The organism is Gemmatimonas sp. (assembly GCF_031426495.1).
In the GTDB taxonomy this organism is placed as follows: domain Bacteria; phylum Gemmatimonadota; class Gemmatimonadetes; order Gemmatimonadales; family Gemmatimonadaceae; genus Gemmatimonas.
In genome coordinates this window covers 56,446-114,116 of the sequence record NZ_JANPLK010000040.1, presented here as the reverse complement: position 1 = coordinate 114,116, position 57,671 = coordinate 56,446, and the positions used below count along the sequence as shown (strand labels likewise).

Genomic DNA, 57,671 nt, shown 5'->3' with positions numbered 1-57,671 from the left:
CGTCGCCATGCGCGAGAAGCTCCCGCGCTTCGCGAATCGCGTAGCTCTCGGCCGCGGCTGGCGGGGGCGGAGCCATGGTGCGCTCCACCGACGGCACCGCCGTCACGGCCGTGCCCTCACGAGCCAAATGCGTCTCGATCGCATCGACATAGGTGCCCAGCGCGCGGGCGCCACTGAGCCGCTCGACCAGCACGCCACCTTGAAAAATCAGGACCGTCGGCAAGGCGCGCACATCGTAGCGCGTGACCGTTTCGAGGTTGGCGTCGGCGTCGAGCTTTGCCACGCGAACCCGGCCGCCGTACCGAGCAGCGAGTGATTCAAAGATCGGGACGAGGGCCCGGCACGGCGTGCACCACTCGGCCCAGACGTCCACCACGACGAGTCCTGGGTTGGCGAGCACATCGGTGGAGAACGCACCATCAGTCAGCGAAGCAACAGGCATTTCGAAACATAGTCAGTGGCGCGACGTGGTTGCAGCGCCCTCGATCATCCGGCCGCCGCTATCTGGCCGCGAGCGCTTCGCTCAACGCGTCGAGGAGATCGCGAGCGTTGTACGGCTTCTGGAGGAAGCGGGCCTCGCCGCGGCGCACAAATGCTTGCGCCTCATCTTCGGCGTCATATCCACTGACCAGCAGCACCGCCACGGCACTGCCGCGCGCACGCAGCTGGCGAAGACACTCGGCGCCGCCCATCACCGGCATCGCGAGGTCGAGGACGACGCCGCGTGGCGGCTCGATCATGCTGTCGTAGAGATCGAGCGCCGCGCGACCGTTTTCCGCTTCGACCACGGTGTAGCCGACGCGCGTGAGAATCCGGCGCGCGGCGGTGCGCGCACCGATGTCATCGTCGACCAGCAGCATCACACCCGACTCCTCGCGCGCGAACGCGTCGACTGCCGGGATGCCATGATACGGCGTGAGCCCACGGACGACGGGTAGGAGGACGCGCACGGTCGTCCCCTGGCCATCGTGCGATGACACGTCAATGGCGCCGTCGTGTGCGTTCAGAATGCCCAGCGTCGCCGCCAGTCCGAGGCCGCGTCCGGGCGACTTCGTGGAGAAGAACGGATCAAACATCTTCGACTGCACGTCGGTGCTCATTCCGCGCCCGGAGTCGCGAACGCAGATCACGACGTACGGCCCGGGCTCGCGCGAGGTGCCGAGCCGGCAGGTGGACAGCATCGCCGTACCGAGTTGATCACGTGAGACGGTGACGTCCACGCGTCCCCGACCATGGCCGATCGACTCGACGGCATTCGTGATGAGACTCACGAGGACCTGCCGCAACTGCGCCTCATCACCATCGACGATCGGCGACGACGGCGACAGCTCGATCGAGAGAGCAACCGACGAGGGCACATGCGCGCCGAGCAGCTGCGGCAGATCGGCCACCAGGTCATTGATGACGACTTCCCGTCGGTCGAGGCGCGCCCGGCCTGCGTACGCCAACAGATGCTGCGTCAGCTCGGACGCGCGCTGCGCGGCGTGTTCGATATCGGCCAGCACCTCCTGCCCGCGCGCGTCCAGAGGGATCACCGCGCGCGCCAGCGATGCGTTGCCGAGAATGCCGACAAGCAGGTTGTTAAAGTCGTGCGCGACGCCGCCGGCGAGGAGCGCCAACGACTCGAGCCGGCGCGCCTCCTGCAACTGCGACTGCAAGCGCGCCCGCTCGTCGGCCGCCACGCGTTCGGCTGTGGTGTCGAGCACCGAGCCGACATGACCGAGTACCGTCGTCCCTTCAGGACCCGTCACCGGCTGCGTGCGCACGCGGATCCAGCGAGTCTGCCCATTTGCTACGATGCGATACTCTTGGTCGAAGCTGTGCAACGTCCCGACGCTGCGCTCCATGCTGGCGCGGACGTGGGCGAGGTCGGCCGGATGCACGCGATCGAGCCATGCGCCAACGGCAAAGTCGTCGACGCGCATCGCAAACCAGTCGAGGAGCCGCTGGTTGGCGTAGGTCGGCGTGCCGTGTACGTTGGCGAGAAACACGCCGGTCGGCGATGACTCGGCGAGCGTGCGAAAACGCGCCTCGCGCTCCATCAAGGCCAGCTGGGCGTGGTCCGTCAGCGGTGTGCCGTCGTCGCGGGATGCTTTTCCAATTTCCACGTAATGCAACGCCTCCAATGCATGGCAGGGCGAGCAGGACAGTGGCGAGAGGATAACGACGGAGAGTTCGGACCGATAGTCCGAGAGTCCGGCGCACATTACCTGAGTCTTTGATGCGGAATTTCCGCGTCGCCGGAGCGTTCAACGCCAGCGCAATACCGTGCGCAATGCGACACGCATGCAGAAAAGTTAGGGGGCACATCGCTGCTCACGATGTGCCCCCCTCCCTGCGAAACGCGGCCAGAATCAGCGACCGCTGACCTTCACCTTTCGGCTCGCACTGCGCACGCCGTCCGAGAAGACCACTTCGACGTCTGATCCTGACGCGGCGACGTCAGCGCTGCCACCGCGCGCGAACGACAGGACGTCTCCGCTTGTCGCATCCCGTACCACCACTAGCGGATACGCCGTCGCGTTCCACTGCACACGCGCCCGGCCGACCCCGTTGGCGCGCACCGCGGCGGCCGACGCGGCGGCATCCAGCGCTGCCTGCGAGCCGCGGGTCGTGCGCTCCGCGGCGCGGCCCTTACCACGAACGCGCAGCGTGTTGAGGCGCGCCTGCGCCGCCTCGTTGACCGGGATCATGAAGGCAAAATGTTCGTCGTCGATCGTGTTGGATTCGTCGGCAACCTGATCGGGATCGAACGATACTGAGAAGATCGTGTTCCCGGCGGCGTCGGTCGCGTCGACGGTGTAGTTGCCGGCTCGGGCCGGCAGCACGCTGCGGCCGGTCAAACGCACGGCGGGCTCGAGTTCGATCGCGCCATCGGCATCGATGCGCCCCCATACCAGCAACGACGGCTGAACGGATGCGGAGGTGCTCGTCGTGGCCGTGGTGGACGTCCCGCGATACGACATCACGCCGAGATACGTGTAATCACTGATCCAGGTGGGCGAGCAATAGCCCATCAAGTCGGCGGTACTCGACGACAGCAACTGATTCAGGCGCACGTTGAAGCCGAACACACCGATCGTACCGCCGGCATACGGATAGTTCGCATCGGGTCCGCCCACGCCGCCGCACGGCGCGTGCTGCCGATCCCAGTTGTGCCCGAGTTCGTGCGCCATCACTTCGCTGGCGCTGGGCAGATAGTCCCATCCCATCGACACCGGCGCGCCGATATAGCCAATGCCGGCCACACCGCTCGAGTACGTGACCTGGGCGACGCCATAGTAATTCTGCGATGCACCGTCGGCCGTGCGCAGAGCGCGGAGTTCGCCCAGCAGGGGACTCCAGTTCGCGCCGTCGCTGCTGAGGTTCAAGGTGGTGGTGTACACGGCACGCGTCGTCGACGTGACGGCGTTGAGCGGATGGATGTCACGGGTGCGGGTGAGGAAGGCGGCGGCGTTGGCATCCGACACATTGCCGAGGAGACCGTTGCCCTGCTGCACGGGCACGAAGCGGACCGCGAGAGCGGGCACGAAGCGCACATCCAGACTACGCGGCGCCCCGGACACTGGGAACAGGTTGTCCGTCTCGAGATCTTCGGCGACCGCGTTGTCTGGATCGACATCCGCCAACACGCTGAGCCCCGGCTGCAGGAGCGCGCCCGGGACCACGATGTTCCATGAGGACGTCATCGACCCTTCATTCACGGACGTCGGCACGGACGATGCCGGCGCAGCGGCCGAGAGCGTCGCGACGAGCGTGCCGTTCTGGAAGAATCGGGCACGCACCGACGGACGGGCCGTGTTGACGGCGTTGGCGAGCGCGAACACGCGAAGCACGCCATCGCGTCCGGACACGAGCGCTACCCCGCCGTTCATCGTCTGCACACTCTGCGTGAGGTACATGCCGAGGATCTGCAGATTGAGCCCCGGCGTCGGGGTGACGTTAGTGGCGGCGTATGCGACGGCGGCGGAGGCGGTGGCGCCGGCGGTGACGGTCGCCGTCTGCGACGTCGGCGTCGGCATCAGCGACACGCCAAGTGCGCTGGTCACCGAGGCGGCGGCGATGGTATACGTGCCCGGCGCCAGCTGCGTCAGCGACGCCGTCGTCGTGATCGTGGAGCTGTATCCGTTCGGGCCGGTCACGGTGACGGCCGCCGGTGTGGCATCAGGCATCGTGATGGAGACGCCCAGCGTGCCCGTGGTGACCACTACGCCATAGAGAAAGGACGTGGTGGCCGTGGCGCCTTTATTGACGCTCACGGTGTTCGTGGTCGGTGACGTGGCGTAGGTGGACCCGCCCGCGATGACCGACGCGGCGGTGAGCGTGTAGCTCCCGTTTATCAGACCGGTAAGCGTGGTCGTTCCGGTCAGCGTACGCGCGTAGCCATTCGGCCCGGTCACGTTGATCGAGGCCACGGTTCCGGAGGGAAGTCCGCTCACATTGACCTGGATGGTGCTGGTGGTGTTGCGGACCTGCCGGGCCAGCGCGGCGTCACCCGGTTGCGCGAGGTCGGCGGCGGTGGAAGGGTCACCGCACGCGGCGGTAAGCAGCGAGGTCGCAACAAGCACGAACCATCGACGAGCGGAGCGTCCAACCGAAAACGGAGGCGTCATGAGACGGGTTGACGAATGAAGGGACGAAAGGCGTCGGCAGCATGTGGTCGATCGATCGCCGGCGCGGTGACCGCTGTCACCTCCGGTGCGAGATCGATTCCGCAGGATGTGCGCATTCCGCCCGGGACGGTGATGGAGATCCCGTGCGGGTGCAGCCTGGCGACCCGGCGGCCGCGGTTCCAGCACAGCGACGTCTCGGGGCGGCATCATTTCCAGCTTCCCAACGCCACGCCGCCGACAGTGGTGACGCTGACCACCGTCGGCTACGGCAACATCTCGCCGAATCAGGTGCCGCGACGCCCGCCGTTCTTCGCCGTGGTGGGGGGCTTCTGTGGCTGACGGGGGCTCGGCTGCGTCGATTTTTCGCCGGCGGCGGTGGACGGCGTGCCGGGAACCGGGCGTTTGCGGGCAAAGTCCGGGACAGCGGTGTTGTGCTTCTTCTTCATAATTGTTGCTCCGGTGGCGACGTGGAGCTCGGGCAGGTGCCCGGACGCCAAATCCGTACCCTTCAAAGCTAATTAGGGAGCGCCCGCGGCCAACCGATCCACCATCTCGGCGAGATCGCGGGTCGCGAACGGTTTCGCGAGAAAGGTGCGCGTTCCGGTTTCGGGCCAGTGCGTGGGAATGGGCGCATCGAGTTGCCCGGAGATGAAGAGCACCGGAGGATCGAACCCCTCCCCCAACAGCGCGTCGACCAGTTCGAACCCCGACATCGCCGGCATCCGGACATCAGTGATGAGGGCCCGAACCGCTTGTCCGTGGCGGCGCATCACGACCAGCGCTTCAGGGCCGCTGGCAGCCTCCAGTACGCTGAATCCCACGCGGGTGAGGGCGCGGGCAAGACCACGCCGCAAGGCCGCTTCGTCGTCGACCACGAGCACGACGTTGGCGTCGGGCCCGGCCGGCACATCCGGCACATCCGGCGCGGACGGTGCGGCCGACGCCTCGCGGAACGCCCCCCCGGCGTCGGCTGTCGCGAGATCGAGCGACGTGGCCCTCGAGGCGATCGGCCAGTACACGGTGAACGAGGAACCCACGCCCTCGATACTCTGCGCGGCCACCGCGCCACCGGCCTGTTCCACGATGCCAAGCACCGAGGGCAGACCAAGCCCCGATCCTTGTCCGATCGACTTCGTCGTGAAGAACGGATCGAAGAGCCGGGAGTAGACTGCGTCACTCATCCCGAGCCCATTGTCGGCAACCACCAGTGCGACGTACGCGCCGGCATCGATGGTGCCGTGGCGATGCGTCTGCGATTCGTAGAACTCTGCCACGCTGGCGCGCACGCGCACGAGCCCCCCCGCAGGCATGGCATCGCGCGCATTCACAATCAGGTTGTAGAGCACCTGTTCGAGTTGTCCGGGTTCGGACTTGACCGATATCGCTTCCGCATCGGGAGCCACGTGCAATTCGACGTCGATCGACGGACCGACGACTCTGTTGAGCAACGGCACGTTGTGGCGGAGTATCGCCGCAACCTCGACGAAGGTGGGCTCGTTATGCCGGCGCTGGGCGAAGGTGAGCAGTTGCGCCGTGAGGGCGGCCGCGCGCTCGGTGGCGAGCGTGATGTCGGACACCAGTGCATCGCGCGTACGTCTGTCGGCCACCGGATCACTGAGGAGGTCGGCCGACGTGCGAACCACGCCCAGCAAGTTGTTGAAGCCGTGCGCGACGCCGGTCGCCATACGTTCCATCGCTTCCATCTTTTCGAGCTGTCGCGTTCGTTCTTCAAGCGCGTGGCGCACGGAGACATCGCGGGCCGACACCTGATAGCCCAACGCCGTGCCGTCGGCGTGCAGGATCGGTGTAACGACGCTTTCCAGCATCACAAAGTGTCCATCCTTGTGTCGCACGCGCGTCACGATGGGTCCGTGCGAGCCATCGGCCACGATGGGCTGACTCGCGCGAATGCGCTGCGCATCCTCGGGGTGGAGATAGTCGTAGGCGCTGGTCCCGAGTAATTCCTGTGGCGTCCACCCGATCACGTCCGTATGCGACGGGCTGGCGTACTCGAACCGATGGTCGAGCGTGCGCTGACTGATGAGGTCCCGACTCTGCTCGGCGAGCACGCGAAAGCGCGCCTCGCTCTCTTCGACACGACGCGACGCGTCGACGAGCGCCGTGATATCAGAGAAGGTGACTTCGACCGCGTGCACCGCACCCGCGTCATCGAACAGCGGCACGGCGTTCACCTTGACCCAGACACGGTCGCCATCACCACGCTCGACCCCCATGACGTTCGACGCGATCTGGCCGGTTCTCGCCGCGATGGTCGAGCAGTGCTCGTCGCCGGTGACGGGACGTCCACGGCTGTCGGTCGCTCGCCATCGAGGATCATAGGCACTGATGCCGGAGAGCTGATCGCCGGTCAGTCCGAGAATGCGCAATGCGGCCGGATTCCAGAACGTCACGCGATGCGCACGATCGTGCATCACGAGACCCTCTTCCATGACCTCGACGAGACTGCGGTATCGCTGTTCACTTTCGGCGGCCTTTCGCTCCGCGGCACGGCGGATGCGCAGATCGCGGATGACGACCTGCGCGGCGATGGCCCCATCGAACATGATCGGCGCAGCACGCACCTCGGTGTCGATGAGGGCGCCGTCCACGTCCACGAACACGCGGGATTGCGACGTGACCGTCGCCCCTTCCTCGATGACGCGACGCGCGAAGGCACGCGCGGCGTCGCGCTCGTCGGGGTGCACGAACTCGAAGAACGGACGCCCGGCCAGTGCCTCGGGCGAGTCGAGCCCGAACAGCGACGCCGCGGCCGCGTTGGCGTAGCGCACAATCCCGTGCTGCTGCACGATGATGCCATCGGGACTGTCTTCCGTCATCACGCGATATTGCGTGGCGGCGGCGATGAGGGCGTCGAATTCGCGTCGGCGAAAGCGCGCGGCGGCCACGACCAGTACGGCGGCGGCCAACAATGCCGCGGTGAGCAGCACGAACACACGGTTGGCTGCGCGCTCGAAATCGACAGCCCGCGACGCGAGCTGCCGACGTTCAATGCGCTCGATCGTGTCGAGCAGGGCGTTGACGCGCGCCCGCGACGATTCGAGCAGGATCAGACTGCCTCGCAGCTCGCGAGCCCGACGAGCCTCTGCGCCGTCATCGCCGGTGACCGCCTGCAAGGCGACCGCCTGCAAAGAGACCGCGGCCGCGTGGCTCGCGTCCTGTGCCTGCAGCGAGGCGCGTATGGCCACGCTGTCGCGCGTGAGCAGATAGTTGCGCAGCTCGGCGCGACCATCTGACACTGAACGACGGACTGTCTGAACGAGATCGACGGTGCGATGCGCCGTCGATACCAGGCGGGAGGACTCGGCGGCCCGAACGGCCGTAACCCAGCCCGCCGCGCCGATGGCGAAGAGAATGGCGGCGACCATCCACGTGGCCCACCGCGCACCGCGCCGCCAACGCGCGACATCCCGACGTTGCATCAGCACCGCATCACCATCGGGAAAGCGCCGCTCCTCGCGTGGAGCGGCTCGTCAAGGTAGGCGCCGTCGTCGCGCCTCTGGCAAGACCGATCCCTTGCGAGAGAGGACGCTGTATGGCCCGTTCCCGTAACCGCAACGAAGCCGGCGCCGTTGCCTGCGATTGCGCCTGCCCCCCGTGGGCGCGAGTATCCCCCCATGATTGACCACCGCCTGTCGTCGGCCCTGGCAGACCGATATCGACTCGAGCGTGAAATCGGTGCCGGCGGTATGGCGACCGTGTTTCTCGCCGAGGATCTCCGACACCGCCGTCCGGTGGCGGTGAAGGTGCTGCGTCCCGAGCTGTCGGCCACGCTTGGGCACGACCGATTCCTGCGGGAGATCACCACCACGGCAGGATTGCGGCATCCCAACATCCTACCGCTGTACGACTCCGGAGAGGGAGCCGGTTTCCTGTTCTACGTGATGCCGTACGTCGAGGGGGAGAGCCTGCGGGACCTCCTCACGCGCGACGGGCAACTGCCGATCGACGACGCACTCCGTTACGCCGACGAGATCTCAAACGCGCTCAGCTACGCGCATGGGCGCGGCATCATCCATCGCGATATCAAGCCGGAGAACATCCTGATCGAGAATGGCCACGCGGTTGTGGCCGACTTCGGCATCGCGCAGGCGGTTGACGCATCGGGAGATGAGAAGCTCACGGTCGCCGGTATGGCCGTGGGCACTCCGGCGTACATGAGTCCGGAACAGGCCAGCGGCGATGTGGTGGACGCCCGTAGTGATCTCTACGCCTTGGGATGCATCGTGTTCGAGATGCTGGCCGGCACGCCGCCGTTCACGGGCCCAACGGCGATCGCCTTGATGATGCGCCACGCGATCGAGCCGGTGCCCAAGCTCGGCACATTGCGCGCGGCCCTCGCCCGGCCGGTCATTGACGCCGTGGAACGATCGCTGGCGAAGTCGCCGGCCGACCGCTTTCCCTCGGTCGAGGAGTGGCGGCGCGCCCTCATGCGCGCGAGCGGCAGCCATCCCTCCTCGAGCGCGCCACCCGCAGCGCCCTTGATTTCGCGGCCCGCACCGACGCCGGCCAACGTACTGCTCGGCCGCGACGATGCGCTGTCCACGGCGATCGAACGCGTGCGATCGGGCGCGCGCGTGCTGACGGTGACCGGCGCCGGCGGCACTGGCAAGACGCGCTTTGCCATCGAGCTGTTCAAGCAGCTCCACGCCGACTTTCCCGATGGTTCGGCCTACGTCTCGATAGCACCGGTCACGCTGGCGAGCGACGTGATGCCGACCGTTGCTACCGCGCTCGGCATCACCGAAGCGCACGGTCGGTCGGCGGTGGATGCGATCGCGACCGTGATCGGCGGCGGCCGCACGCTGCTGCTGCTCGACAATCTCGAACACGTCCTCGACGCGGCCAACGATATCGCCGAGCTGGTGACACGATGCTCGGGTCTGTGCGTGCTCGCCACCAGTCGAGCGCCGCTCAAGCTCGGGGCCGAAGTGGAGCTCGCACTTCCGCCATTGGCGCTGCCCGATGCGCACGCCACGCTCGTCGACGAGTTGCTGCAGTCCCCTGCCGTCGCGCTGTTCGTACAACGCGCCACGAAGGTGCAACCTACGTTCGCGATCACCATCGCGAATGGCGCCACCGTGGCCGCGATCTGCATCCGGCTTGATGGACTGCCACTGGCCCTCGAGTTGGCGGCGGCGCGCATCCGCATTCTCGAACCCATGGCGCTCTTGAAGCGTCTGGACGATGTGCTCGATCTGCTTACAACGGGCGATCGTGACCTCCCTGAGCGTCACCGCACGTTGCGCGCGACGATCCACTGGAGCTATTCGCTGCTCGACCGCTCCGAGCAGCAGCTGCTGCGCCGCCTCTCGGTATTCGCCGACGGCTGGACGCTGGACGAGATGGACGCCGTGTGCTTCGCCGCGCATGAGCGGGTGCGCGCGCTGGACGAACTCGGCTCGTTGGTAGAGAAGGGCCTGGTTCGCGTGGTCAACGGCGGCGAACGGTATTTCCTGCCGGAAACGATCCGGGCCTTTGCCGCCGAATCACTGTCCGAGAGCGGCGAAGCAGACGACGTGCGACGTATGCACGCCGATGTCTTCCTCGCCTTTGCCGAAGCCGTCAACGCAGGGATCAAGGGTGTCGGACAGCTCGACGCCATGCAGCGCGCGCGCCGCGACAACGCCAACATGCAGGCCGCGCTGCGCTGGTATACCGACCAGGCACGCAGGCATCCGGTGTTGCCCGAGTCGACCGCCCCCGATGCTGTCGAGAAGGGACTTCTGCTGTGCGGTTCACTGAACTGGTTCTGGCACATCGGCGGCCAGCATTTCACCGCGCGCGATGCGATTGATGCGCTGATGTCGATGGCGGAGTCGCGCGCGCCGAGCCGGGGGCGCGCGCTCGCTCTCCTGGCCGGGGGCATGGTGTCGGTTAACACCGGCGAGATGGAACGCGGCCGCGATGAGTGGGCACGTGCGTTGGCCGACGCACGCGCCCTGGCCGACGACGCCCTGCTGGCCGAAGCGTACATGTGTGTCGGCTATGGGCACATGAGCGTCGGGCACATGGAGGAATCCGGCCTCGCCTTGGAGTCCGCGATCGAATGCAGTCGGCGTCGCGATCTCGACTTCCTGCTGTCGCTGTCGATGTCGATGAAGGGCTTGCAGCTGTTCGTGACCGGTTCGCTCGACGCCGGCTTCGAGTTGGTGACGCAGGCGCGGCGCATTCAAACGCGGATCGGCGACTACGAAGGCGGCGGTCTCGCGCTGAGCTTTCTGGCACAGATGACCGCAGCCCGCGGCGAGACGGGCCGCGCGCTCGAACTGTATCATCAGGCCGTGTCTTCATTTGAGCGGGTGGGCGATCGCCCGGAGCTCGCGCGCGTGCATAGTGAAGTTGGGTGGACGGCGCTCGCGGCGTCGCGGATTCCGGTGGCCCGTGAGGCGTTTCGTCAGTCGCTGCGGGTGTACGACGAGGTGGGCAGTGCGCGCGGCGTCGGCCTCGCCCTCACGGGGCTGGCGGCGGCCGAAGCGGCCGATGGCCGGCCCGAACGCGCGGTGACCATCGCGGCGGCGGCCGAAGCCATGTCAGAGCGCACGGGCGTGGTGGTCGAGCACCCAATGAGCCCGGAGGTCGGCGGTCAGGTTGACGTCGCGCGCGCGACAATCGGGAAGGAGTTGTTGGACGCGTTAGTGGCAGCAGGCCGCGAGATGTCGCCCGGCGATGTGCTGACGATGATCGCGGGATAGTCTCGCAAGCCAGGCATTCGGCTCAAACGAGCCCGGCCATTGAAACGACGTGCGGGCACGGCTGTTGCATTGGCAAACAGTGCCCGCACTATTGCCAGTGAAACGTCAGCACACCGAGGTCAACTATGACACGTATCAAGCTGCTCCTGCTCGCCAGCACCATTGGAATCGCGACCGCCTGTGGTAACACGGCTGACGGCGCCAAGGAAGACACGAAGAATGCCGCGGAAGCAACGAGCGAGGCTGCGGCCAGCGCCGGTTCCTCGATGGATGCGGCTGCCGAGACCGCCGATGTCAAAATGGCGTTGATGGCCGATACGACCATTGATGCCAGTGAAGTGAATGTGGACACGAACAAGGACACGAAGACGGTCACGCTGAACGGCAGCGTGAAGAGCGATGCGCAGAGGACGCGAGCTGAAGTCGTCGCCAAGGACAATGCGCCCGGCTACACGGTCGTGAACAATCTGATCGTCAAGTAACGCCGGTACATATCACGCGGCCCCTCCGATTGGAGGGGCCGCGTGTTTGTCGGAGCACGGGGACCTGCTACCAGCTCACCGACGCGACCACGGCGACATCAGCTGCTGCTGTTGGGACTTCCGACGCGTTGAGCAGCATTACCATTGCGTCGGGCAGCTCCCTGCCCTCGGCTACGTCCGTCGCGAGTTCATCATTCAGGTACGTCGTTGCGGCCGCATTGGCAGCGTCGAGCGTTTCGCCCTGCACGAGCAAGGCGCCCTGAATCGGATAGTTGCCTCCCTCGCGCATGAAGGCCACGAGAAATGTGGGCGCACTGGGACGCGCCGGCGCCAAAGCGAGTGCCCGGACGGGTGCCATCGTTACGGTGGATGCGGCGGCAAGCGATTCGGCATATCGCGGCGCGGTCGGATCGAGCTCAAGACAGGCCGCGCGAATGGTGCACTCCGTACCGGCCGAGTAGCCGCTCTGCGGCGGCGCGGCGATCACCCCGAGTCGGTAGGGTGTGCCCAGCGGGAGATCCCTCCTCGCCTGCACATCGATGCCGGAGACCCGCCCCCGTACCAACCCGCCCGCAACCTGGAACTGCACGCCATCGCCAGGGGCGAACACGGGAAACGTTCCGGGCGCGCTGAGGCGGCGCACGGAGTGAATCATCGGGGTATGCAGCACGAACGACGCCATAGTGCGGAGTATCGCCCGCACGTCCGTCGTTCTCCACTCAGTTCATGGCTTTTCCCTAATCGGCGGAACAGTGGAGGCTCGGCGGCGAAGCTTGGGGGGCGGATTGTGTCGACCTGATCACGCGTACCGTCCCACGGCGTGCTCACCAGGCCGATTGAAGCGACGGTAGGTCATTCGGCGTCGCCAGCGCGCGAGACCAGCGCGCCGCGCGCGCCGCCGCCTGCGAGGGCACGCTGTCGATCGTAAAGTCTCGAGGATCGAGGTCGTTGGTGAGCTCATCCCACGAGAGGGGCGTCGACACCGACGCGGCGGGCTGCGCGCGCAGACTGAACGCCGACGCGACACTCTTTCCCTGAACATTCTGCAAGTAGTCGACGTACACGCTGCCTCGCAGTCGCTTGCTCACGGTACGTGTCACGGTCGCCTGCTTACTGTGTGCGTTCGCGACCCGCGTCGCGATCAGCTTCGCCAACAGCAGCGCACTGTCGTAGCTCGTGTCGGCTGGAAGCGGCAGGTAGATGTGCAAACCGCTCGCGCCCGACGTCTTGAGCGCACCGGCGATCCCGAGCTCATCCATCACGTCCTTGGTCCAGCGCGCCACATCGATCACGCGACGAAAAGTGGTACCTTCGCCGGGGTCAAGGTCGATGATCGAGTAGTCGGCATTCGAAAGCGTCGCCATACGGGAATGCCACGGATTCACGTCGATGGCGCCGAGCTGCGCGCAATACAGCAGCGTAGTCAGCTCACCGCCCACGATGCGTCGCTCGCTCGTACCCTCGGGTTGCGGCACCATCTCCGTGCGCACGGCCGAGGGCACGCCCTTGGCGACGCGCTGCTGAAAGAAAGCAGGCTGGTCGATGCCGTTCGGATATCGCCGCAGAACCAGCGGGCGGTCGGCGATCAACGGCAGCAGCAGCGGCGCGATGCCCGTGTAGTACTGCACCACATCGCCTTTGGTCTTCCTGGCCTTGTGAAAGAAGAGCTTGTCGAGGTTCGTGAAGTGCACGTCGGCGTCGGCGTCGGCGCGTGGCTTCGCTGTGGCGCGTGGCATAACGGCCTCCCGCACGGTATCGCGCGTACGCTTGTCGGTTCGGGCGCCGAGATAGACCGGCTGCCGCAGATGACCATCATTGGTCCATTCGCTAAAGCGGACTTCGACCACCAGTGACGGCCGGACCCAGTGCGCGACGGTATTCGCCGCCGGCGTAGTGACAAATGGGCTCGACGCGCGCTCGAGGCGCTTCAGGTGATCGTGCAGCCACGCCAGCTCGTCGTGTGTAAACCCCGTACCGACGTGTCCCGCATACTGCAGCGCTCCGTCCAGATAGTACCCGAGCAGGAGCGCACCGATGTATGGCCTGCTGTTCCGCGGCTCCGTCCAGCCGCCAACGACGAACTCTTGCTGTCGATCCAGCTTGAGCTTGATCCAATCGCGTGAGCGCACACCCACGGCGTACGGCGCGTCCGCGCGCTTGGCCATGATGCCTTCCCATCCTTCGGCTTTCGCGCGGGCCATCAGCGCGTCGCCGTCGTGCAAGACCGCGTCGCCGAGTCGAAGTGCGTCGAGGGCAACGCCGCCGGCGATTGCACGCGCCGCGAACAGCTTCTCGAGCGCGACGCGCCGCCGGCGCCACGGCGCATCGACGCGTGATCGCGAGCCATCGTGCAGCAGGTCGAACACCATGAGCGCGACTGGCTGCCCCGCTCGGTGCGAGACAATCGCGCGCGCATCGCGTTCGTGCACGCGAGCTTGCATGGACTGGAATCGTCCGAGCACGCTGCCGGCCACTCCGACCAACTCTCCATCCAGTACGAGGGTGCTGCGTCGCCGCCCCACGAACGCCTGCAGCGCTTCCACGACCTCGGGGAATTGTGCGGACTTGTCGATCCCGTTTCGCGATAGGAGCTGCACGTGCGTGCTCGACGCTACCGCGATCACGCGTATTCCGTCGTACTTGGGCTCAAACGCCCATCCGTCAGCCACCGGGAGCGCAGTTCCCGACGTGGCCAACATCGGTGCGAACGAGGCCTTCATGCGGACTTACGTGCCTTCTTCGTGGTCGTCTTTCGTGCCGTGGTCTTTCGCGCGGCGGTCTTGGGAGTGCCGGACTTTTTGGTCAGACTTTGCTTCAGCATGCTCATCAGATCGAGCACCTTGCCATCAGCGGTATCGGGCGGTGGGGCGTCGAAGGTGATCGGCTTCCCTTTCGAACGCGCCTTGATGATGCGCATGAGGTTGGCCCGATAGTCGTCGGTGTACTTCTCCGCGTCGAAATGGGCTTGCATGCTCTTCACCAGCTGCACGGCCATTTTGCGCTCCTGCGGACGGGCGGCCGTGGCCGGCGGGAAGGTGTACTGGGACGCATCGACCACGGCGGCGGAAAATCGCATCAGCTCGAGTACCAAGGCCTCTCCGACCACATGGATGCCCGCCAGATGCTGATTCTTGCGCATGATGATCTTGCCGATGCCCACCACGTCGCCCTCGCGCATCGCTTCGCGTAGCAAGGCATACCCTCGCTCACCGCCTTTGCTCGGCAACATGAAGTAGGGCGTTTCAAAGAACCGCGGGTCGATCTCCTTGGCGTCCACGAAATCGCAGATGTCGATGGTCTTCGACGACTCGAGCGCGGCTTTCTTGAAGTCCTCCTCGGTCAGCACGATGTACTGTCCCTTGGCATACTCGAATCCTTTCACAATCTCTTCCCAAGGTACCGGCGATCCGTCGCTGGCTCGCACTCGCTCGTACTTCACCGGCGATCCGGTTTCGGCGTCGAGCATGCGGAAGGAGATATTGTCCGCGCGCACGGCGGCAGCGAGCTCCACGGGAATATTGACCAATCCGAAACTGATACTGCCCTTCCAGATCGGAGCCATGTCGTCTTTCTCGGCCGAGGGAGAGTGTCGGTAACGTCGCTGCAGCATGCATGCGAGATTACGGTGCCGTCGTGCGCACGGCCCCATCCATCAGCGGAGCCCGCTTGCCCGCACGCTCGGCATACAATCGTGTGAACTCGGCACCGAACAGCAGGATCTGCGCCGAGTAATACACCCACACCAAAAGGATCACGACCGTGCCGGCGGCCCCGAACGGTGACGCAAGCGCGCTGTTGCCGAGATACAGTCCGATGAGCCGCTGTCCGATCGCGAACAACACCGCCGTCACCGTGGAGCCAACTGCTACATCGCGCCACCGCAGATGAACATCGGGGAGCACGCGAAACAGCAGCCCGAACAGCGCGCTGGTGACCGCGAGCGAGATCAGCTGATCAACGACTGTGACAAACGCCTCCAAACCAGGCGCCAGGCGGCTCATCCATGCGATCGCGAGCTTGATTCCCGCACTCACGGACAACGAGACCAACAGCAGAAAGCCAATCGACACGACGACACCGAGCGAGCGCAGCCGACGCGTGACGATCTGCGGTACGTCGATGCCGCTTGAAGCCGTCGCCCGCACGCGCCAGATCATATTGAGGGCTGCCTGCAGTTCGAGGAACGCACCGGTCGCGGCGAATACAAGACCACCAATGCCAAGCACGGTGGCGAACACGCCGGCATCGCGCTTGCCGGCGCGCTCCAGCATGGCACCAACCGCGACTGCACCGTCGCGACCGATCAGTCCGGCAATTTGTGTCAGGAGTTCACTTCGGACCACGTCCTCTCCGACTGCAAAGCCGGCGACCGCGATCACCATCAGCAGCACGGGAGCCAGCGCGAAGAGCGTGTAGTACGCGATCGCCGCTCCGTGACGCGGCGCATTGTCACTGAAGAAATCGACGACTGCTTGTTTGATGAGTTTCAGCATGAGTGACTGCGTGTGCAACGGACGTGCCGCCTCGCATGATTCCTGCACTCCGCTGCGAGTTCATCTCACAGAGGGGGAAGTGTGGCCGAGATCAAGATTACGGAGAAGCGCGGCTCGTGGTTGCCGTGGGTGTTCGGTGTGGTGCTGCTTGGTGCTCTGATCTGGTTCGTCGCGATGAGGGGCACGCCCGACGCGACCACAGCCGAGCGTACGGGCGCCTACGACACCAACAGTGCCGCCGGCACGCTTGCCGCACCGCGCGATAGCGCAGTGATCCGTACCGACACGATGCAGGTACCGCCCGCGCGATAGCTCGACGGCACATTGCCGCGATTTGCTCACCGCATGCACGGAGTTATCACTATGGATTCCAACAGGCACAACGAAGAGGCAGTTCGGCCCCGCCTCGTTCATCTCAAGGACGCGTCGGACCTCGACGTCGCCGATGGCGACCCCGATATCCGCGGCTGGGACTTGCGAACACTCGACGGCGAGAAGATCGGCACCGTAGAGGATCTCGTGGTGGATACGAGCCTCATGCGCGTGCGCTACATCGAAGGCGAGGTCAAGCTGGATGATGTCGCACAGGAGACCAAGCGGCGCATTCTGATTCCCATCGAGTCCGCTCGTCTCGATGAAGACGAAGACGATGTGATCATTGAACTCAGCTCCGCCGCTACTCGCGCACTACCGAGCTATGACGGCGAGCGGATTCCTGACGCTCCTGTCGATGGGCTGTATGCGTTCGACGACAGCAGCTTCTTCGGTGCCCGTCGCCTCGGGCGGGAAGCGACGCCATATATTGCGCCGCTCACGGACAGCGCTCCGCGTCGGATGGATGGCCCCGACGAGCGGCTCCTCTAGCGCGTTCGGGATATCACTCGACGTCGTCGTCCGGATCGCTCCCATATCCGGCCGTCGCCGTTTCCGAGAAGCGCCGCGAGACCCGTATCTGCCACGACGGGTCCCGCTGCAGCTCGGCGGGAAGTGGCGCCGCGCTCACGCCGGCATCTGCGCAGACATCAGCCAGCAGCTCCTTACCGTCGACGATCACCAGCGTGTCGGCGTGCAACCCCGAGAATACACGCACGCCATCCGCCTCGACGACATATGCGAGCACAAACTCGCTGGGCCCGAGGTCGTGCGTGAGATCGGGCTCGTGAACGAAGCAAGTGGTATTGCTGAATCGATCGGTGATCGTGGCGCCGACCCCGGCTTCGACGGTCTCGACTTCCCAGAGTCCGAGCGGTGCGCGCAACGCCGCACTCACCAGCGCGCGCGTGTCGAGATCGGCGCGCTTGCCGGCCGCGTCGTCGAGCCACGCCGCGGCGATGGGCCTGCCAAGCGACGCGGGCTCGTAGTTGAAGAGCGACCAGGTGGTGAAAAGATCCGCGACGCCTTCGTCAATGTCCTCGTCTTCGGTCACGCCCCAGGCATCGAGCGACGCGTCGATCCACTCGGCGCCCATCTTCTTCTCGGCCCAGTCGAGAAGCTCCTGCCCCACGCGCTTCTGGCGCTGCAGCACGACGTCACCGCGCAGCCATTCCGCGCGCGCTTCGGCGGGTAGCGCCGCCGCTTCAGGGGGCACGGCGGCGCCGTGACACTTCTTGAACTTCTTGCCGGAGCCACACGGGCAGGGAGCGTTTCGATCCATGCGGGCAATGTAGCGAGGGGCCGCAGCAGAGCAGAATTCAGCGCGCGATCCGAACGCCAATCTGGAGCTGGTACGGATCGCCGCCCTTGGGCAACACACCAGCTGACTCGTTCACGCTGTACCGATAGCGTTGCGTCGCTAGATCGAAGCCAACCACCCGTAGCAGGGGCACCCGATTGACGACCGGGTTCTGCGACGAAATCCCGACCGGAAGCAGATACTGCGCCCCCCAGCGACGGTTCAGCAGATTGCCGACATTGTATGCATCGACGATCAGCTCGGCGCGGCGAACGCCACCTGCACCACTCAGGCGGAACTGCCGCGCGATGCGCGCGTCAACACGGTTGGTGAATGGCGTGGTGATCGTATTGCGACCCGCCACCTGTCCCAAGTGCGATGCGATGTAGCGTCGCGCGAGGTTTTTCGGGTTGGCGAGCACGCGACGCAGCGAGGCCGCGACGTCGGCCGGCGTGGTGGGATTGTCCGGATCGAAGAGAAACGCGCGATCGTTGCCGTTCGCCTCGTCTCCGTTGATGTCTCCGTCCACGACGAGCGAGAACGGACGCCCACTGGTGCCCACGTAGCGCGCGGTGATCGACACCTTGAACGGAGCCCGTACGCTGAGCGCGCCAGTCACGCGATGTCGTGCGTCGAAATCGGACACCCCCCACGCTTGGCCGAGCGCTCGCGGATCGTCGACCACGGGCGTGAACGTGGTCGCGGTGCGCGCCAGACAGCAGCCATAGGTGGAGTTATCGCGTGCGCGCGACCAGGCATAGCCCATGGTGCCGTGCGCGTGAGAAGCAACGCGAAAGGCGAGTTCGCTGGTGACCGCGACCTGCTCCGCACGCGCGCCCGACTCGAGCGCCAGAACACGCCCATACGCCGGATTCTGCGACGCGTTCCGCACGTCGGTCACGCCCGTGTTCGCCGGGATCGTGCCTGCTGGCACCCAGACCGCGCGGTTGCCCTCGGCCGTGAGCACGAACGCCGGCACGTTGCGCAGATTGCGGTCGACATAGGCGTAGCCATCGCGCAGGCGCGATGCCTGCACGCTGAGCGTGGCCGTGGTCCCCTCACCGATGCGGTGCCACCACGACGCCGACCCTTTCCATGTGCGTGGCGCCCGTACCGCGCCCGCCACGTTCACGTACGCGGGCGACAGGGCTGCCCCTGCCGGAAGTCCAGGCACGGTGCGCGGTGTTGTGCGATAGCTCGCGAAATCAGGTGTTGGCACCGCCGCGCCGCGCAGATCGATATCAGCCAGCGTGCTCCCCGTGTACAGCAGCTGATTGTGCCCCGCATAATACGGCAGTTGCGCGGTGAAGACGCCTGCTCCAATGCGAATGATGTCGCGGGCGTCGTGTTGCAGTCGCCACACGAGCTGCGTGCGAGGTTGCAGCTGGGACAGATCACGTGGTGCGCGCGCCGTGCGCACCTCAAAGGCGCTGTCGAGCGCCGCGTTCGTAGCGGGTGCGCCGAGAAACACGGTGGCGTCCCAGCGTAAGCCGTTGGTCCACGTGATGCGATCAGTCACCTGCCACTCCATCTGGCCGTACGCGCCGAGTTCAAGGACATGTTGTCGCGTGACCGGTGAAGCGCCGGCCAGCGGCACGGTACGCGTGAACCGATTTGGCTGTCGCGCCTCGAGCGCGGCCAACGAGGGAAAGACAAACAGCCCACCCTGCGCTTCGGCGATGAGTGTACGCGTAGCGACCAACGAGTTGTCGGTGCCGAGGGTCCAGAGTATCCGCCCGCGTTGCGCGGTAAAACGATTCATGAGTTGGAGCTGCCACTCGCGACTGTCATCGGGGGCGAGCCGGTTTCCGCCGAACTGGATCGTGGAGTTCCCGGTGGTTCCGTTGGGCAGCAGCGAGCGCACCTGCACGAACCCGCGCGGCACGCCAGGCGACTCGGGGGTGAGCGTACGGCGCGACGTGCCAAACGCGACCTGCACTTCATTCAGCGCGCTCACGCCCAGGTGCGACGTGAGCGTCGAGAGCAGCTGCGCCTCGCGCGACGAAAACCCCGAGCGGGCCTCGCGCAGGGCAATGGCTTGATCGACGCCGCCGCTGAGGGGGCTGTCCCAATCGCTGGCCGTGAGCCGCACGGTGGCGCGATGTGCGGCGGCGACCTGCCAATCCACCCTCGCAAACAGTGTGTGCGACACCGAGCGCCGGCCCAACCGACCCGTTTGCGCCAGATCTGCGCTGGTGCCGTACTGCCGCGACAACACGTTGAGCAATCTGACCAGCGAATCGCGCGCGATACCCGACGCCACCTGCGCCTCGGCGGTGCTGACGTCGCCCGTCGTGAGCGGCTCGCTGGCGTCCTGACGCTCGTAGGCGAGAAAGTAGTGCGCGCGATCGCGAACGAGGGGACCTCCGGCCGAGAATGCCGTCTGCAGCGACTGGGCGGTGCGCGCGGATCGCGCGCGTCCTTGAAAGTCGATGCCTGCGGCCAGGTGCTCGTTGCGAAAGCCGGTGTACAGGCGCGCTTCGGCGGTGTTGGTGCCGGAGCGAGTCACCGCCGCGATCTGTCCGCCGCCCTGCCGCCCCTGCCCGACATCGAACACCGCGGTGTTCACCTCGAACTCCCGAACGGCCTCGAGTGAGATCGCGGCCGGGCCACCGTTCACTTCACCGGCACGCAACAGATTGCGTGACTGCGCCCCATCGATGCGCAGGTCGGTGCTGGTCCAGCGTTGCCCGCCCAGCGACAGCTGATTACCCGCCAAGGGACTGAGCGACGCGAGACCGGAAAAATTGCGATCCTGAATCGGCAGCGCGTCGATCTGTTCCCGGGCAATACGTGTGCTGCCGCCGATGCGCGATTCGCGACCCGCCTCTGCATCCGCGCGGACGGCCACTTGGGCCAAGCGTACCGAAACAGGACGGAAGACGAAGTCGACGAGCTCACGCGCGCCGATCGTCAGCGTGATGCCGGGGCGATCGGTGGGGAGATACCCAACGCGACGCGCGCTCACCACATACGGGCCGCCCAGCGGCAATCCAAGCAGGATGTACCGCCCCGTGCTGTTCGTTGCGGCACGTTGTACATATCCCGTGGTCGCGTCGCGCGCCTCCACGATCACCGCATCGATCGGTTGGCCAAGCGAGTCGCGCACGGTGCCAACGATGCCACTCGCCGCCGTCTGACTGTGCACCGTGGTGACCGTTGCCCACAGCAGCAGCACCGCGGCCACTCCACCTCGAATCCACCGAGCCCACGCCATAACCTCGTTCTGCTTACGCATCGTGTTCGACGACGCAGATCGGCTCGGCCCGGGCAAGGTCGCGCTGCTCGAGGCCATCGCGGCCGAGGGTTCGATCAGCGCTGCGGCGCGCCGCCGCGCCGGACGTCGCATTTCTGGAGCGGCACCGGCGAAAGCGGACAGGATAGGACGAGCAGGCACAGAGCGTTATATACGTTCAGTTGCAACGCTTCACCAGTCCGTCGCGACCCGCCGTCGTCGCATCGCGAGCAGCGCCAAGCCCAGCATCACCACGTTCGCGCTCCACATGGCCGGCATCGGTGGCAGCACGAGCCGCGCGGCCAGCGCTTCTCCAGCCATGATGATCACGTAGTAGACCGTGAACACCACCCCGCTCGCCAGCACCTGCGCGACCACGCCGGCGCGCCGCACGCGGCGTGCAATGCCGAATGCCAACAGCGCCAAGACGATACACGCCGCCGCGATCGCGGGTTTCTTGTGGATCTCGATGTCGTAGTTCGCGATCGTCTCCAGGTGCGCGGGGGTTGGGTTCGCGCCGTGCTGCTGCATCGCGCGCCGTGACGCCGTACGCAGTTCGCTCAACGTCATGATGCGATCAGTGGGCGCACTGTTCGGCCGTCCGGTCTGCAGCACCACGAGCCGTGCGTTGGCGCGGGGGACCACCTCGGCGTTCCACGCGAAGGCGAACACGGCGAGTGCCGAGGCCAGTCCGATCAGCGGTGTCAGTCGGAGCCGTACGGCGCGGTCGTTCGTGTCCGCGGATCGACTCGCGGTCGCGAGCACGGCAATGAACGTCGCCATCGGCAGCGTGAGTGCCGCGGTAAATGGAATCGCAAAGGCGAGGAGCTCGACCAGCGTGGTCAGTGAAATCGCGTGCGCGCTCCAGCGCTCGACATGCCGCCACGCGTATGTCGCGAGTAGCACACCCGTCAACGCGACCAAAGCCACGACGTATCCCTTGCCCAATTGCCAGAGCAGCTGTCGGTTCGGCGCGTTCAGTGCCGTCCGCTCTTCCACGACGCGCTCATAGAGTCCACGTCGCACCAAATCGCCGAGGCCCACGGCGGCGGTCCACGTCACCGCCGCGCGGCCATCGCCGGCGCTACGTTCGAGTTCCCGCACAAACAGCTCGGCCATAGCCGCGCCGTGCTTGTCGCGAAGCGCGCTCGGCATGGCAATCGACAATAGGCGATATACGCGACGCCACATTGGATGCCGCAGTTCAGAACTCTGGGGATGGTTCATGCGCCGATCACCCGCGGTGCGAGCCGCGCCCGCGCGAGGCGGGCCATTGCGTCGAGTCGAGCGCTTTCCGTTTCGAGGGCGGTACGCCCGCTGCCGGTCATGCGATAGAAGCGTTCGCGTCCCGATCCGCCCTCGGGACGGTCGTCGTCGCCCACCTCTTCGATCCAGCCCACGCGCACCAGTTCTTCGAGCGAGCCGTACAGCGTGGCGGGCCAGAGACGCACGCTGCCGTCACTGAGGCTACGCACGTCCTCCTGAATGGCCGTGCCGTATCGTGGCTCGGCGGCCACGGAAAGCAGGATGTAGAACAGATGGGTCTTCATCGGACCTCGCGGTGAGTAACTGACGATATTCAGATATACTATTCATTCATACTATTGGTCAATATTTTAGTTCCCGGCCTTATGCTATTTTTTGCGCACCCAGCGGAAGCCGATGCCCAGCGTCCCGATCGAGAGCGACTCGCCGCGCTGGCTGCCGAGGAAGGTGCCGGTGTAAAAGATTGTGGGCGTGGAGCCGCGCAATCGTGGGGCCGCCAAGTCGAGGCGCACCGCGGTGCCGACTCGCCCACCCTGCCCTTCGACGCGGAACAGCGCGGGGCCGACCATGACGCGCAAAACGGTGGAGCGGATATCGACGGCACCGCCGGTCAGGAGCTGCGCTTGCTCCTCGAAACGGCGATTCTGACAGTCGGCGCTGCCGCGGATGATGTAGCAGGATCCATTGTTGCCCAGGTTGAGCGGCGTGGCGCGCAGCCCGACGATCCAGGCGCGCTTGGGCATCCGCTTGAGGGGGGCCGTCAGCAGCGCCGACAGGGCGAAAGTCGGCGCCTCGGCCTGCGCAGTGCTGGAGGAGACCGAGCCTCCCTCGACTTCGCCGGTGAGCAGCCCGGTGGTGGTGTAGAAGCCCATGGCTACGCCGGGACGGCGCTGGGCGGTGAGCTGCGTCGGCAGGGCGACTGCTATGGAAATGATGACGGCAGCCCAGATAGCAGCGGAGACGGCAGCGGTGCGGATCACCACTCGGCGGAAGCGGTCGCGCATTTGTATTCCTGGTGGGGGGGGACCCGCTCAACTTAGACAGCGGCGCAAATCGGCGGTGGGGGATGGCGTCGCGTACCCACGAGCGACAGCTGCGATACCCGGCCCGACTTCGGTGGCATTCCGCCGTCGAAAGGGCGGGAATGATTCGATGGCTCGCGTTAGCTGCGCGGAACCGTCGCTCGCAAGTGCCGATTGGCGGAGGTGGATCACACCAATTGACGGTTCACAACCAGTCGCCTTCGGCACCGCGCGCGCTCATGTGCGAGGGCATCGCTCATATGCCCATGAACTATACCATTTTGTATTTGCCTATTATTTATGACTTCAGTACATTTGTACGTGTACGTAGGCACGAGACGCATCTCCACATGGGAAGCGGCGTGCCAATGCCTGAGGGCCTCGCATGCGGCTGCACACCACGACGGAGATCGGAACGGCGGTGCGCGAGGCCCGGCGCCGGCGACGACTGACTCAGACGCACCTGGCCGACATGATTGGCGCCTCACGGCAGTGGGTGCAGCGGCTCGAGGCGGGGAGAGCGGGCGTGGAGCTCGGGCTCACGCTGCGGGCGCTTCTCGCGGTCGGCGTCACGCTCGAGGTGCGGGACTCCGCAGACGCGCCCGACGCGACGCCGGAGCCAACGGCCGCCAACTGGCTGCTGCAGGCCCCCAAGGCCTCGTACCCGCCTGCGGACGGAGCGAGCGCCGTGACGAAGTCCCGCCTGACACGCTCTCCCGTCCACGGCCGTCCCAAGGCCGCGCGCACCGTGGCCATCCCTGGATGGAACGACGTCCCATCACCGGTGGATGCGCCCGACGCGGCGCAACTCCGGAAGGAGCAGCGCGCCGTCACCGCCGCGCCGCGGAAATCATGACGTCGGCGGCTGGAGCCAAAGCGCCGGGCACCGCAAACACCGAGACCACGCTCATCGCGATGTACGCGGGCCGCGTAATGGGCCTCATTGAACGTGCGCGGAGCGGGAAGCTGACGCTCACGTACGCGCCGGCGTGGCGGTCCGCCAAAGGCGCCTTCCCGCTGTCGCTGTCTTTGCCGTTGGTCACACCGCAGCATGCGCATGACGCGGTCGCCGCGGTCATCGAAGCATACCTGCCGGATCGGACCGCCGTCCGTGACCGCCTAGCGCGAGATCACGGGTTGGCCGACACCGATCTATTCGGCCTCCTGAGGGTCGTCGGCGAGGACTGCCCGGGCGCGATTCAGTTCGTGCACCCCGAACGTATAGAGCTGTTGGCGAGCGGCCACGCGGACGGGATCGCCTGGCTCTCGGACGACGAGCTCCTCACGCGCGTGCAGGCACTCGAGGCACCCGACGCGCCGTTCCGCTTGATCGGCGACGCGGGCTACTTCAGTCTGGCCGGCGCGCAGCCAAAGATCGCGCTGTACCATGAAGAGGGGCGATGGGGCGTGCCACGCGGGCGGATTCCGACAACGCACATTCTGAAGCGGCCGCTCGGCGGCCTACCGCGCTTTCTGGTCGCGGAACTCGCAACGATGCGGCTCGCGCGCGCGGTGGGCCTGATCACGGCTGAAGTCGCCCCCCTCGCCGTCGGCGCTCACTGGATGCTCCAGATCACGCGCTACGACCGCGTACGAGAGCACGGCGTGTGGCGACGGCGGCACCAAGAAGACCTCTGCCAGACACTTGGCGTCTCGCCGCATCTCAAGTATCAGCTGGCCGGTGCGCCCGGGATCGTCGACATCGTTGGCGCGTTGCGTACGCACGCCAGCGATCCGCTGCACGATATCGCCCAGTTCCTCGACATGATCCTGTTCAACTGGCTCGTGGTGGGCACCGACGCGCATGCCCGCAACTACTCGCTGCTCATCGGCGCGGACGGCGTCGCCGCCCTGGCGCCATTCTACGACGTGGCCTCGGCGCTTGGCGTTGCAAGCCACCAGGAAATCTCGACCGCCAAGCTCGCGATGCACATCGGCGGCGAGTACGAGGCGGCCGCCGTGTCGCAGGACGACTGGAGACGACTGGAGTCGGCGCTGCAGCTCGCGCCCGGCGTACTCACGGCCCGTGCAGCTGCCATGGCGACGTCTATCAGTGCCTCGCTCCCCGCGCTCCGCGAGGCATTGCTCGCCGACAGTCCCGCGGGGCTCTCGCGTGAGATCACCAGACTGTGTCGCTTGATCGGGGTGCGCGCGAAAACCTGCACCGACCGCGTGTGAGCAGCACCGCGAGTTCCTCACTTCGACGGCGCCCATGCGCGATGGTGTGTCTTTCGCTCGGCCTCCGCACTCGTCGGACCGGGCGCGCCTCGTACCCACCACGACGCTTGCGGGCCTCTGCTTGACCGCACGGATGTCACCCAATCGTCGCCGGCAAATCGGCCAGTAACCTGTCCAGGGCAGCGGGATCGACCGGCTTCACCAGGTGCGACGTGAACCCAGCTTCCTGCGACATACGTATTTGGTCTTCCTGCCCCCAGCCGGACTGGGCAATGATGACGATGTTGTGTCCCCACGGCTCACTCCGGATGCGGCGACACGCGTCGTAGCCGTTCATCTTCGGCATGCCGATGTCCATCACGATGACGTCTGGACGGAATGCCTCGGCTGCGATCAAGGCCTGCTCCCCGTCGAAAGCCGCCTTGGTGTTGTTCCCCATGACGTGCAACAACTCGGCTAAGCTGATCGCCACGTCGTGGTTGTCGTCGACCACCAGGATGCGGCGCCGCACCGGCGTGCCCCTCGGCCCACGGGTGTGGTCGACCGGACCGTTGGCACCTTGGGCCAATGCCGCTGGAAGGCGCACGACAAACCGGCTCCCTGCTCCAGAACCGCCGCTTTCGACGGTAATGCTGCCATCGTGCAGCTCCACCAGCCGCTTCACGATGTATAGGCCGATGCCCAGTCCGCCGTGCGACTTCTCCAACGAGCCGTCGATCTGCGTGAACATGTCGAACACCTGAGACAACTTGTCGAAGGCAATGCCTTCTCCGTTATCCTCCACGCTCACCACTGCGTCGACGTTTTGGTGCTCGACCGCCAGCCGAATGCGTCCGCCCCGGCGCGTGTACTTGGCCGCGTTGTTGAGCAGGTTGGCGATCACCTGCGAAAGCCGGACGAAGTCACCGTCGACGTAAATGGCTTCGGTCGGCACGTCCACGACGAGGTCGTGACCCTGAGCATCGATCAGCGCGCGGCTGCTTTCCACAGCACTCTGCACGACATCGGCCAACGGCATAATCGACTTCCGCAACTGAATCTTCCCCTGGCTGATGCGACTCACATCCATCAGGTCGTCGATCAGCCGGGTCATCTGCTCGACCTGTCGCTCCATCATCGCGCCTGCCTTCTCCAGCATTCTGGCATCGGTCTGGGCGAGCTTGATGATTTCCAAACCGTTGCGGATCGGGGCCAACGGGTTCCGCAGTTCATGGGCGAGCGTCGCCAGGAACTCGTCCTTCCGCCGATCGGCTTCGGACAGGTTGGTCGCGAGCCGGCGCAACTCCGCTTCGGAGCGAAGGCGTTCCGAGATGTCCAGCACAACCGCGATCATCCCGAGGAACTCGCCGGTGGAAGACCGGATGGCGGTGCCGTGGCTCTGCGCGTGAAGCACCGAGCCGTCTTTGCGGAAGTAATCCTTCTCGATCACGATATCCGGTCCACCGGCAGCCATGCGACCGAATGCCGTCGCGCTCGCGTCGACGCACGCGGGGTGCGTGAACTCGAGGAAGGTCCGGCCCAGGAGTTCTGCCTCGGCGTGGCCCAACATCTCACACCAGCGCGGGTTGACCAGTATCATAGAGCCTTGGGCGTCAGTCTGTACGATGCCCGCCGGCGAGTGGCGCAGAACACCGCTCAGGCGAGCCTCGCTCGCGCGCAGCGCTTCCTCGGCGCGCACCCGTTCAACCGCAGCCCACGTGCGCTCGGCGGTGTCCTCTGCCATCGCGATCTCCGCCGGCCTCCACGTCCGCACGCTGTCGGTATGCACCGCAAGGCCCGCCACGAACCGCCCAGCCTTGATCAACGGAACGCCAATGTAGGCGCGAATCTGCAGGCTAGCGTACGCTGCCATCTCACTCGGCGTTAACGGCAGAACGTTCACGTCCGGCTCGGCCGCAGTGCGGCCGCTCCGGTACACGGCCAGGAGCCCTGGTCCGAACGACGCGACGGGGTGTGCCCCCACGATGGACGGGGCCGCGCTGGTGTAGTCGCGCTGGACGACGAAGTCGTCCCCGTGCACCTCGAAGTACGCCACCCGGTTGGCGCCGAGCCGCTCGCCCAAGACGCGACTCGCTTCGACCTGAATCTTGATGGGGTCCGACAGCGGGCGCAGGGTGTCAGCCAACATCACAAGGTACGAGTTGCGGGCGTCGCTGGCTCTGAGGCTATCCTGTGCGCTCTGGCGATCGGTGATGTTGCTCGCGGTGCCAAACCATGCGGTGATGGTTCCGTTCGCATCGAGAATTGGCACGGCACGAGACAGCGTCCAGCCGACGGAGCCGTCGGGACGGCGGACGCGATGCTCCAACTGAAACAGCGCCTGTTTGGCGATGGCTTCCCTGATCGCCTGCCTCACGCGCTTGTGCTCGTCCGTCGGGACGTTTTGGAACAGCCACGCCCAGTCGGCGAGCGGCGCATCCGAACTGGGCACCAAGTCGCGTCCGTCCAGCGGCATCATCGTGGACCAATCCGCTGACATGCGGTAGGCCACCTCGGAGGTGGCCGTTGTCAGCGCCCGATAGTTTTGCTCACTTTCCTGCAGCGCCATCTCCACGCGCTTGCGTGCGGTGATGTCATAGGCGATGCCTCCCATGCGGGTTGTCGCGCCATCGACGTCGGTGTAGCCGCGGCCGAGCGAGACCACCCAATGCTCACTGCCATCGGGCCAGACGGTACGGCACTCGATGCGGAACTCCGAGCCGTCCTGCGACGCGCCCTGCACGGCCTCGTCGGCGCGCGCGCGATCCGCGGGATGCAGCGCGCCGAGGAAGGTCTCGTAGGTCATTGTGGTGCGCAGCGGGATACCGAACATCGTGAGGCACCGCTCTGACCACTCCATCGCTCCCGTGCGCAGGTCCCAATGCCACGTTCCCAAATCCGAGCCGACAATCGCCAGCCGCAAACGTTCCTCACTGTCGCGCAGCGCCGCCTCGGCGCGCTCTCGCGCGGTGATCTCCTGGAAATAGCACACTACCCCAAGCTGCCCGTTCGACAGGGCGATGCGCTGCGCCTCCCATTGGAACGCTTGCTCCACGCCAATGTCGTAGCGCTGCTCCGAGAAGCGCGGCGACACGTAGCGCTCGCCCGTTGCCAACGTGTGTCGGAAGATGTTCGCGATCTGCGGCCCGATCTCCGGTCCCCACACGATCTCCATCACTTCATCGAAATCGCGCCCGATCAGCGGCTGTACCGCGGCGAAGTACGGCCGCGTCTGCGCGTTCATATGCGCCACACGAAACTGCGCGTCCACCACATACACGCCGCCCGGCGCCTGCTCGATGATCGTGGAGAACAGCGCTTCGTTGCGACGCAACGCCACTTCCACCTCGTCCAAGCGCGCGCGCAGCGCGGCATTCTCGGCGAGGAGTGACTGATCAGTAGAAAGCGACGGCGGCACGCTCACTCCGGCTTGGGCGACCTTGAGAAACTATGGAGCAAAACGCGCGCGCTGCAAGTCGCGCAACGCGTAACGTAGGGCGGCACGGAGCGCGCGGTAAGGCCGTCAATCGCTAAGATGGCACACGTATCAGGCGAGACGGGCAAACAGATTGAATGGCACACACGCTTGAACGTTTCGATTTTTGGAATAGGAGAGGATCAATAGCGCCCCGGCGGCAGCACCGCATCGAGCGAGACACGATACAGCGGCGCTTTCTCCGCGCGCGGTGAACTGAACAGCAACACCCGTCCCTCATCGAGCAGCTGCACGGGCTTCTCATCGTTTGACGTGTTCACGCCACGTGTCAGGCGCTGCGGTGCGGACCAGCCGGTGTTGGTGCGGCGGGTGATGAACAGATCCTCCTTCGTCGCCGCGCCGTCGATGTCGTAGTTGGAGAAGAGCAGGAATGCGCCGTCCGGCGACAACACCGGGAACGCTTCGCCTGAGGTGTCCGTTGTGTGCAGCGACGTGAGGTCGGCGACGATCACCACGCGCGGCGTTGGCGACGACGCGTCGGGCGTAGTGTTGGTTTCCAATCGCACTTCGTACAGCCCGGTGGGCGCGGAACCATCGGGCTTACCGCTCCACATCACCCCCCGCCCGTCGCGGGCGAGGGAGAGTGAGACTTCGCCGTAGGTGGGGGTGTAGGTGATGCGCTCGACGGCTTTCCAACCCGAGGCCCGTGAGGCGCGGTAGAGTTCGCGCTTGGTGTTGCTGGGCTCTGTGGCCACGTGACGCGTGCTGCTGAAGTACACCCATTCGCCGTCGGGGCTCACGACCGGCGTGCCTTCGGTGGCGGTCGTGTCGGCGAACGGCGCGAGTGCGACCGGCTGCCACGCGTTCTGCTGCCAGCGACGCATCATGATCCGGCGGTTGTTGCCCGCGTTGTCGCCGGTGCCGACGAACAGCAGCTCGAGATCATGGCTGAGGGTGATGTCCCACGCGTTGAATCCGGCGGGCCAGCCTTCGTTGAGCACGGCCACCGGCGCGCGGGCGGGCGTCAGGAACTCCATCCAGGGGCCGCGCGGCGCGCCGTCCTCGCGCCAGTAGCGGAAGGGCGCTGCCTTCTTGCCGCGCACGAAGGTACCCTCGTTGGACTTCTGTCCGTTGGCGTGCCAACCCTCGCTCGGTCCGTGCCACACATCGCCCGCGACGTAGCCGCGCTCGCGTACAACGCCGTTGGGATGGAAGTACAACCACAGTCCCTCCCCTTCGCCATCGCGCCAGTCGGCGGCGTACGTGACGCGCCCCGCGACGTCCCACTCCTGCCACAAACCGTGCGGCTTGCCGTTCTTGCGGAAGACCCGCTTGGCGAGCTGACCGTTCGGATGGCGCGTGATCTCCGCCGTCGCTCCGCTGTCACCTGGGGTGGGCGACAACACCGGCTGATACGATTGCGCGACGACTGTCGAGGGGAGCGCTGCGAGCAGGGCTGCCGCGAGCGTGCAGAGCGGGAGGAGGGCAAAGCGGCGAGTGACAGGCATGGGCGATTGCGGTGGGAGACACGACAAACCTACGGCGCCAGGTTGCTGGCCTGCGGCGTTGGCGCGGACGACCAAGGGTTCGCTGTCGACTGGAAGATGGATGCAGGGTCGGGCGGCGTCCACGGGCGTCCACCGGCGTCCTGATCGCGCCGAACGACGGCAGCGGTTCCTTTCCTGACCCTGGCTGCAGTTCCATCGTGCGCACCCGCCGTCTCTTTCCTTGCCCGTTCGCCTCCGCCCGCCACGAATACTGAATAGGCGAAAGGCGACTCCCACCACGGTGAGAGTCGCCTTTCGTCGATGTGTCGACAGAATTCGAGAAGTTGTCGATTGAGCGTCAGAACTGATGTCAAAGGCGCATTAGAGCGTACGTCACACCCACCCTTACTTCACCGCGTTCACCATGTCGAAGATCGGCAGGTACATCGCGACGATCATACCGCCCACCACGACGCCGAGGAACACGATCATGACCGGCTCGAGCAGCGAGAGCAACGCACTGACGGCCGCGTCGACTTCGTCATCATAAAAGTCGGCGATCTTGCTGAGCATTTCATCCAAACCACCGGTTTGTTCACCGACGGCGATCATGCTGATCACCATGGGCGGGAACACTTCCGACTTCTGCAGCGGACCGGCGATCGTGTCACCGCCGGCGATGCTGGCGCGGCTGCCCATGATGGCGTCCTGCACCACGCGGTTGCCCGACGTGCGGGCGGTGATTTCGAGGCCGTCGAGGATGCTCACGCCGGATGAAATCAACGTGCCCAGCGTACGGGTGAAGCGCGACACGGCCGACTTGCGGAGCACGTCGCCGAGCACGGGCACCTTGAGCAGGAACTTGTCGATCACCAATTGACCGCCGGGGGTGGCGTAGAAGCGCTTCGTGAAGAACGCTGCGCCGGCGCCGGAGATCAGGATGCCCCACCAATACGTGGTCAGGAAATGCGACAGCCCGATCACGACCTTCGTGGGCAGCGGCAGTTCCATGCCCACGCTGTCGAACATGCTGCTGAATACCGGGATGACCTTCCAGAGCAGAATGACCACGCACAAGCCGGCCACGCAGAGGATGACCGTAGGATAGATCATGGCGCCCTTCACCTTACGAACGAGGGCGTCGTTCTTTTCCATGAAGATCGCGAGGCGGTTCAGGATGGTATCGAGAATACCGCCCGCTTCGCCGGCCGCGACCATGTTGGTGTACAGGTCGCTGAAGGCCTTGGGATGCTTGCGCATCGCGTCGGCCACCGTGTTGCCCGACTCGACATCGAACACCACTTCACGCACCACGGCGGCCAGCGCCTTGTTCTCGCTCTGGCGCGCCAGGATGTCGAGCGCCTGCACGAGCGGCAGGCCGGCGTTGATCATGGTGGAGAACTGGCGCGTGAAGATCACGATGTCGCGCATGCCGATCGACCCACCGGTCTTCTTCGGCGTCGATCGCGACTCGTCGACCTTGATGATCGTGAGACGCTGGCGCCGAAGCTGGGCAACCGCGTCGTCGCGACTGGGCGCGTCGATCGTGGCGGATTTGAGCTCGCCGTTGGTGCCGCGCGCGGTGTAGGTGAACGTAGGCATGGTATCAGGTAGTCAAAGTGCGGAGAACCACTACAACAGCGTCAGAAACAGTGTTCAGGAATTACCGTCGGCCCAGACTGCCGGCCACGGCGCGGTCGCCGGAACGGTTGGCCGGCGGCGGTGCCGACAGATTGTCGTCGGTCGGTCCCTTGCCGATCATGCGCAGGAACTCGTTGGGATCGCCCGAGGCGCGTTGGCACTCGTCGGCGCTCACCTGGCGCGACACATACAACTGGTACAGCGCATCGTTCATCGTCTGCATGCCGAACTTCTTACCGGCCTGCATGAGCGAGTAGATCTGGTGCACCTTGTCGTCGCGAATGAGCGCGCGCATGGCCGGTGTCATCACCAAAATTTCCGCGGCCATCGCCCGGCCGCGTCCACTGATCTTGGGGAGCAACACCTGCGTGATGATGCCTTCGAGGGTGAACGCGAGCTGCGCCCGGACCTGACTCTGCTGGTGCGCCGGGAAGACGTCGATGATGCGATTGATCGCTTCGGCCGCACTGTTGGTGTGCAAGGTGGCGAACACCAAGTGGCCCGTTTCCGCGATGGTGAGCGCAGCCTGAATCGTTTCCAGGTCGCGCATTTCGCCGATCAGAATGACATCGGGATCTTCACGAAGCGCGTACTTGAGGGCCGACGCAAAACTCTTGGTGTCGGCGCCGACTTCGCGCTGATTGATAATGCAGTTGCGATGCCGATGAATGAATTCGATCGGATCTTCGACGGTGATGATGTGCCCGCGACGCTCGGTGTTGATCTTGTCGATCATCGCTGCGAGCGTGGTGCTCTTGCCGGAGCCGGTGGGGCCCGTCACGAGCACGAGGCCACGCGGACGGTCGGCGAAGCCGGCAATCACCGGCGGGAGATTGAGATCGTTGAACGTCTTGATGTGAAACGGAATGCAACGAATCACCATGCTCACGCAGCCGCGCTGCTTGAACACGTTGCCGCGGAATCGGGAGAGATTCGCGATGCCGAACGAGAAGTCGAGCTCGTCCTCCATTTCGAATCGCTTCTTCTGGTTTTCCGTAAGTACCGAGTACGCCAGCTGCAGCGTGTCCCGGGGCGTGAGCACATGTTCGATGCTGGAGTTCACGATATCGCCATCAACCCGCAGCTTCGGCCGGTCACCGGCCGAAATGTGCAGATCGGAGGCATCCCGCTCGATCATTTCATCGAGCAGGGTGCGCAGGGATACGGGTGTCTGAGCGGGAGCGGTCATCGCGCGGGCAGTCGTGAACGGGGCGTCAACTGGCGTCCCGGATGTGGACGAGCGTTACGGCAAGAGGAAACCCCACCGTCACACCAACTCAACTTGCTGTTTCACGGATGACCTGATCGAGCGTGGTCACGCCTTTGAGCACCTTGAGCCAGCCGTCCATGCGGAGCGACAGCATGCCCTCATCGATCGCGGCGTTGCGCAGGACCTGCACGTCCGCGTTCTGCATCACCAGCTTCTTGAGCGTCTGGGTCAGGAACATCACTTCATACAGACCCTGACGGCCCTTGAGCCCCGTACCGCCGCAGGCGTCGCAGCCGTGCCCCTTGAAGTAGGGCAGTTCGCCGATCGTGGTGTCGAGCGACAGGTTCGTCAGGAACGGCACCGCTTCCGGCGTGGCGCGAGACTTGGCATTGTCGAGCGCTTCATCGGTGAACTTGAGCTCGCGCATGGTCGTCGTAGCCTTCACCTTGGCGCCGGCGAACTCCGCCGCATCCGGCTCGTACTTCACCTTGCACTTGCTGCAGACGCGGCGCACAAGTCGCTGCGCCAAAATCAGGTTGAGCGCCGAGGCCACGTTGAACGGCTCAAGACCCATGTCCAGCAATCGTGTGATCGTTTCGGGCGCGGAGTTCGTGTGCAGCGTGCTCATGACCATGTGGCCGGTGAGCGCGGCCTTGATGGCGATGCCGCCCGTTTCCAGGTCTCGGATTTCGCCGACCATGATGACGTTCGGGTCCTGCCGCAGGAATGCCTTCAGCGCGGCCGCGAAGGTCATGCCGATCTCGGTGCGGACCTGCACCTGATTGATACCGAAGAGGTTGTACTCGACGGGATCCTCGGCGGTCATGATGTTCGTGTCGCCGTTGTTGATCTTCGACAACGCCGAGTACAGCGTGGTCGTCTTGCCGGAGCCGGTGGGGCCCGTGACCAGCACCATACCGTACGGATTCGAGATGGCTTCCATCAGCTCGCGTTCGGCGCGCGGCTCGATACCGAACTTCTCGAGATCGAGCGTGAGGTTGCCCTTGTCGAGAATTCGCAGCACGACCTTCTCGCCGAACAGCGTGGGCAGCACGCTGACGCGGAAGTCGATGACCTTCTTGCCCACCTTCAGTTTGATACGGCCGTCCTGCGGCACGCGACGCTCGGCGATGTTCAGCGAGGCCATGATCTTGAAACGCGAGATCAGCGCCGCGCGCATTTTCAGGGGCGGCTTCATCACTTCGGCCAGCGCGCCGTCAATGCGATAGCGCACCCGCAGTTCGTGTTCGAAGCACTCGAAGTGGATGTCCGAGGCGCCCTTGTGCACGGCATCGACGAGGATGGCGTTGATGAGCTTGACGACGGGTGCTTCATCAACCTGCGCCGCCAACACACTGGCGTCCTGGGCGTCTTCCTGGGCCTCAAGGACTTCGACATCGTCTTCCTCAGCCGCCGCGATGTCCTGCAGCAGCGTCTGCATGTGGACTTCATTCGCTTCGTAGTGCTTCTCGATCGCCGCACGCATCGAATACTCGCCCGCCAGCACGGGAACGATATCGTAGCGCGTGATGAACTTGAGATCGTCGATCACCGACATGGCGGTCGGATCGGCGATGGCCACCGTCAGCTGTCGTCCGTCGCGCTTGAGCGGCAGCACCGTGTGCTTCGACGCCAACTCGGCCGGGATCAGCTTCAACAGGCGGGTATCCACCTCGAAGCGCGATAGGTCGACGGCCGGCATGCGGTACTGTCGGGCGAGCATACGCACGACTTCCGTTTCCGGCACCATGCCCATCTTGACGACGGTCAGCCCGATACGTTGGCCGGGCGTATTGGACTGCTCCTGCAGCGCCTTGGCCAGCTGTTCACGCGTCAGTAGCCCCTCTTTCACGAGGAGATCGCCGAGCCGTTCGGTGGCTCGACCGGAGAGTGGTGCAGCAGGAGCAGCCATGTGTACTGATTTCGGCTAAAGCACGTACGAGGCGCGGGGGGCTGGCGAGGCAGGTGCCTCACTTTGGGATGGACTGTGCCGCCCGGAAAACGTCACCAGAGGTGCGAGCAGCCGTGCCGTCGCCGGCCCGATGCCACGCACGTGACGGAGGCTTTCCAAAGACTCGAACGGACCGTTCTTCTCGCGCCACGCCACGATGCGGGCGGCGAGCGCAGGGCCCACTCGTGGCAGCCGCTCCAGCTCTTCGGCCGACGCCTCGTTGACGTCGATCGCCAGCACTGGATCCGGCCGTTGTCCGCTTTCCAGTGTCGACCGCTTCACCTTCCGCCTTGATCCCGTTCGCGACGTCGGCTTCTGCGAGCTGCTCGTGCGACGGGCGGAGTCGACCGCGGCGATCTGGGCATCGAGGGCACGCGTGGCGAGATCGGCGCTGGGGGCCGGCCCCTGCTCTGCCTCGGCGACGTCGCGAGCCAGTTGGCGGGTACTCACCGCCCGCGCGCCGCCGCCGATCACGGCGACGGCCGCGAGAAACAGGAGCGCCTGACGTTCCGCGGGCGTGGGCATGGTGCCACGGTAGTGACCGTCGGCGCCGCGGTGGTAACCCGCGCGACGCCGATATCATCTATATCACGCGCCGGAACGCCGGAGTTACTTCAGATCGCCCGCGAAGAAGCGGAGCTGCAGCACCGCGCTGAAGATCAGATTCGACGTCTGCCGGTTGAAATTGCGGTCGAAGTTCACGACCCGCGATCCGGTGAGGCTGAAGGTGAGCAGTTCAGACAGATCCGTGTCGGCGTTGAAGTTGAACGCGCGTCGGCCGTTGTCGGTGAGCACCGAGGGCGGAATCGTGACCACCTCACCTGCGGCGTTGGTGGACGACGACCCCTGCACGATCGACTGCGACTCTTCGCTCTGGTACGACAGCGACGTGCGCACGGTCGCGTTCCGTGTCGTAAACCGCTTCGGCACCTTGAAGCGCCGAGCCACATCGAAGGACACGCGTCGCGTGTCGCCGTTGGTGAGCGAGCCGGGGCGACTATCTTCGCGGTGCGTGCGATCGAGCGATGCGTTGGTGGTGAGTCCGCCCAGGAACGCCCAGGTGATCGCGCCCGATAGCGGCTGACTGCGGGCCGTGGTGCGACTACGATCGGCCAAGCCACCGGTTTCGTTGGGGATGGTCGTTTCCTGCTCGCTCACGAGATAGCGCCCGTTCACATTCAACATCGTGATCACTTTCCGCAGTCGTACCGGCCGCCAGCTCCAGCGCACGGAATAGTCGGGCTTTACCAGCTGCGTACTGGTGATGACGGCCTGGAAACCGTCGAAGGTACGCCGCGTCCACGTTTCGGTCGTGCCGTTCTCGACCCGCGACTGCACGGTGAGCGAAAAGGGCAGATTCAGCGAGCCCGTCGCCGTGGCGCGACGTAAGCGACCGGCCGTGGTGGCCAACCGCGTATCGAGTCCACGGAACGATTGAATGCCGCCCAATCCCAGCTGATAGCCCCACCCGGGAATGAAGGCGGTATTGTCATAGTTCGACGTGAGACTCTGCTGCCAGGACACATCGATGGGCGCGAAGATTCGCCCTAGACGATTCACCAGCGTCTTCTCCTTCGTGCGCATGGTGATCAGGCGACCGAAGTCGAACGTGGTCCCGGTGCTCAAGGTCTGCGCGGCACCGAGTCGCTTGGGCAATCGATACGCGCCCGTGGAGTCCTGTTCACGCAGCAGCGCGCGGGCGTTCGGATCCTTGTTCAGGTTGAACGAGGAGTTGAAGTCGAGGCGCGGCCGCAGCCACACGGCGAGCGTGGGCTGAAACAGGATCGCGGAGGTGAGCGACCGTTCACGCTCGAGTCCGAGCGTCGTACCCAGCACCTGCAACCGCTCGGCGGCCGCCGCCTGTCCACGGTCGGTGCTGTCCGGCAATACCGACGTGGTGCGGTAGTCGCGCAGATCGAGCAGCTGACGCGCGTTCATGGAGGCCGTGAGACCGGCCGACGGACGGAACTCCAGCGTACCGCTGTTCTGCCAGAAATGCGTGAGTCCGCTCGCGACCTGCCCCGTATCCGTCGGCGACTCAGCCGCCTTCGTGAACGACGTACTCGAATTGGCCTGGCGCGCCATGGAGCTCGACAGGCGCAACGCGGTCGGCGACCACCGGAACCGCTGTCCACGGAAGTTGCGAATCGCATCGCTTTCACGGAGCCCGCGCGGCAAAATGCCGAAGAGCACATCGACCACGCGCGGCAGCTTCGACTCGCGGCGGTCATCGGAGAGATTCAGTGACGCACCGAGCGCGTACGCGCTGTTCGTGGCCTTCTGGAACGCGCTCTGTGACGCGGCGTTCGACCACGTGCCGTTGAGCGCGAGTCCGTTCACCAGCGGTGCATACCACCCACCGCCCATCGGCGTCGCCCGTCGCAGCGCCAACGAGTAGTTCACGCGCCGATCGCTCGGATTGCGCAATCCTTCGATGCCACTGGCCCGCACGTCGGTGCGATTGATGAACAGCTGATTGACGCCGGAGCCGGCGTAGTCGACGCTGAAGGGCATCACGATGCCGAGTCGCGAGGGCAACATGCGCTCGAGGTGCAGCGTGGTGCCCACGCTGACGCCACTCGTGGTAAGGAACGAGGGCGTTTCATTGAGCTGCCGGAAGTTCGGATCGCGACGACTGAGGTTCATGCGGAAGTCAGCGAGATCACCAGCGTTCACGGCAAGACCGAGCTCGCCGGCGAATCCGATGTCATCCACGACATCAGTGAGACGAATGTCGTTGATCCACAGTTCGAGCGTGTCGTTGCTCATAATGCCCGTGCCGCCGCGCGGCACACTGTCCACGCGCACCAGTCCGACCGCCATTTCCTGCACGCCGGCCAAGTTGGGCGGCGTGACGGTGGGATCGGCGCTGTACACGATATAACCATCCTGACAGACGGCATAACGACGCACGGCCACGCCACGCGGTAAGCCAGAGCGACGGATCAACTCGAGGTCAGCGCCGGAACAGGAGACCGAATCGGTGGAGCCCTTCAGGAAGTTGTTCTCGAGCTGCGCGCGCAGGATCTGGAATTTCTGTAGGTCCACGCGGACTTCGGGCTCCCACGCACTGAGACCCGCGCCGGCGTTCACCGGCGTGCGATACATGTAGAAGTTGTTTTCGTCTCGGCCGATTTTCACGTAGCCGTTCAACTCGCCGCTCTGGCCCCAGCCGTTGCCACGGCCGCGCATCCACAAGCGCAGCGTCTTGTAGCCCATGAAGGTCTTGGTACCCTCCTGGAATCGGAAGAACGCTTCGGCGCGATCGAACGCGCGGAACTGACGGCCGGGAATACCCGCCTGCAGCCGGAGCGCGCGCTCGTTGACCTGAAGTCGGTTGTTCTCGTAGCCGGACTGTCTGTTCTCCGGTGCCTCGACCACGCCTGGCGGCGGTGTATACGGCACCAGCGAGGTGGAATCGAGCGTCCCGATTACACTGGCAATCACGTAGCCACCCACCACGCCGGCCGAGTCGCCCGCCATACCCGACAACGGCTCTGCACCGCGCTTGAGCCACGGCGCGCCCACCAGCTTCAGCCGCGTGAGCGCCACGCGCACGAAGGCATCATCGGCCGACTCCGCGCTCGACACCATCGTGAGTCGCAACGCGCGCACGCGCCGATCGTTCGGATTGTTCTGCTCTTCAGCCGGCGCTCGCCAGTTGATGCGCACCTGCACCCAGCACAACGAGTCGCTCACCACGCCGTTCACCGTCGAATCCTGCTGCTGGTAGCACTTGCCCACGCGCGTCCAGTTTTTCGTATCGGCGAGGTCGACCACGAAGCGCTTGTACTGCTCCTGGTCGATCGCTGCGTTGGGGATGTTCAACTGACCGTCGAGATCGATGTCTTCTTCGTCGAGCCGGTTGTTGCGCGCCCCGCAATTGGCGCGGCTGTCGCCGAGCACCTGCACGATCTGCACGGCCTGTGTGCAGATGGCGACTTTGTTCTGCGTGGAGATCACCGGCGTCGGTCCGGTGCGATTTACCACCACGATCGTATCGGCCACGTCGCCCGGCAGGCCCTTGTCGTTCTCCGCCGCATTGAAGGCGCGCGAAAACGGATCACGTTCGGAGTCGAACCGATCGAAGCCCACGAGCCGCTTGCCTTTGTAGGTGGAGTCGGCGGGAAGTCCTGGACGCACCGGCGAATTCACGATAAGCGTTTCAGGTGCGAACGCCACGCTGTTTTCGCTGATCTCGCCGAAGTCGAACACCAGCGTAGGATTGCGCTTCACCTTCGACTGCTCGGACTGTACGAGTGCGAAGAACTCGATATTTTCGGTGCGCGACAGATCGGCGCCACTGGGGTTGATGACTGTGCGCAAGGAGCGCCAGCGACGACCGGACGGCGTGTTCCCCACCAGACTGTTGTCGCCGACCGTCCAGGCGAAGCGGCGCTTCGCCGTACCGGGTTCGAAATCGAAGATGCCGCCGGTTTTGAGCGGATACAGCGTCATCCAGAACAACTGCTCGGGCGACTGCACACCACTGCCCACGATGCGCACCGACGGATCGATTTGCTGGATGTTGAACTGAATGAAATTGCCGGCCACATCGACGCCGTTGTTCTGGAACGCCATCGTCGCGGCGCGATTCACCGAAAACGTGCTGCTCCCGAAGCGCGTGGCCAACGTGTTGCCGAGCGACGGCCGCGAACTGTAGTACCAGGCGCCTTCGGAGAGCGAGATGCCGGGAATGGCACCTTCACCCTCGAACGATTCGATGTACGCTTGCCCCGCCGCATTGGGCTGCGGCTTGCTCATCGCGAACTCGCCCTGCACACTGACGCGCGACAGCGTGGTACTCTGCTTGAACGGCAGCTTTCCGAGCGCACGGGTAAGCAGCGGAGCGTCCCACGCGAGGTTGCCGGTAACGCCGGCCACCAGCGAGCCGACCGGCTCGAAGCCCAGCGGCGGCCGGTTGAACCCCGAGCGCTGGCTCTGCGAGATCGCGGTGAACGCCAGCTGGCCATTTTCCAACGGGAACTGCGACGCGAAACCCAGAATCGTGGTGGGTGCCGCCGCGAACAGTGGATTCTCCTCGTAACGCACCGACACCTGTCGCGGCGTGGCGAACAGGGTATCCGGGCGGTTGAAGGTGATCATGCCGAGATCGTAGTCGATCTCGTAGTCCGTCGACTTTGTGAGCAGGCGACCATCGAGCGACACGCGCTCCGAGTTGGGCCGTACCTGGATGGTGCTCAGCTTGATCGACTGCGTGCTGCCGCCGCCCTCGGAGAGGTAGCTTGCCACCATGCGATAGATGGCCTGCGGGCGCTGCGCCGAATACAGGTACTCATTGGGATAGCGGTACAGCGTATCGTTGGCAGGATTGGCCAGCGGCTGGGCGAGCCCACCGCGCGCAAACGGCTGCAGCGACGGATAGAACACGAAGTAGTCGCGGATCAGCTTCTGCTGTCCATTGCCGCCGGCGAACGACGCCAGCGTGTTCGGATCATTGGGACGCGGCCACACGCGATTCTCCACGTCGAAGGCCGCCGAGTTGGTGGCCTGCGAAAGGCCGAACAGCTGTAGATACGTTTCACCGCGCGAGGGATCGATCGGCTTTTCCTGATCGCCTGATGTGCCGGTCACGAGTTTGAGCTTGATCGTCTGGCGCTGCAGATCTTCGCCGCCGAGGCGGTACACCGACTTCAGTTCGCGCAGGAAGTACGCGCTGTTGGTGGGCTGCAGTTCGGGTTCCCAGAGCAGATTCGCGTACTGTGGCTCGGCGGTGAATTCGATGTCGGGTGTTCCGCCGGTATTCACGTTGCGCCCAGGCGCGCCGTTGATGTTGACTTCGTACGCGACGACGAGCCGCTCGTTGTTGGGATTGAGCGGGCGCACCAGCGCGATCCAGAGCTGCGAGGGATCGACATAGTAGTGAACATTCTCGCGCAACAATTCATAGATCTGTCGTGACGGATTGCGCGCCCCCCGCACCGAGAACTGCGGACCACGTGGGTTCTGATTGGCGGCGCCGATGAGCTGGCGGTACACGTAGAGTCGCGCCGGTCGTACCGAATCGGGGAGCGAGGCAGCGAGTTGTTGCATTTGCTGCCGATTCAGCAGGTCGATGTTGGGATACCCACCGAGCAAGCGCGGATCGACGGTGAAGAAGAAGCGACGCGTTTCGACCTGAATATCTTCGATGACACGATCGACCTGCTGCTGCGAGCGTTCGCCGATCGTGAAGACGTTATCCTTGGAGACATTGCCCTTCTGCTGCGCCACGATGGACGTGAAGCGCATGGGACCGATCTGGCCGGTGGCCTGGATGCCGTAGTTGCCCGACGGGATACCCGACGTGAGAAAGCGCGAGGCCGGCGGCTGGAAGGTGACATTGCCAACTTCGAGCGTCTGAAGCGCTTCGTCCGATTTGCCCTGATACCGCACCGAGATGTTGTTCGACGCATCGAACTCGCGCTGCGAGTCGTAGTCGACATTCACGTACACGCGATCGGCGACGACGCCGCCGGTGCGCACGTTGAACTGAAAGTCGAACGCCGGCTGAAAAATGCCAAAACAGTTGTTGCCGAGGATGGTCAGCTGCGCGGTGGTGCATCGCTCATTGCGACTGCGCTGCACCTTCGACTCGAGGCGCGACTGGAGGGCGATCCCGAGGTCTCCGATGTCACCCAGCAGGTCGGTCGCCAGCTGGGTGGCGGCGTCGGCGCCAACCCGGCGTTGCGGAACGAGCGGCACCAGGGCGCCCGGGGTCGGGCCGCTGTCGGAGCGGACGGCCACGGCCGCCGGCACCGGCGCGGCGAGTCCGCGGACCACGGTTTGTCCCCACCGGGCCAGAATCCGCTCCTCGTAGCGTCGGCGGGCGATGGCCACGGCGCGGTCGGCAACCCGGGCCGGATCGGGGCGCAGCGCCGTAGCGACCCCAAGAGGGCCAAGGATGGAGGGGACCCTGAGCCGTAGGGTATCCGCCGCCAGACGCGCCCCTGGGGGCAACGGTGCAGGCCTTGGGGCGACCTGTTGAGCCGCGAGCGGCAACGCGATCAGGGACACGGCCGGGAGCAACGCCATTGGCAACGCCATGGAGCCAGCCATGGGCAATGCCGCGAGTGCCCATGTTTGGAGCAGCCTGCGCACCGAACTCCGGTCGTGGGGTACCAGCGGCCAACCCTGTCGCCGCCGTACGGTCAAAAACTGCGAGCGCATATTGTCGACTCTAGGCCGACGCGCCCTTGATAATGCGGGTGGTCACCAAGGAATTTACGTCGTGAAGCTTGTTACCCGCTATGTCGTGCGCGAGCACGTCGGACCTCTCCTGTTTGCGCTGTCTGCGCTGACGTCGCTGCTCATGCTGCAGTACGTCGCGCGCCAGCTTGCGAACCTCGCCGGCAAGGGACTTCCCTGGTCGGCCATCGGTAAATTCTTCGTCCTGTCGCTGCCATTCACCATCGCGATGACGATGCCGATGGCTGTGCTGGTGGCGACCTTGTTCACCTTCGGCCGTATGGCCGCCGAACACGAGATCACGGCCTTCAAGGCGAGTGGTGTGCGTGTCCGCACGTTGATGCTCCCGGTGTTGACGTGCGCCTTCCTGTTGTCGATCGCGATGGTCGCGTTCAACGATCAGGTGCTGCCACGCGCCAACCACGAGCTGCGCATTCTGCAGAACGATATCGCGAAGACGAAGCCGACGCTCGCCTTGAGGGACCAGGCGATGAATGCGATTACGGACCAGTTCTTCATTCGGATTGCCCGCAGCGATGCGAACACCAACAAGATGTACGACGTCGTGATCTACGATCTCACCAAGGGACCGGAGCGCAAGACGATCTACGCCGACAGCGGCGTGTTCTCGCTGACGGCGAATGGGCAGGATCTGTTGCTGCAGCTGTTCGATGGATATACGCAGGAGTTTGTCCGGGGTGATCCGAAGCGGCTGCAGCGCAGCTTCTTCGTGGATCAGACGGTGAAGGTGCGCGGCATTACTCGCGGCTTCGAGAGCACCAGCAAGGACGACTTCCGCAGCGACCGCGAGATGACCGTGTGCGAGATGCACCGGCGGTACGCGGCCGATGCGCTGGAGTTCCGGCGGGTACGTCAGGAGTACATCATGTACGCCAGCCGCCTGGTGGCCCCGGGCACGAAGACGCTCAAGGCCCCGCGCGACCGACCCGCCGAGGAAGGACTTTCGCGGTTCTACTGTGTGACGTTGCCGTCGCTGTTCCTCCCCAAGAAGGCCAAGGCGCAAGCGCCGGTAGTGTCAACCACGCCACCGGCCCCCGTGGTCACACCACAGGGCGCCCCCGTCATCGCGCAGCCCGGCGACACGCTGACGAAGGACACCCTCGGCGTACCCGTCCCTACGCCGCCGCCGGCCGTGACGCTGTCGGCGCCGATTCCGCCGGCGGTCGATACCATGACCGTGTATCGCGGCGCGATGAACGCGGCCGATGCCCAGCTGGTGGCGTCGCGCGAAGGACTCGACAGCCTCACGGTGGAGATTCACAAGAAGTTCGCGCTCTCGTTTGCGTGCCTCGTGTTCGTCCTGTTCGGCCCACCGATCGCGCTGCGTTTCCCGCGCGGTGGCGTCGGGGTGACGATCGGCGTCAGCATTGGCGTGTTCGGGTTGTACTACGTGTGTCTGATGGGTGGTGAGGCACTGGCCGACAAGGGTCTGGTGCCACCGTCGATCGCGATGTGGATCGCAAATGCCATTTTCACGGTGACCGGTGTGGTGCTGTTGTGGCGGGTGGAATCAACGACCGACACGTCGCGCGGCGGCGGGATTCGCGACTGGTGGGCGGATCGCGGCGCGCGGCGGGCGCTGGCGGCGCAGATGAAGCGGGAGCAGGCCGCGAAGACGGTAGGTAAGGGACCGGCCGCGGCGGTGGGCGCGTGAGCCGTCGCTTCATTACGCCGCTCGATCGGTACGTGGCGGCCGAATTCACCCGCATTTTCACGGTCACCACGCTGGGCTTCCCGGTACTGGTGTTCGTGATCGATCTGGTGGACAACCTGCGCAAGTACACGGAGCGGAAGCTGGCGCTCAAAGCGGTGGCCCTGAGCTACGTGTACTGGATTCCGGACACGCTGTTCATGGTGCTACCGGCCGCCGTGCTGTTCGCCACCGTGTTTTCCATTGGTACCTTCACGCGCTATTCCGAGATTACCGCCGCGAAAGCCTCCGGGATCAGCTTCTACCGGTTCATCGCGCCGATCCTGTTCATGGCGATGATCGCCATGGGCATCGACGTGGTGTTCGCGGAGATCGCGCCACCAGCCAATGCCCAGCGTCTCAAGTTGCTGGCCGGCAAGGGCCAGGACCGCGACAACAACCGCTACAACTTCGCCTTTGCCAGTGAAACAGGCCGGGTCTACCGCATCTACACGCTCGACGTGAAGCAGCGCTTCGTGGAGAACATGGAGATCGAGGAGCGCGGGTCAGTGAAGCGACCTGGGCTGCTGGTGGCGGCCAAGAACGCCACGTGGTACGACAATCGCGGTTGGGTACTCAAGTCGGGGATCGTGCACGTTGTCCCCAACGACTCCACGGACCGCGCCGTGGCGTTCGACTCCCTCGTCGATCGGCACTTCACGGAAAGGCCACAGGATCTGCAGGCCACCGAGCGGCAACCGAGCGAGATGAATTTTGCCGACCTTTCTCGGTTCATCTCCGCGCTGGAACGCTCGGGAGCCGACGTGAACCTGCTGCGCGTGGAACGGATGCTGAAGTTGGCGATTCCGGTGACCTGTCTCATCATTGCACTATTCGGCGCACCGCTGGCGACCAGTTCGCAGCGCGGTGGAGCCGCCTACGGGATCGCGGTCAGTCTGGCCACGACCATTCTCTTTCTCGTGCTCATTCAGTTGACCAAGGCGATCGGTGGTAAGGGGCTCATGCCCCCCGACCTGGCGGCATGGGTCCCCAACGTGGCGTGCGGGCTGTTCGCGCTCGTGCTGCTCTATCGGGTGCGCACCTGATGCTGAGCATGGACGTGGTGGTCCGGCTGGCCGAACGGCGCACCGGGGGCATTCTGCGCGCGCTCGGCAAGCGTGGCTACTTCGCCCGGGACATCGTACGTGGAGTGCGCGACCCGGGAACGTGGGTCCCTGAAACGATCCGACAGATGCGCACGATGGGCGTCGAGTCGGTTCTGCTCACGATCATCGTCGCCGCCTTTCTGGGCGGCGTGACAGCCTTCCAGACGCGCTTCCAGCTGTTCCCGGGCGTGCAGCTCTCCGTGGTCGGTCTGATTACGCGACAGAGTATCGTGCTCGAACTGGGCCCGCTGCTGACCGCGCTGGTGCTGACCGGTCGGGTGGGTGCGCGAATGACGGCAGAAATCGGCACCATGCGCGTGACCGAGCAGATCGATGCGCTCGAAACGCTGTCGTTCGACCCGGTGGCATATCTCGCGCTGCCCCGCTTTCTGGCCGGTATTGTGATGCTGCCCGCGCTGGTCATTTTGGCCAACACGACCGCCATTGTCAGCGCGTGGGCCATTCTGATCACGGCCACCGACGTGCGGACCGACGATTTCCTGGCGGGACTTCGCTTGGCGTTCACACCGTTTCAGGTGGTGTACTCGCTCATCAAAGCGTTCCTGTTCGGTGCGGCCATCTCCTTCGTCTGCTCGTACGAGGGCTACGTGACCGAAGCGGGCGCCGAGGGCGTGGGTCGATCCACCGCCCTCGCCGTCGTCATTGCGTCGGTGTGCATTCTGGTGCTCGATGCCCTCGTGGCTGCCGTCCTCGCTCCATTCATTCAGGCCTGACGGCCTGCTCTCTCTTCATACATGACGACGAAACGACGCGACGAACTGCTTGTCGGTCTGCTCCTGCTGGTGGCGGTCATTCTTGGCATCGGCGGCACGATCTGGATCGCCCGCGGCGGGCTCGCCAGCGGCTACCCCATGTTCGCCCGCTTCAAATGGGGCGCTGGTCTCAAACAAGGACAGCCGGTGCTGCTGGCTGGTGTGCAGGTGGGCTATGTCGACAAGGTCGACCTGATTCCCGACGGCACGATTGCGGTGGCGCTGAAGCTGCAGTCGCAGTACAAGGTGCCGGCCGGTACGACGGCCACGGTTCAGGCCAACGGCATCTTCGGCGACCAGCTGATCGCGCTCACGCCGATCATCGGCCGACAGGGATACATGTCGGAAGGCGACACCATTCCCACGGGAGTCGGATCACCGGGTGTCCCGGAGTTGCTAGGCAAGGGCGACTCGATCGCGCTCAACATCCGCGCCCTCACTGACGAGGCGCGCACGCAGTTCGTAGAAGGCGGCGGCGTGAAGGACGTGCGGCAGACGGTGGCCGATCTCACGAAGCTCGTGGCGCAATTGAGCGCGGTCACGGCCGAACAGTCGAAGCAGCTCACGCTCACGCAGCAGACCGTGCGCCGCACGCTGGCCAGCGTGGATTCCACCAAGGTCGATTCGACGGTGAAGAATCTGCAGGCCACGTCGGCGCAGCTCGAGCAGCTCACGCGTGACTTCAAGCAGACGAACGTGCAGGTGCAAGGCGTGCTCGACAAAGTGAGCAACGGCAACGGCACCGCCGGCAAACTGCTGAACGATCCGGCGGTATACGCGCGCCTGGATACGCTGCTGCTGCGGGTGGATTCGCTGGTGATGGATTTGAAGAAGAATCCGAAGAAGTACATCAATCTTAGGATCTTTTAAAAGCCTGACTTCTGAACTGCGAACTCCCTAGTGAGCAGGGGGGAGGGTGTCAGGGGGGAGGGTGGAGGGGGGCGCGGACGGTTCGCTGTCGCGCCCCTTTGGTTTTTCTCGCTTCGCCTTTTCCACGTAGTACTTGCGCAGGCTGAACGTCATGCGTCGGATCTGACGGAGTTCGTTGAGGGCTTCCTCGATGCCGACGAGGTTGAGCCCGAGCTTGTCGGCGAGGATGAGATGGCTTTCGACTTCGAACGCGGATGAGATCGCGTAGCTGAGAAATCGCGCGCAGTCGGCATCGCTCGGCTGGGAGACGCCCTCGGCGATGTTGAAGGCGACGGAATCCACCGCCCGATCGACCTGCGAGCGCAGCCCTGGCGCCAGCGTGCGCTTGATGCCGCGGGAGATACGATGCACGCGCACCGACAGGGCAATCGCGCGATGCCAGGCTTGGATGTTCGCAGGATCTTGCATGCCGCCGAGGATAGCGGCGGGTCGCGAAAGCCGTGTCGTCCGATCCATGCCGCCGCGTCCATAAAAACGCAGTTCCCCCCTGCCCCCTCCCTCCTGATACCCTCCCTCCTGCTCCGTAGGGAGTTCGCAGTCCCTTACCAATGAAAAGCGGCGCCGTTTCCGGCGCCGCTCTCCTTACACCCACACCAACGAACCGCTTAGAACGACAACCGCAAACTCGCCTGCAGCTGATAAAACTGGCTGAAGTTGAGCGGCGTGAACTGCGTGTTGAAGTTGTTCGTGAAGGTCACATTCGGCACCTGCGTGCTCGGGTCGGCGCTGGAGAACGACTGGACCTGCAGCAGCGACGCGTTGCCGTTGGCCGTGGCGGACTTGATGCGTCCCCACTTGCTGTTCAGCAGGTTGGCGGCGTTGAAGATGTCGAGGCGAAGCGTCGCGCGCTCGCCACGGATGGTGGGAAGCTGCTGTTCGATCGTCAGGTCGAAGCGATCGAACATCGGGTTGCGGCAGGACGTCGGCTTCATGATCGTGCCGCGCTGCGTTTCTAGGCAGCTGTTGTCCTTGATGAACTGATCGAGCAGCGCGGCCTGCTGCGCCGGCGTAAACGTCGTCGTGCCGACCGTCGTGGCCACGAAGCCCAACTTCGGATCGGTCGGACCCGTCGGAATGTAGATCGGGTCGTTCGCGTTCGAGCCGTCGCCGTTCATATCGCCACGGCCACCGTTGCCGCTGTACACGAACGAGTACGGGGTACCCGACGCCTTGCTGTAGTAGAACGTGATGTTCGTCTGGTTCGACTTCCACGGCGCCGTGTAGGTGCCGTTCACGAGCACGCGATGCGGCTGGTCGAACAGCGAGGCGTTCACCGGCGCGTCCGTCTGCAGCCCCGAATACACGCGGCCGAACTGCCAGTTGGACAGCGCCACCGACGACGTCAGGTCGGTCACCGAGTAGCTGCGGCCGTACGTGTACGCCACCGAGCCTTCGAACGCGCCGTTGAAGCGCTTGCGGAGCTGGCCCGTGCCGCTATACGCGTAATCCTTGCTCTGGTTGGAGAGCTCGATCACGTTCGAACCGTACACGGGGAAGAGCGGCGCGACGGTCGGGATGCCGGTCGCCGCGAAATTGGCGAACACCGTGCGGCCCTGCGCGTCGATGCGACCCGTCTGCGGGATGTTGATGTTGTTGTAGAAGAAGTTGTTGATGGAGCGCGAGTATAGACCGTCGAACGTCGCGATCACATCGCCCGGCAGCTTGCGGTCATAACCAAGCGTGGCACGGAGCAGCTGCGGGAACTTGAGGTCGGGATCGGCCAGGTTCACCGTGCCGAGAAACGTGCCGTCATCGAGACTGCGTCCCGGGGTGTTGTTCGTCTTCAGGCCACAACCGCGCGGCGACACCGGCGTCGCGTTGAACAGCGGGGCCGCACCATTCGTCGCGGTCACGCCACCGCCGCAGGTGAACTGCGCGAGACCGGCACCGGTGTTCTGGAACTGGTTCGACATCCACACATAGGCCGGAATACCCTGGAACAGACCGACACCACCACGCACCTGATTCTTCTGGTCGCCGGTGGCGTCCCAGTTGAAGCCGACACGCGGCGAGAACTGCAGGTTGCCCGACGGGAGGTCGGCAGTGCTGCGACCGAAGTCACGCTGCACGGCAGCGGCGAACGACGGCTTGTCAAAGAAGAGCGGCACGTCGATACGCAGGCCGAGCGTGGTGGTGAAGCGCGGCGTCACCGTCCACTGGTCCTGAATGTACCCGGCGAGCTGCGCGGCGGAGAAGTTAGCCACGACGTCGCCACCGAGACCGCCCGAACCGGAGAACGACGCCGGCGTGCGGTTGGCCACGAAGTCGGCGAGCGTGTTGAACGTGTAATTGCCGTACGAGTTCTGGAGGAAGGCATTGTACGCCTTGTAGATCTCGTTGCGGGTACCGATCGACACGATGTGATTGCCGAGCGGCATCGTGAAGTTGTTCTGGATTTCGTACAGATCTTCACGCAGCTCATTGCCCTGTGAGCTGTTCTCTGTGCCGGCGCGGAAGCCGATGCCCGACCCCGTACCACCGATGTTCTGCACCAGCACCTGCGGGGCGAGCACATCAGGCACGCGCTTGAAGCGCGTGGTCGTGAGACCGACGGTGAATTCGTTCGAGAAGCCGTTGGCGAAGTTCGTGAACGCCTGGCCTACGATCTGGTTCGACTTCTCGGTGCGGCGGAATCCGTTCGACGTGAAGTTGAACGTGCCAAGCGATCGGGAAAAGTCGAACGCTTCTTGATCGTTGTAGATGTTACGGAGCACGAGACGCGTGTTGCCCGACAGCTGATAGTCGAGGCGCACGAACGTGTTGAGCAGCGGATTTTCGTTGCTGGTGATGCCTCCGCTACCGGCCGCGATGCCCTTGCTCGACAGGTAGTTCACGAACGAGTCGACCTGCGCGGTGGTAATGCGCGCGGCGGCGACCGGGGAGTTCACCAGGCCAGTGGGGGACGTCGGGTCGTAGAACGGCCCCGCCGAGGGCGCCACGTTCTGACTGGTTTCGACGGTGGCAAAGAAGCGCAACTTGTTCTTGATGATCGGTCCGCCCAGCGAGAAACCGAGCTGGCGACGCACGAACGGCGACGTGCGGAGAAACGCCGTGTCACGACCCATCTGCTGGTCGCGATAGTAGATGAAGGCCGACCCCTTGAATTCATTCGTGCCCGACTGCGTCACGGCGTTCACCAGCGCGCCGGTGAAATTGCCCTGTCGCACGTCGTACGGTGACACGAGAATCTGGAACTCTTTGATGGCGTCGAGCGGCAGTGCGCGGCCACCGACCTGCGCACCGACCGTCGGCGACGCGCCGAGACCGAAGCGGTTCGCGAGCGACACACCGTCGATCTGGATGTTGTTGAAGCGGTTGTTCTGTCCGGCGGCCGAGATGCGGCCGTCTTGGGAGACCGCGACCTGCGGCGAGTTGCGGATCAGGTCCGTGATGTCGCGATTGAGCGTCGGCAGGCGACGCACGAGCGTATCGGTGAGGACCGTCTGCACGCCCTGACGGGTGGCGGAGAAGTCGGAGGTCGTGGTCACCGCTTCCGTGCGAACGGCGGCGAGCTGCGTCGCCTGCTCCTTCAGCTGAAAATCGAGGCGCGTGGCCTGCGTGAGGCTGACGACGATATCGGTGCGCGTCTGCGGTGTGAAACCGATGCGACGCGCCGTGACGGAGTAGGTGCCGACTTCAAGGTTCGGGATGAAGAAGCGGCCATTGTCGCGCGTGATCTGGCTGGCCTTCGCGCCATTGGCGCGATTGACCACTTCGACCGACACGTTCGGTACCGGGGCATTCTTTTCGTCCGTCACCGTGCCGGTGATCGCGCCCGTCGTGGTTCCCTGCGCCGCCAGCGGCGTGGTGGAACCAACGGCGAGAGCCGCGACCGCGAGGGCCAGGCTAAGCAAACGTTGGATACGCATAGATGCAGTTTGTCCGTATGTGGAGGAGACATCCTCGGCGCTGGACAGACCCGACCGGCCACCGAGATGGCGAAAGCTAGGTTCACCGTTACATACGGGCAACACAGTGTTGTAACCGCGCGGTCACGGCCGACGCTGCACTCTCCCAACTCTGGACTCCCTAGTAAACGGGGGGGAGGGTATCAGGGGAGAGGAGGCAGGTGAACGGCGCGCCGTTCCTGCTTCCTCCTGCCTGATACCCTCCCCCCTGCTACCTAAGGTGTTGGCTGTTCGGATCTTACCGTTTCGCCGCGCTCCGACCAACCGTCGCGTAATACACTGGCACCCCCAGCAGAATCACGCCGAACACGCCCAGCGTCGGCACCCGCTGTGCATCGTCCATCAGGGCATTCACCAAGAGGAACAGCGTGGCGAGGCAGAACAGCGCCGGGACCAGGGGATACCACGGCGTGCGCACCGGCGGGTTCCAGTCAGGGCGCTGCCGCAGCTTGAAAATCGCGCCGATGCTGAGGATGTAGAACACCAGCGAGGCGGTCACGAAGATGTCGGCGAGCTGCTCGAAGGTGCGAACCAACACGAACGCGATGGCGATGGTGGCGGTGAGCAGAATGGCCACATAGGGCGTTTTGAACGTCGGATGTACCGCCGCCACCTTCTTGAAGAACAGACCGTCGTCGGCCATCGCGAAGAAGATGCGCGGGCCGGTCAGCAGCGAACCGTTCACCGAACCGAAGGTCGAGAGCAGCACCGTGATCGCGACCAGCGTCACGCCGATCGGGCCGATCAGCTTCTCGGCCACATCGGCCGCCACCAGGCGAGCGCCGCGAATCTCGTCGACGGAGAGCACCGACAGGTAGGCGATGTTGGCCAGTAGATAGATGAAGATGATACTGAGCGTGCCGAGTACGATGGCCTTGGGAAGCGTCTTCTCAGGGTCCTTCACCTCGCCGGCCACCTTGGACAGGTCTCCCCAGCCGTCGAAGGCCCAGAGAACGGACACGAGGGCTAGGCCGAACGCCGAGACCGAGAAGCTTCCTGGGGGCATCGCCGGGGTGAAGTGCCCGCCGGTTTGTGGGAGCCCCAGGATCAGTGCCAACAGAATGATGATCATGAGGCCACCGTACTTGGCGACCGTCGTGACGTTCTGCACCAGGGCCCCCCATTTGAGCCCCACCACGTTGATCACCGCCATGAGAGCGACGGTAGCCGCCGCGATCCAATGGGCGTAGGTGTCGTACGGCGCGAGCGCCGGATTGTAGCCCAGCCCTCGCAACAAGTACTCGGCGAACGTGGTCGAAATGCCGCCGAGCGCGGCGGCCCGGATCAGCGTCAGCTCCGACCACCCATATAGGAACGCGGGCAAGCGACCCCATGCTTCGCGGATGTACACGAAGTAGCCACCGGTTCGCGGCATGGCGCCGGCCAGTTCGGCCAGGGTGAGGGCGCCGCAGAGCGCGAAAATGCCGCCGGTGACCCAGACGGCCATGAGGGGCAGCGGGCCGGGGAGCTTTTCGGCAATGCCGGCTGGGGACCGGAAGATGCCCGAGCCGATGGTGGTACCGACGAGCACGGCGATGGCGCTCCACAGCCCTAAGCGGCGCGGCAATTCCGTGCTGGTGCCGGAATCCGTGCTGGTCGAGGAAACCGAAGGTGAGGTCATCTCGCTATGGTAGTACGCCGCGCGCAGTACCGCACGGGGTGCCGTCGTCTACTTTTCACAGGCCATGACTTCCGTCCTCACTGTGACCCTTCCGCCGGCTGTTGTGACCGCGCTGTTCTGGAGCGCCGTTGTAGCCTGCGTGTTCGCGCAACTGTTCATTTTGCGCGCCGTCTTTCGTACGCTGCCCATCCTGCCGTCGTCCTCTCAGGTTCCGACGCCGCACCGTCTCACGGAAATCCTGTGGGTGGTCCTGCCGGTCGGTGGACTGATCGCCGTCTTCATTGGCGCGTATCGCGCCCTGCCTCTATGACCACGTCTCTCCCGCTTCCGCCGGCGTCGGTGCGTCGGTCCGCCTACGCCGCGCTGTTCGTCTCGCTGGTGCACATCATTTTCGGCGCGATCGTGCGCATTTCCGGCTCCGGCATGGGATGCGGCGACAACTGGCCGAAGTGCTACGGCTACTGGTTTCCGCCCCTCGAGCGCATGGACCTCATCATCGAGGTGTTCCATCGCTATCTCGCCATCGCGCTGTTCATCAGCATTGCCGTGTTGGTGGCGAGTGCTTGGCAACATCGTGCGCATCCGTCGGTAGGGGGACGCGGTGGCGTGTGGAACGCCTCGCGGGTGGCGCTGGGACTCTGGTTCGCGCCGGCGCTGTTCGGTGCCGTGACGGTGTTCACCGGCAACCCGGCATGGGCGACCGTCGTGCACAAACTGTTGGCCGCGTCGCTGCTGGCGGTGCTCACGGTGGCAACGATTCGCGCCGGTGGACTCGGCGGGACTTCGATCCTGAGCGCCAAGGGTACAGCCAAGGCCGTCGGTGGTGCCACGGGCGCCGCAGTGCTGGCGTTGCTGGTGGTGCTGTTGGGCGGACTGACCGCAAAGATTCCCGGCGCGGCGGTGGCCTGCGCCGGCTTCCCGCTGTGCGGTGAAGGCTCGCTCGGTGGCGGGGCGCAGCATGTGCAGCTCACGCATCGCATTCTCGCGTATTTGTTGGTCGCGCACCTGATCTCGCTGCCCATGATTTTCCGCAAGCGCTTTGAACCCGCAGCGGTGTTGCGGGCGGCGTGGATCGGGCTCGGGCTCGGGGCGCTGCAGGTGGTGTGGGCCGGCTGGATGGTGACCGGTGGATTCCCTGGCGTGGTGCGCTCGCTGCATCAGGCCACGGGCATTTTGATCTGGGTGACGGCGTTCGCCATGGTCTATCTGGCACGCATCGCCGCCGGCCGGACGGTGGTGGCGTCGCAAGCGAAGGGAGCAGGCACCGCTCCGGTGTCGGCTCGTGCAGTTCCATCGGTATCATGACCGGAGTCGCGCTGGACCCCGACAAAACGCCAACACCACTCTCGCGTGATCTGATCGCGCTGACCAAGCCGCGGATCATCTCGCTCCTGCTCGTCACGACGGTCGCGCCGATGTATGCGGCGGGCTCGCCGACGTTGCTGAGCGTGCTGTTGGTCAGCATCGGCGGCTATCTCATGGCCGGCGGCGCGAACGCGGTGAACATGTATCTCGATCGCGATATCGACGACGTCATGGCACGTACGCGCCTGCGTCCGATCCCGAGCGGACGCATGTCGCCGATCCAGGTGCTGGCCTTCGGTGTGGCCTGCGCGACCTTTGCTACGTGGATGCTGGCGCACTTCGTCAATGTGCTCACGGCCGGACTCGCGCTGGCCGGTTTCTACTTCTACGTGTTCATCTACACGCGCTGGCTCAAGCGCTCGTCGCCGCAGAACATCGTGATCGGTGGCGCGGCCGGCGCGTTCCCGCCCTTGGTGGGGTGGGCGGCGGTCACGGGCACGCTCGACGTGTCGGCGCTGTGCCTGTTCCTGATCGTGTTCTACTGGACGCCGCCGCACTTCTGGGCGCTCGCCCTGCTCAAACAGGTGGACTACGGCCGCGCCAAGGTGCCGATGGCCCCGCTGGTGTGGGGTGAACGCGAAACGATGTACCAGATGGTGTGGTATACCGTGATCCTCATCGTCCTCACGCTGTTGCCGGTGCTGTTCGGCGCGTTCGGCACGCTGTACCTGTTGTCGGCCATCGTGTTGAACGCGCTGCTCATGGGCGGCGTGCTCAAGGTGCTCTTCGCGGCCCGCGCATCGAAGCCCTGGACCGGTCCGGCGTGGTGGGTCTACAAGTATTCGCTGCTGTATCTGGCGCTGCTCTTCCTCGCGATGGCGGTTGATCGGGCGATCACGCGGTGACGCCTCGCCGTTCGGTGTCGCCGCGCCCGCTGGCGCGCCTGGCGCCACTGGTGCGGCCGTACACCGCGCGACTGGCCGTCGCTTTTCTCTTCCTGGTCGTCGCGGCTGCGGCGGGGCTCGTGTTCCCCGCCGTGTTGCGTTACCTGCTCGACGCCGCCTTCGAACTGAAAGACCGCGGTGCCCTCGACCGCATCGCGCTCGGCCTCCTCGGCGTGTTCGCGGTGCAAGGCGTCGCGAACTTCGTGCAGGTGTTTTTGCTCAGCTCCTCCACCGAGCGGATCGTCGCCACGCTGCGCGAGCAGACGTTCGCGCATCTCATCCGGTTGTCGCCGGCGTTCTTCACCGAACGTCGCACCGGTGAACTCACCAGTCGACTCAGCAGCGACCTCGCCCTGCTGCAGTCGCTGCTGAGCACCTGGATCTCCGAACTCTCGCGGCAGACGCTGTTTCTCATCGGCGGCATCGCGATGATGTTCGTGACGAACCCGCGGCTCACCCTCACCACGCTGGCCGTGGTGCCGCTGGTGGTCGGCGCCGCCTTCACGTTCGGTCGCGCGCTGCGCAAGGCCAGCACGAGTGTGCAGGACCGCATCGGCGAGGCGATGGGCATGGCCGATGAATCGTTCGGCTCCATTCGCACCGTGCAGAGCTTCACACGCGAAGGGATCGAGACCGAGCGCTTTGGCGCGGTGTTGCACGACCTGGTGGGCGTGGCGGTGTACCGCGCGCGCATGCGCGCGCTCTTCTTCGGCGTGGTCGGCTTCGTGGCTTTCGGCTCGGTGGCGGCGGTGCTCTGGCAGGGCGGCGCGCAGGTGGTCGAGGGGAAGCTCACGGCCGGCACGCTGGTGGCGTTCCTGTTCTATGCGCTGTTCGTGGCGGCGGCGGTGGGCTCGTTGGCCACGCTGTTCGGCAACTTTCAAGAAGCCGTTGGTGCCGCCACGCGTGTGTTCGAACTGCTCGACGCCGAGCCGACGGTGCGCGACCCGGAGCATCCACACCGGTTCGCCGAGCCGGTGCGGGGTGCAGTGGCGTTGGAGTCGGTGGCGTTTCGGTACCAGCCCGATCAACCGGACGTCGTGCAGGACATTTCCCTCGTCATCGCACCAGGCGAAGTGGTCGCGTTGGTCGGGCGCTCGGGTGCCGGCAAGACCACGATCGCGAGCCTGCTGCCGCGCTTCTGGGACGTCACGTCGGGCCGCATCACGCTCGACGGCGTCGACATCCGCGACTTGTCACTCGACACGCTACGTGGTGCCATCGGCATCGTTCCGCAGGAGCCGGTGCTGTTCAGCGGCACGATCCGCGAGAACATCGCCTACGCGCGCCCCGACGCCAGCGACGCCGACGTGTTGCGGGCGGCGCAGGCCGCGCACGCGTGGGAGTTCATCGAGCGGCTCCCTGACCAGTGGAACGCACGCGTCGGTGAACGCGGCGTCAAGCTCTCGGGCGGTCAGCGTCAGCGCATCGCGATCGCGCGGGTATTCCTGAAAGATCCCGCGGTGGTGATTCTCGACGAAGCCACGTCGAGTCTCGACACCGAGAGCGAACGCTTTGTGGAGCAAGCGCTCGAACAACTCCTGGAGGGTCGCACCACGCTGCTGATCGCACACCGCCTCAGTACCGTGCGCCGCGCCGACCGCGTGGTGGTGCTCGATCAGGGGCGCATCGTGGAGACCGGCTCGCATGACGAACTGCTCGGTCGCGAAGACGGGCTCTTTGCGCGGTTGCATCAGCTGAGCTGAGCTGAACTGTTGCAAAGGCGGAGAAAACAGTTTCGCTTTTTCTCTTTTTCTCTTTTGCTCTTTTGCTCTGTGTGATCTGTTCAGTCACGGCCATGCCCTCGGCGGTCTTTGCGCGCCCTGTGCCTGTGCGTGTGCCGTTCAGCAGGGCCGCGTGTGAGCCTCAGTACGCCAGCTCCACCCGCGTCTCTACGTGCGCATCGACCCGCACCCGCTGCTGCTTGATGCCGAACCGTTCGTGCCACACCACCAGTGTGTACGATCCCGGCGGGACGTTGTCGAAACGGAACGCGCCGTCGGCGGCGGTGATCGCCACGAACGGGTGCGGCGTGACCGCCAGATAGGCGCGCACCCACGGATGCAGATCGTCGCGGATCTGCACGATCCCTGGCGTCTTGGCCGCGTCGCTGGTGGGCACCACCTGCCCGGCGTCGTTGAACAACACCGTGCCGCGTGACGCGGAGGCGCCACCCACGTCGATGAACTGCAAGCGCGTCATCATCGCGTCGCGTGACGTGATCATGACCGTGCCGCCGGCCGCGACGCGTTGCACGCGCGGATCGAGACGACAGCCGTCGAGCAGCACGCGCACACGACGCGGCGCGTCATCGCGGGGACCGGTGGCGACGCCCACCAACCACACCACGCTGTTCCCCACGCCGCCGTCGCGGCTGGGCACCAGCGATTGCGTGAACGGACGGCACACCGACAGATCGTGCGTGGGCGCAATGCTCGTGTCACGCGGCGCCCCACCGCCGATCTTCCCCACGATGAACCCGCTGCTCGCCTGCGCCGAGACGGTGTACCGCATGCCGTCGGCGCCGCCAGCCGCGCGTGTCAGCGACAACAGGGCACTGTCGCGTGGGACCGCGCTCGCGTGATCGGATCCGGGGATCACCGGTACATCCGCAATGCGGCCGTTCGCCTCATTCGACGCCCGCGACTCGCCGCAGGCGACGAGTGCCGCCAACAACACCAGCCTCCCACGGCCGTACACGCGAGCCGTCAAACCACGATCAGGTCGCGCTGCACGTCGCCGGGCGTCACCAGCAAAGAATCCATGGCCACGTACGCGTTCACTTCCGACCGCACCCCCAACTCGCCGGG

General features: G+C 65.0%; 40 protein-coding genes and 1 pseudogene (2 of these 41 only partly in view). 16 read left to right on the top strand and 25 right to left on the bottom strand.

Annotation, left to right across the window (positions count from 1 at the left end; translation table 11 throughout):
* The 3 genes from ytxJ to RMP10_RS10265 form a co-directional block, all read right to left on the bottom strand.
* Nucleotides 1-442: the 5' portion of a bacillithiol system redox-active protein YtxJ gene (gene ytxJ / locus RMP10_RS10275; RefSeq protein WP_310570207.1), read on the bottom strand. Its footprint begins 284 nt before the window's first position; the window shows 442 of its 726 coding nt (coding positions 1-442); it begins with the start codon at nt 440-442; the stop codon falls past the left edge of the window.
* 58 nt (nt 443-500) lie between these two features.
* The gene (locus RMP10_RS10270) at nt 501-2,207 is read right to left on the bottom strand and encodes an ATP-binding protein (protein ID WP_310570206.1); all 1,707 of its coding nucleotides are present in this window, start codon (nt 2,205-2,207) and stop codon (nt 501-503) included.
* Between the two features lie 147 nt (nt 2,208-2,354).
* Nucleotides 2,355-4,613 carry a hypothetical protein gene (locus RMP10_RS10265; RefSeq protein ID WP_310570205.1) on the bottom strand — a complete coding sequence of 753 codons (2,259 nt, stop codon included), beginning with the start codon at nt 4,611-4,613 and terminating at the stop codon, nt 2,355-2,357.
* 66 nt (nt 4,614-4,679) lie between these two features.
* Here RMP10_RS10265 and RMP10_RS10260 point away from each other — a divergent pair, with 66 nt between their 5' ends.
* Nucleotides 4,680-4,952: an ion channel gene (locus RMP10_RS10260; RefSeq protein ID WP_310570204.1), complete on the top strand. Its 273-nt coding sequence runs from the start codon at nt 4,680-4,682 to the stop codon at nt 4,950-4,952.
* A 179-nt stretch (nt 4,953-5,131) separates the two neighbouring features.
* Here RMP10_RS10260 and RMP10_RS10255 read toward each other — a convergent pair whose 3' ends face one another.
* Nucleotides 5,132-8,053, bottom strand: coding sequence for a PAS domain S-box protein (locus RMP10_RS10255; RefSeq protein WP_310570203.1), 2,922 nt, complete (start codon nt 8,051-8,053; stop codon nt 5,132-5,134).
* Nucleotides 8,054-8,248: 195 nt separating this feature from the next.
* On the opposite strand from RMP10_RS10255, the gene RMP10_RS10250 reads away from it, so the two are divergent.
* Together RMP10_RS10250 and RMP10_RS10245 are read left to right on the top strand one after the other, a co-directional pair.
* Nucleotides 8,249-11,326, top strand: coding sequence for a protein kinase (locus RMP10_RS10250; protein WP_310570202.1), 3,078 nt, complete (start codon nt 8,249-8,251; stop codon nt 11,324-11,326).
* A 125-nt stretch (nt 11,327-11,451) separates the two neighbouring features.
* Nucleotides 11,452-11,808: a BON domain-containing protein gene (locus RMP10_RS10245; protein WP_310570201.1), complete on the top strand. Its 357-nt coding sequence runs from the start codon at nt 11,452-11,454 to the stop codon at nt 11,806-11,808.
* Nucleotides 11,809-11,875: 67 nt separating this feature from the next.
* Here RMP10_RS10245 and RMP10_RS10240 read toward each other — a convergent pair whose 3' ends face one another.
* From RMP10_RS10240 to RMP10_RS10225, 4 genes are all read right to left on the bottom strand, one after another.
* Nucleotides 11,876-12,511, bottom strand: coding sequence for a hypothetical protein (locus RMP10_RS10240; RefSeq protein ID WP_310570200.1), 636 nt, complete (start codon nt 12,509-12,511; stop codon nt 11,876-11,878).
* A gap of 121 nt (nt 12,512-12,632) precedes the next feature.
* A complete protein-coding gene (gene ligD / locus RMP10_RS10235; RefSeq protein ID WP_310570199.1) occupies nt 12,633-14,528 on the bottom strand; it encodes a DNA ligase D in 1,896 nt (631 codons plus the stop codon).
* Nucleotides 14,525-15,370 (bottom strand): Ku protein, encoded by an 846-nt coding sequence (locus RMP10_RS10230; protein ID WP_310570198.1) that lies wholly within the window; start codon nt 15,368-15,370, stop codon nt 14,525-14,527. The genes ligD and RMP10_RS10230 overlap by 4 nt, the downstream gene beginning before the upstream one ends.
* Nucleotides 15,371-15,428: 58 nt before the next feature.
* Nucleotides 15,429-16,301 (bottom strand): YihY/virulence factor BrkB family protein, encoded by an 873-nt coding sequence (locus RMP10_RS10225; protein WP_310570197.1) that lies wholly within the window; start codon nt 16,299-16,301, stop codon nt 15,429-15,431.
* A gap of 81 nt (nt 16,302-16,382) precedes the next feature.
* Between RMP10_RS10225 and RMP10_RS10220 the strand changes: the two genes are divergently transcribed.
* Both RMP10_RS10220 and RMP10_RS10215 read left to right on the top strand, forming a co-directional pair.
* Nucleotides 16,383-16,613 (top strand): hypothetical protein, encoded by a 231-nt coding sequence (locus RMP10_RS10220; protein ID WP_309671849.1) that lies wholly within the window; start codon nt 16,383-16,385, stop codon nt 16,611-16,613.
* 51 nt (nt 16,614-16,664) lie between these two features.
* Complete coding sequence (locus tag RMP10_RS10215; RefSeq protein WP_310570196.1) at nt 16,665-17,165, top strand: PRC-barrel domain-containing protein; 501 nt, start codon at nt 16,665-16,667, stop codon at nt 17,163-17,165.
* A gap of 13 nt (nt 17,166-17,178) precedes the next feature.
* Here RMP10_RS10215 and RMP10_RS10210 read toward each other — a convergent pair whose 3' ends face one another.
* Together RMP10_RS10210 and RMP10_RS10205 are read right to left on the bottom strand one after the other, a co-directional pair.
* On the bottom strand, nt 17,179-17,955 hold the full coding sequence (locus tag RMP10_RS10210) for an SEC-C domain-containing protein (RefSeq protein WP_310570195.1): 777 nt from the start codon (nt 17,953-17,955) through the stop codon (nt 17,179-17,181).
* 37 nt (nt 17,956-17,992) lie between these two features.
* Complete coding sequence (locus tag RMP10_RS10205) at nt 17,993-21,190, bottom strand: carboxypeptidase-like regulatory domain-containing protein (RefSeq protein ID WP_345785792.1); 3,198 nt, start codon at nt 21,188-21,190, stop codon at nt 17,993-17,995.
* Between RMP10_RS10205 and RMP10_RS23415 the strand changes: the two are divergent.
* A pseudogene (locus RMP10_RS23415) lies at nt 21,189-21,302 on the top strand (LysR family transcriptional regulator); the annotation flags it as partial. The gene RMP10_RS10205 and the pseudogene RMP10_RS23415 overlap by 2 nt on opposite strands.
* A gap of 98 nt (nt 21,303-21,400) precedes the next feature.
* On the opposite strand, the gene RMP10_RS10200 reads toward RMP10_RS23415, so the two are convergent.
* From RMP10_RS10200 to RMP10_RS10190, 3 genes are all read right to left on the bottom strand, one after another.
* A complete protein-coding gene (locus tag RMP10_RS10200) occupies nt 21,401-22,435 on the bottom strand; it encodes an LptF/LptG family permease (protein WP_310570193.1) in 1,035 nt (344 codons plus the stop codon).
* Nucleotides 22,432-22,758, bottom strand: a complete 327-nt coding sequence (locus RMP10_RS10195) for a PadR family transcriptional regulator (RefSeq protein ID WP_310570192.1) — start codon at nt 22,756-22,758, stop codon at nt 22,432-22,434. The genes RMP10_RS10200 and RMP10_RS10195 overlap by 4 nt, the downstream gene beginning before the upstream one ends.
* An 84-nt stretch (nt 22,759-22,842) precedes the next feature.
* On the bottom strand, nt 22,843-23,478 hold the full coding sequence (locus RMP10_RS10190) for a hypothetical protein (RefSeq protein ID WP_310570191.1): 636 nt from the start codon (nt 23,476-23,478) through the stop codon (nt 22,843-22,845).
* A gap of 403 nt (nt 23,479-23,881) precedes the next feature.
* Here RMP10_RS10190 and RMP10_RS10185 point away from each other — a divergent pair, with 403 nt between their 5' ends.
* Both RMP10_RS10185 and RMP10_RS10180 read left to right on the top strand, forming a co-directional pair.
* Nucleotides 23,882-24,352 carry a helix-turn-helix domain-containing protein gene (locus tag RMP10_RS10185; RefSeq protein WP_310570190.1) on the top strand — a complete coding sequence of 157 codons (471 nt, stop codon included), beginning with the start codon at nt 23,882-23,884 and terminating at the stop codon, nt 24,350-24,352.
* A complete protein-coding gene (locus RMP10_RS10180; protein WP_310570189.1) occupies nt 24,349-25,674 on the top strand; it encodes a HipA domain-containing protein in 1,326 nt (441 codons plus the stop codon). Before RMP10_RS10185 ends, RMP10_RS10180 begins: the two co-directional genes overlap by 4 nt.
* Nucleotides 25,675-25,810: 136 nt before the next feature.
* Here RMP10_RS10180 and RMP10_RS10175 read toward each other — a convergent pair whose 3' ends face one another.
* The 7 genes from RMP10_RS10175 to sprA all read right to left on the bottom strand — a co-directional run bounded on the left by RMP10_RS10175 (nt 25,811) and on the right by sprA (nt 42,437).
* Nucleotides 25,811-29,071: a PAS domain S-box protein gene (locus tag RMP10_RS10175; protein WP_310570188.1), complete on the bottom strand. Its 3,261-nt coding sequence runs from the start codon at nt 29,069-29,071 to the stop codon at nt 25,811-25,813.
* A 200-nt stretch (nt 29,072-29,271) separates the two neighbouring features.
* Nucleotides 29,272-30,597 (bottom strand): hypothetical protein, encoded by a 1,326-nt coding sequence (locus RMP10_RS10170; protein ID WP_310570187.1) that lies wholly within the window; start codon nt 30,595-30,597, stop codon nt 29,272-29,274.
* 384 nt (nt 30,598-30,981) lie between these two features.
* On the bottom strand, nt 30,982-32,178 hold the full coding sequence (locus tag RMP10_RS10165) for a type II secretion system F family protein (RefSeq protein WP_309669134.1): 1,197 nt from the start codon (nt 32,176-32,178) through the stop codon (nt 30,982-30,984).
* A gap of 61 nt (nt 32,179-32,239) precedes the next feature.
* On the bottom strand, nt 32,240-33,406 hold the full coding sequence (locus RMP10_RS10160) for a type IV pilus twitching motility protein PilT (protein ID WP_310570186.1): 1,167 nt from the start codon (nt 33,404-33,406) through the stop codon (nt 32,240-32,242).
* 88 nt (nt 33,407-33,494) lie between these two features.
* Complete coding sequence (locus RMP10_RS10155; protein WP_310570185.1) at nt 33,495-35,339, bottom strand: ATPase, T2SS/T4P/T4SS family; 1,845 nt, start codon at nt 35,337-35,339, stop codon at nt 33,495-33,497.
* 15 nt (nt 35,340-35,354) lie between these two features.
* Complete coding sequence (locus tag RMP10_RS10150) at nt 35,355-35,903, bottom strand: helix-hairpin-helix domain-containing protein (RefSeq protein ID WP_310570184.1); 549 nt, start codon at nt 35,901-35,903, stop codon at nt 35,355-35,357.
* Between the two features lie 84 nt (nt 35,904-35,987).
* The gene (gene sprA, locus RMP10_RS10145) at nt 35,988-42,437 is read right to left on the bottom strand and encodes a cell surface protein SprA (RefSeq protein WP_310570183.1); all 6,450 of its coding nucleotides are present in this window, start codon (nt 42,435-42,437) and stop codon (nt 35,988-35,990) included.
* 172 nt (nt 42,438-42,609) lie between these two features.
* On the opposite strand from sprA, the gene RMP10_RS10140 reads away from it, so the two are divergent.
* From RMP10_RS10140 to RMP10_RS10125, 4 genes are read left to right on the top strand one after another with little or no spacing between them, the layout of a single operon-like run.
* On the top strand, nt 42,610-44,241 hold the full coding sequence (locus RMP10_RS10140) for an LptF/LptG family permease (RefSeq protein ID WP_310570182.1): 1,632 nt from the start codon (nt 42,610-42,612) through the stop codon (nt 44,239-44,241).
* Complete coding sequence (locus tag RMP10_RS10135) at nt 44,238-45,323, top strand: LptF/LptG family permease (RefSeq protein WP_310570181.1); 1,086 nt, start codon at nt 44,238-44,240, stop codon at nt 45,321-45,323. Before RMP10_RS10140 ends, RMP10_RS10135 begins: the two co-directional genes overlap by 4 nt.
* Nucleotides 45,323-46,117, top strand: a complete 795-nt coding sequence (locus tag RMP10_RS10130) for an ABC transporter permease (protein WP_309673420.1) — start codon at nt 45,323-45,325, stop codon at nt 46,115-46,117. The genes RMP10_RS10135 and RMP10_RS10130 overlap by 1 nt, the downstream gene beginning before the upstream one ends.
* A 21-nt stretch (nt 46,118-46,138) precedes the next feature.
* Entirely contained in the window at nt 46,139-47,026 is an 888-nt protein-coding gene (locus tag RMP10_RS10125) for an MlaD family protein (protein WP_309673422.1), read from the top strand.
* Between the two features lie 27 nt (nt 47,027-47,053).
* Here the strand turns inward: RMP10_RS10125 and RMP10_RS10120 are convergent, their stop codons facing one another.
* From RMP10_RS10120 to RMP10_RS10110, 3 genes are all read right to left on the bottom strand, one after another.
* Nucleotides 47,054-47,494: a four helix bundle protein gene (locus tag RMP10_RS10120; protein WP_310570180.1), complete on the bottom strand. Its 441-nt coding sequence runs from the start codon at nt 47,492-47,494 to the stop codon at nt 47,054-47,056.
* Nucleotides 47,495-47,691: 197 nt separating this feature from the next.
* Nucleotides 47,692-50,955 (bottom strand): carboxypeptidase regulatory-like domain-containing protein, encoded by a 3,264-nt coding sequence (locus RMP10_RS10115; RefSeq protein ID WP_310570179.1) that lies wholly within the window; start codon nt 50,953-50,955, stop codon nt 47,692-47,694.
* Nucleotides 50,956-51,232: 277 nt separating this feature from the next.
* Nucleotides 51,233-52,615 carry an amino acid permease gene (locus RMP10_RS10110; protein WP_310570178.1) on the bottom strand — a complete coding sequence of 461 codons (1,383 nt, stop codon included), beginning with the start codon at nt 52,613-52,615 and terminating at the stop codon, nt 51,233-51,235.
* Between the two features lie 64 nt (nt 52,616-52,679).
* Between RMP10_RS10110 and RMP10_RS10105 the strand changes: the two genes are divergently transcribed.
* From RMP10_RS10105 to RMP10_RS10090, 4 genes are read left to right on the top strand one after another with little or no spacing between them, the layout of a single operon-like run.
* On the top strand, nt 52,680-52,925 hold the full coding sequence (locus RMP10_RS10105) for a hypothetical protein (protein ID WP_310570177.1): 246 nt from the start codon (nt 52,680-52,682) through the stop codon (nt 52,923-52,925).
* The gene (locus tag RMP10_RS10100) at nt 52,922-53,920 is read left to right on the top strand and encodes a COX15/CtaA family protein (protein ID WP_310570176.1); all 999 of its coding nucleotides are present in this window, start codon (nt 52,922-52,924) and stop codon (nt 53,918-53,920) included. The genes RMP10_RS10105 and RMP10_RS10100 overlap by 4 nt, the downstream gene beginning before the upstream one ends.
* On the top strand, nt 53,917-54,825 hold the full coding sequence (locus tag RMP10_RS10095) for a heme o synthase (protein ID WP_309672581.1): 909 nt from the start codon (nt 53,917-53,919) through the stop codon (nt 54,823-54,825). Before RMP10_RS10100 ends, RMP10_RS10095 begins: the two co-directional genes overlap by 4 nt.
* The gene (locus RMP10_RS10090; protein ID WP_310570175.1) at nt 54,822-56,567 is read left to right on the top strand and encodes an ABC transporter transmembrane domain-containing protein; all 1,746 of its coding nucleotides are present in this window, start codon (nt 54,822-54,824) and stop codon (nt 56,565-56,567) included. The genes RMP10_RS10095 and RMP10_RS10090 overlap by 4 nt, the downstream gene beginning before the upstream one ends.
* Before the next feature lie 160 nt (nt 56,568-56,727).
* On the opposite strand, the gene RMP10_RS10085 is transcribed toward RMP10_RS10090, so the two are convergent.
* The gene (locus RMP10_RS10085; RefSeq protein WP_310570174.1) at nt 56,728-57,573 is read right to left on the bottom strand and encodes a carboxypeptidase-like regulatory domain-containing protein; all 846 of its coding nucleotides are present in this window, start codon (nt 57,571-57,573) and stop codon (nt 56,728-56,730) included.
* Nucleotides 57,570-57,671 carry the 3' end of a M24 family metallopeptidase gene (locus tag RMP10_RS10080; protein ID WP_310570173.1) on the bottom strand. It continues 1,080 nt past the right edge of the window, so the window shows 102 of its 1,182 coding nt (coding positions 1,081-1,182); its start codon lies off the right edge, out of view; its stop codon occupies nt 57,570-57,572. Before RMP10_RS10080 ends, RMP10_RS10085 begins: the two co-directional genes overlap by 4 nt.

Bases quoted from the DNA above. Each gene is read 5' to 3' on its own strand.
- sprA (WP_310570183.1), bottom strand. From the start codon at position 42,437: ATGGCTGGCTCCATGGCGTTGCCAATGGCGTTGCTCCCGGCCGTGTCC.
- RMP10_RS10170 (WP_310570187.1), bottom strand. From the start codon at position 30,597: ATGCCTGTCACTCGCCGCTTTGCCCTCCTCCCGCTCTGCACGCTCGCG.
- RMP10_RS10185 (WP_310570190.1), top strand. From the start codon at position 23,882: ATGCGGCTGCACACCACGACGGAGATCGGAACGGCGGTGCGCGAGGCC.
- RMP10_RS10100 (WP_310570176.1), top strand. From the start codon at position 52,922: ATGACCACGTCTCTCCCGCTTCCGCCGGCGTCGGTGCGTCGGTCCGCC.
- RMP10_RS10120 (WP_310570180.1), bottom strand. From the start codon at position 47,494: ATGCAAGATCCTGCGAACATCCAAGCCTGGCATCGCGCGATTGCCCTG.
- RMP10_RS10200 (WP_310570193.1), bottom strand. From the start codon at position 22,435: ATGAACCATCCCCAGAGTTCTGAACTGCGGCATCCAATGTGGCGTCGC.
- RMP10_RS10125 (WP_309673422.1), top strand. From the start codon at position 46,139: ATGACGACGAAACGACGCGACGAACTGCTTGTCGGTCTGCTCCTGCTG.
- RMP10_RS10165 (WP_309669134.1), bottom strand. From the start codon at position 32,178: ATGCCTACGTTCACCTACACCGCGCGCGGCACCAACGGCGAGCTCAAA.
- RMP10_RS10250 (WP_310570202.1), top strand. From the start codon at position 8,249: ATGATTGACCACCGCCTGTCGTCGGCCCTGGCAGACCGATATCGACTC.
- RMP10_RS10155 (WP_310570185.1), bottom strand. From the start codon at position 35,339: ATGGCTGCTCCTGCTGCACCACTCTCCGGTCGAGCCACCGAACGGCTC.
- RMP10_RS10160 (WP_310570186.1), bottom strand. From the start codon at position 33,406: ATGACCGCTCCCGCTCAGACACCCGTATCCCTGCGCACCCTGCTCGAT.
- RMP10_RS10265 (WP_310570205.1), bottom strand. From the start codon at position 4,613: ATGACGCCTCCGTTTTCGGTTGGACGCTCCGCTCGTCGATGGTTCGTG.
- RMP10_RS10150 (WP_310570184.1), bottom strand. From the start codon at position 35,903: ATGCCCACGCCCGCGGAACGTCAGGCGCTCCTGTTTCTCGCGGCCGTC.
- RMP10_RS10255 (WP_310570203.1), bottom strand. From the start codon at position 8,053: ATGCAACGTCGGGATGTCGCGCGTTGGCGGCGCGGTGCGCGGTGGGCC.
- RMP10_RS10110 (WP_310570178.1), bottom strand. From the start codon at position 52,615: ATGACCTCACCTTCGGTTTCCTCGACCAGCACGGATTCCGGCACCAGC.
- RMP10_RS10190 (WP_310570191.1), bottom strand. From the start codon at position 23,478: ATGCGCGACCGCTTCCGCCGAGTGGTGATCCGCACCGCTGCCGTCTCC.
- RMP10_RS10270 (WP_310570206.1), bottom strand. From the start codon at position 2,207: ATGTGCGCCGGACTCTCGGACTATCGGTCCGAACTCTCCGTCGTTATC.
- RMP10_RS10210 (WP_310570195.1), bottom strand. From the start codon at position 17,955: ATGGATCGAAACGCTCCCTGCCCGTGTGGCTCCGGCAAGAAGTTCAAG.
- RMP10_RS10105 (WP_310570177.1), top strand. From the start codon at position 52,680: ATGACTTCCGTCCTCACTGTGACCCTTCCGCCGGCTGTTGTGACCGCG.
- ligD (WP_310570199.1), bottom strand. From the start codon at position 14,528: ATGAAGGCCTCGTTCGCACCGATGTTGGCCACGTCGGGAACTGCGCTC.
- RMP10_RS10215 (WP_310570196.1), top strand. From the start codon at position 16,665: ATGGATTCCAACAGGCACAACGAAGAGGCAGTTCGGCCCCGCCTCGTT.
- RMP10_RS10245 (WP_310570201.1), top strand. From the start codon at position 11,452: ATGACACGTATCAAGCTGCTCCTGCTCGCCAGCACCATTGGAATCGCG.
- RMP10_RS10205 (WP_345785792.1), bottom strand. From the start codon at position 21,190: ATGGCGTGGGCTCGGTGGATTCGAGGTGGAGTGGCCGCGGTGCTGCTG.
- RMP10_RS10230 (WP_310570198.1), bottom strand. From the start codon at position 15,370: ATGGCTCCGATCTGGAAGGGCAGTATCAGTTTCGGATTGGTCAATATT.
- RMP10_RS10130 (WP_309673420.1), top strand. From the start codon at position 45,323: ATGCTGAGCATGGACGTGGTGGTCCGGCTGGCCGAACGGCGCACCGGG.
- RMP10_RS10095 (WP_309672581.1), top strand. From the start codon at position 53,917: ATGACCGGAGTCGCGCTGGACCCCGACAAAACGCCAACACCACTCTCG.
- RMP10_RS10180 (WP_310570189.1), top strand. From the start codon at position 24,349: ATGACGTCGGCGGCTGGAGCCAAAGCGCCGGGCACCGCAAACACCGAG.
- RMP10_RS10115 (WP_310570179.1), bottom strand. From the start codon at position 50,955: ATGCGTATCCAACGTTTGCTTAGCCTGGCCCTCGCGGTCGCGGCTCTC.
- RMP10_RS10225 (WP_310570197.1), bottom strand. From the start codon at position 16,301: ATGCTGAAACTCATCAAACAAGCAGTCGTCGATTTCTTCAGTGACAAT.
- RMP10_RS10195 (WP_310570192.1), bottom strand. From the start codon at position 22,758: ATGAAGACCCATCTGTTCTACATCCTGCTTTCCGTGGCCGCCGAGCCA.